Origin of the sequence: Spirillospora sp. NPDC048824 (assembly GCF_043198455.1) — a bacterium.
GTDB lineage: Bacteria > Actinomycetota > Actinomycetes > Streptosporangiales > Streptosporangiaceae > Spirillospora.
This window is the reverse complement of record NZ_JBICUS010000021.1, coordinates 1-53,710: the sequence shown is the minus strand read 5'-3', so window position 1 is coordinate 53,710 and position 53,710 is coordinate 1. Positions and strand designations below refer to the sequence as shown.

At 71.0% G+C, this 53,710-nt stretch carries 62 protein-coding genes and 2 pseudogenes (1 of these 64 cut by a window edge); 24 read left to right on the top strand and 40 right to left on the bottom strand.

The annotated features are described in order from the left end of the window. Window positions 1-132: the 3' end of an anti-sigma factor RsbA family regulatory protein gene (locus ACGFIS_RS31885; RefSeq protein WP_392908515.1), read on the top strand. Its footprint begins 783 nt before the window's first position; the window shows 132 of its 915 coding nt (coding positions 784-915); its start codon lies beyond the left edge, outside the window; the stop codon is at window positions 130-132. Window positions 133-140: 8 nt separating this feature from the next. Here ACGFIS_RS31885 and rdgB read toward each other — a convergent pair whose 3' ends face one another. Together rdgB and rph are read right to left on the bottom strand one after the other, a co-directional pair. Further along, the gene (gene rdgB / locus ACGFIS_RS31880) at window positions 141-752 is read right to left on the bottom strand and encodes an RdgB/HAM1 family non-canonical purine NTP pyrophosphatase (RefSeq protein ID WP_392908513.1); all 612 of its coding nucleotides are present in this window, start codon (window positions 750-752) and stop codon (window positions 141-143) included. Next, window positions 749-1,468, bottom strand: a complete 720-nt coding sequence (gene rph, locus ACGFIS_RS31875) for a ribonuclease PH (RefSeq protein WP_392908511.1) — start codon at window positions 1,466-1,468, stop codon at window positions 749-751. The genes rdgB and rph overlap by 4 nt, the downstream gene beginning before the upstream one ends. A 90-nt stretch (window positions 1,469-1,558) precedes the next feature. Here rph and ACGFIS_RS31870 point away from each other — a divergent pair, with 90 nt between their 5' ends. Together ACGFIS_RS31870 and ACGFIS_RS31865 are read left to right on the top strand one after the other, a co-directional pair. Then, window positions 1,559-2,074, top strand: coding sequence for a hypothetical protein (locus ACGFIS_RS31870; RefSeq protein ID WP_392908509.1), 516 nt, complete (start codon window positions 1,559-1,561; stop codon window positions 2,072-2,074). Between the two features lie 27 nt (window positions 2,075-2,101). Then, window positions 2,102-2,818 (top strand): hypothetical protein, encoded by a 717-nt coding sequence (locus ACGFIS_RS31865; protein ID WP_392908507.1) that lies wholly within the window; start codon window positions 2,102-2,104, stop codon window positions 2,816-2,818. On the opposite strand, the gene ACGFIS_RS31860 is transcribed toward ACGFIS_RS31865, so the two are convergent. The 14 genes from ACGFIS_RS31860 to clpS all read right to left on the bottom strand — a co-directional run bounded on the left by ACGFIS_RS31860 (window position 2,815) and on the right by clpS (window position 14,000). Beyond that, on the bottom strand, window positions 2,815-3,642 hold the full coding sequence (locus ACGFIS_RS31860; RefSeq protein ID WP_392973435.1) for an inositol monophosphatase family protein: 828 nt from the start codon (window positions 3,640-3,642) through the stop codon (window positions 2,815-2,817). The two genes, ACGFIS_RS31865 and ACGFIS_RS31860, sit on opposite strands and share 4 nt — an antisense overlap. A 5-nt stretch (window positions 3,643-3,647) precedes the next feature. Continuing rightward, on the bottom strand, window positions 3,648-5,423 hold the full coding sequence (locus ACGFIS_RS31855) for a prenyltransferase/squalene oxidase repeat-containing protein (protein WP_392908503.1): 1,776 nt from the start codon (window positions 5,421-5,423) through the stop codon (window positions 3,648-3,650). A gap of 133 nt (window positions 5,424-5,556) precedes the next feature. Beyond that, window positions 5,557-6,306: an MBL fold metallo-hydrolase gene (locus tag ACGFIS_RS31850; protein ID WP_392908501.1), complete on the bottom strand. Its 750-nt coding sequence runs from the start codon at window positions 6,304-6,306 to the stop codon at window positions 5,557-5,559. 30 nt (window positions 6,307-6,336) lie between these two features. Continuing rightward, window positions 6,337-7,176 carry a glutamate racemase gene (murI, locus tag ACGFIS_RS31845; protein ID WP_392908499.1) on the bottom strand — a complete coding sequence of 280 codons (840 nt, stop codon included), beginning with the start codon at window positions 7,174-7,176 and terminating at the stop codon, window positions 6,337-6,339. Window positions 7,177-7,329: 153 nt separating this feature from the next. Beyond that, entirely contained in the window at window positions 7,330-8,121 is a 792-nt protein-coding gene (locus ACGFIS_RS31840) for a thioesterase family protein (protein WP_392908497.1), read from the bottom strand. A 126-nt stretch (window positions 8,122-8,247) separates the two neighbouring features. Next, a complete protein-coding gene (locus ACGFIS_RS31835; protein ID WP_392908495.1) occupies window positions 8,248-9,195 on the bottom strand; it encodes a PLP-dependent cysteine synthase family protein in 948 nt (315 codons plus the stop codon). A 21-nt stretch (window positions 9,196-9,216) separates the two neighbouring features. Beyond that, entirely contained in the window at window positions 9,217-9,489 is a 273-nt protein-coding gene (locus tag ACGFIS_RS31830; protein WP_392908493.1) for a MoaD/ThiS family protein, read from the bottom strand. A gap of 93 nt (window positions 9,490-9,582) precedes the next feature. After that, window positions 9,583-9,717, bottom strand: coding sequence for a hypothetical protein (locus ACGFIS_RS31825; protein ID WP_392908491.1), 135 nt, complete (start codon window positions 9,715-9,717; stop codon window positions 9,583-9,585). Between the two features lie 65 nt (window positions 9,718-9,782). Beyond that, a complete protein-coding gene (locus ACGFIS_RS31820) occupies window positions 9,783-10,202 on the bottom strand; it encodes a Mov34/MPN/PAD-1 family protein (RefSeq protein ID WP_392908489.1) in 420 nt (139 codons plus the stop codon). Window positions 10,203-10,246: 44 nt separating this feature from the next. Continuing rightward, window positions 10,247-11,224, bottom strand: a complete 978-nt coding sequence (locus tag ACGFIS_RS31815; RefSeq protein ID WP_392973433.1) for an anti-sigma factor RsbA family regulatory protein — start codon at window positions 11,222-11,224, stop codon at window positions 10,247-10,249. Then, on the bottom strand, window positions 11,221-12,072 hold the full coding sequence (locus ACGFIS_RS31810; RefSeq protein WP_392973431.1) for an MEDS domain-containing protein: 852 nt from the start codon (window positions 12,070-12,072) through the stop codon (window positions 11,221-11,223). Before ACGFIS_RS31810 ends, ACGFIS_RS31815 begins: the two co-directional genes overlap by 4 nt. 27 nt (window positions 12,073-12,099) lie before the next feature. Then, complete coding sequence (locus tag ACGFIS_RS31805; RefSeq protein ID WP_392908483.1) at window positions 12,100-13,020, bottom strand: MEDS domain-containing protein; 921 nt, start codon at window positions 13,018-13,020, stop codon at window positions 12,100-12,102. 134 nt (window positions 13,021-13,154) lie between these two features. Next, window positions 13,155-13,682, bottom strand: a complete 528-nt coding sequence (locus ACGFIS_RS31800; protein WP_392908481.1) for a DUF2017 domain-containing protein — start codon at window positions 13,680-13,682, stop codon at window positions 13,155-13,157. Window positions 13,683-13,703: 21 nt separating this feature from the next. Continuing rightward, entirely contained in the window at window positions 13,704-14,000 is a 297-nt protein-coding gene (clpS, locus tag ACGFIS_RS31795) for an ATP-dependent Clp protease adapter ClpS (protein WP_131979896.1), read from the bottom strand. A gap of 134 nt (window positions 14,001-14,134) precedes the next feature. Here clpS and ACGFIS_RS31790 point away from each other — a divergent pair, with 134 nt between their 5' ends. The 3 genes from ACGFIS_RS31790 to ACGFIS_RS31780 all read left to right on the top strand — a co-directional run bounded on the left by ACGFIS_RS31790 (window position 14,135) and on the right by ACGFIS_RS31780 (window position 16,652). Next, window positions 14,135-15,454, top strand: coding sequence for a nicotinate phosphoribosyltransferase (locus tag ACGFIS_RS31790; protein ID WP_392908479.1), 1,320 nt, complete (start codon window positions 14,135-14,137; stop codon window positions 15,452-15,454). A 92-nt stretch (window positions 15,455-15,546) separates the two neighbouring features. After that, window positions 15,547-16,128: an isochorismatase family protein gene (locus ACGFIS_RS31785; RefSeq protein WP_392973429.1), complete on the top strand. Its 582-nt coding sequence runs from the start codon at window positions 15,547-15,549 to the stop codon at window positions 16,126-16,128. 2 nt (window positions 16,129-16,130) lie between these two features. Then, entirely contained in the window at window positions 16,131-16,652 is a 522-nt protein-coding gene (locus ACGFIS_RS31780) for a gluconokinase (RefSeq protein WP_392908474.1), read from the top strand. An 82-nt stretch (window positions 16,653-16,734) separates the two neighbouring features. Here ACGFIS_RS31780 and ACGFIS_RS31775 read toward each other — a convergent pair whose 3' ends face one another. The 4 genes from ACGFIS_RS31775 to ACGFIS_RS31760 form a co-directional block, all read right to left on the bottom strand. Continuing rightward, the gene (locus ACGFIS_RS31775; protein ID WP_392908835.1) at window positions 16,735-18,477 is read right to left on the bottom strand and encodes a DEAD/DEAH box helicase; all 1,743 of its coding nucleotides are present in this window, start codon (window positions 18,475-18,477) and stop codon (window positions 16,735-16,737) included. Window positions 18,478-18,513: 36 nt separating this feature from the next. After that, complete coding sequence (locus ACGFIS_RS31770) at window positions 18,514-19,338, bottom strand: zinc metalloprotease (RefSeq protein ID WP_392908471.1); 825 nt, start codon at window positions 19,336-19,338, stop codon at window positions 18,514-18,516. Window positions 19,339-19,687: 349 nt separating this feature from the next. Next, window positions 19,688-19,948 (bottom strand): DUF3039 domain-containing protein, encoded by a 261-nt coding sequence (locus ACGFIS_RS31765; protein ID WP_392908468.1) that lies wholly within the window; start codon window positions 19,946-19,948, stop codon window positions 19,688-19,690. Window positions 19,949-19,958: 10 nt separating this feature from the next. After that, window positions 19,959-20,534, bottom strand: coding sequence for a YqgE/AlgH family protein (locus ACGFIS_RS31760; protein WP_392973427.1), 576 nt, complete (start codon window positions 20,532-20,534; stop codon window positions 19,959-19,961). Window positions 20,535-20,703: 169 nt separating this feature from the next. Here ACGFIS_RS31760 and ACGFIS_RS31755 point away from each other — a divergent pair, with 169 nt between their 5' ends. After that, complete coding sequence (locus tag ACGFIS_RS31755; RefSeq protein ID WP_392973425.1) at window positions 20,704-21,345, top strand: hypothetical protein; 642 nt, start codon at window positions 20,704-20,706, stop codon at window positions 21,343-21,345. A gap of 69 nt (window positions 21,346-21,414) precedes the next feature. Here the strand turns inward: ACGFIS_RS31755 and ACGFIS_RS31750 are convergent, their stop codons facing one another. The 3 genes from ACGFIS_RS31750 to ACGFIS_RS31740 all read right to left on the bottom strand — a co-directional run bounded on the left by ACGFIS_RS31750 (window position 21,415) and on the right by ACGFIS_RS31740 (window position 24,151). Next, on the bottom strand, window positions 21,415-22,818 hold the full coding sequence (locus tag ACGFIS_RS31750; protein ID WP_392908460.1) for an NAD-dependent malic enzyme: 1,404 nt from the start codon (window positions 22,816-22,818) through the stop codon (window positions 21,415-21,417). A 112-nt stretch (window positions 22,819-22,930) separates the two neighbouring features. Then, window positions 22,931-23,119, bottom strand: coding sequence for a cytidylate kinase family protein (locus ACGFIS_RS31745; RefSeq protein ID WP_392908833.1), 189 nt, complete (start codon window positions 23,117-23,119; stop codon window positions 22,931-22,933). Window positions 23,120-23,215: 96 nt separating this feature from the next. Continuing rightward, complete coding sequence (locus ACGFIS_RS31740; protein WP_392973423.1) at window positions 23,216-24,151, bottom strand: tetratricopeptide repeat protein; 936 nt, start codon at window positions 24,149-24,151, stop codon at window positions 23,216-23,218. Between the two features lie 495 nt (window positions 24,152-24,646). Here ACGFIS_RS31740 and ACGFIS_RS31735 point away from each other — a divergent pair, with 495 nt between their 5' ends. Next, the gene (locus ACGFIS_RS31735) at window positions 24,647-25,492 is read left to right on the top strand and encodes an ATP-binding cassette domain-containing protein (RefSeq protein ID WP_392973421.1); all 846 of its coding nucleotides are present in this window, start codon (window positions 24,647-24,649) and stop codon (window positions 25,490-25,492) included. Beyond that, on the top strand, window positions 25,485-27,008 hold the full coding sequence (locus tag ACGFIS_RS31730) for a hypothetical protein (RefSeq protein ID WP_392908451.1): 1,524 nt from the start codon (window positions 25,485-25,487) through the stop codon (window positions 27,006-27,008). The genes ACGFIS_RS31735 and ACGFIS_RS31730 overlap by 8 nt, the downstream gene beginning before the upstream one ends. Here the strand turns inward: ACGFIS_RS31730 and ACGFIS_RS31725 are convergent. Further along, window positions 26,951-27,265 (bottom strand): DUF3817 domain-containing protein, encoded by a 315-nt coding sequence (locus tag ACGFIS_RS31725; RefSeq protein ID WP_392908449.1) that lies wholly within the window; start codon window positions 27,263-27,265, stop codon window positions 26,951-26,953. The two genes, ACGFIS_RS31730 and ACGFIS_RS31725, sit on opposite strands and share 58 nt — an antisense overlap. A 122-nt stretch (window positions 27,266-27,387) precedes the next feature. On the opposite strand from ACGFIS_RS31725, the gene ACGFIS_RS31720 reads away from it, so the two are divergent. Next, entirely contained in the window at window positions 27,388-28,092 is a 705-nt protein-coding gene (locus tag ACGFIS_RS31720; RefSeq protein WP_392973419.1) for a DUF4230 domain-containing protein, read from the top strand. 24 nt (window positions 28,093-28,116) lie between these two features. Here ACGFIS_RS31720 and ACGFIS_RS31715 read toward each other — a convergent pair whose 3' ends face one another. Continuing rightward, window positions 28,117-29,316, bottom strand: a complete 1,200-nt coding sequence (locus ACGFIS_RS31715) for an acetyl-CoA C-acetyltransferase (RefSeq protein ID WP_392908444.1) — start codon at window positions 29,314-29,316, stop codon at window positions 28,117-28,119. A gap of 107 nt (window positions 29,317-29,423) precedes the next feature. Between ACGFIS_RS31715 and mce the strand changes: the two genes are divergently transcribed. The 3 genes from mce to ACGFIS_RS31700 all read left to right on the top strand — a co-directional run bounded on the left by mce (window position 29,424) and on the right by ACGFIS_RS31700 (window position 33,122). Further along, window positions 29,424-29,846 (top strand): methylmalonyl-CoA epimerase, encoded by a 423-nt coding sequence (gene mce / locus ACGFIS_RS31710; RefSeq protein WP_392908441.1) that lies wholly within the window; start codon window positions 29,424-29,426, stop codon window positions 29,844-29,846. Between the two features lie 341 nt (window positions 29,847-30,187). After that, a complete protein-coding gene (locus ACGFIS_RS31705) occupies window positions 30,188-31,522 on the top strand; it encodes a DivIVA domain-containing protein (protein ID WP_392908438.1) in 1,335 nt (444 codons plus the stop codon). Between the two features lie 148 nt (window positions 31,523-31,670). Beyond that, window positions 31,671-33,122 (top strand): AI-2E family transporter, encoded by a 1,452-nt coding sequence (locus tag ACGFIS_RS31700; protein WP_392908435.1) that lies wholly within the window; start codon window positions 31,671-31,673, stop codon window positions 33,120-33,122. A 15-nt stretch (window positions 33,123-33,137) separates the two neighbouring features. On the opposite strand, the gene ACGFIS_RS31695 is transcribed toward ACGFIS_RS31700, so the two are convergent. The 4 genes from ACGFIS_RS31695 to ACGFIS_RS31680 all read right to left on the bottom strand — a co-directional run bounded on the left by ACGFIS_RS31695 (window position 33,138) and on the right by ACGFIS_RS31680 (window position 36,714). Then, on the bottom strand, window positions 33,138-33,929 hold the full coding sequence (locus tag ACGFIS_RS31695; RefSeq protein ID WP_392908433.1) for an alpha/beta fold hydrolase: 792 nt from the start codon (window positions 33,927-33,929) through the stop codon (window positions 33,138-33,140). Window positions 33,930-34,045: 116 nt separating this feature from the next. After that, on the bottom strand, window positions 34,046-34,768 hold the full coding sequence (locus ACGFIS_RS31690; RefSeq protein ID WP_392908430.1) for an alpha/beta hydrolase: 723 nt from the start codon (window positions 34,766-34,768) through the stop codon (window positions 34,046-34,048). Between the two features lie 42 nt (window positions 34,769-34,810). Next, window positions 34,811-35,125 (bottom strand): ATP/GTP-binding protein, encoded by a 315-nt coding sequence (locus ACGFIS_RS31685; protein ID WP_392908428.1) that lies wholly within the window; start codon window positions 35,123-35,125, stop codon window positions 34,811-34,813. A gap of 14 nt (window positions 35,126-35,139) precedes the next feature. Continuing rightward, window positions 35,140-36,714: a 3-hydroxyacyl-CoA dehydrogenase family protein gene (locus tag ACGFIS_RS31680; protein ID WP_392908426.1), complete on the bottom strand. Its 1,575-nt coding sequence runs from the start codon at window positions 36,712-36,714 to the stop codon at window positions 35,140-35,142. A gap of 54 nt (window positions 36,715-36,768) precedes the next feature. On the opposite strand from ACGFIS_RS31680, the gene ACGFIS_RS31675 reads away from it, so the two are divergent. Beyond that, window positions 36,769-37,779, top strand: a complete 1,011-nt coding sequence (locus ACGFIS_RS31675) for an LLM class flavin-dependent oxidoreductase (RefSeq protein WP_392908424.1) — start codon at window positions 36,769-36,771, stop codon at window positions 37,777-37,779. Window positions 37,780-37,843: 64 nt separating this feature from the next. Here the strand turns inward: ACGFIS_RS31675 and ACGFIS_RS31670 are convergent, their stop codons facing one another. Next, window positions 37,844-38,230 carry an SCO5389 family protein gene (locus ACGFIS_RS31670; protein ID WP_392908421.1) on the bottom strand — a complete coding sequence of 129 codons (387 nt, stop codon included), beginning with the start codon at window positions 38,228-38,230 and terminating at the stop codon, window positions 37,844-37,846. Window positions 38,231-38,366: 136 nt separating this feature from the next. Continuing rightward, entirely contained in the window at window positions 38,367-38,558 is a 192-nt protein-coding gene (locus ACGFIS_RS31665; protein ID WP_392908419.1) for a hypothetical protein, read from the bottom strand. Between the two features lie 197 nt (window positions 38,559-38,755). Between ACGFIS_RS31665 and nucS the strand changes: the two genes are divergently transcribed. The 6 genes from nucS (at window position 38,756) to ACGFIS_RS31635 (ending at window position 43,513) form a co-directional block, all read left to right on the top strand. Next, window positions 38,756-39,436 (top strand): endonuclease NucS, encoded by a 681-nt coding sequence (gene nucS / locus ACGFIS_RS31660; protein WP_358465711.1) that lies wholly within the window; start codon window positions 38,756-38,758, stop codon window positions 39,434-39,436. A gap of 43 nt (window positions 39,437-39,479) precedes the next feature. Continuing rightward, window positions 39,480-39,887 (top strand): DUF3224 domain-containing protein, encoded by a 408-nt coding sequence (locus ACGFIS_RS31655; RefSeq protein WP_392908415.1) that lies wholly within the window; start codon window positions 39,480-39,482, stop codon window positions 39,885-39,887. A 30-nt stretch (window positions 39,888-39,917) separates the two neighbouring features. Then, a complete protein-coding gene (locus tag ACGFIS_RS31650) occupies window positions 39,918-40,502 on the top strand; it encodes a TetR/AcrR family transcriptional regulator (protein ID WP_392908413.1) in 585 nt (194 codons plus the stop codon). A 73-nt stretch (window positions 40,503-40,575) separates the two neighbouring features. Beyond that, window positions 40,576-41,364, top strand: coding sequence for a site-2 protease family protein (locus ACGFIS_RS31645; RefSeq protein WP_392908410.1), 789 nt, complete (start codon window positions 40,576-40,578; stop codon window positions 41,362-41,364). A gap of 101 nt (window positions 41,365-41,465) precedes the next feature. After that, window positions 41,466-42,965 carry an aldehyde dehydrogenase family protein gene (locus ACGFIS_RS31640; RefSeq protein WP_392908408.1) on the top strand — a complete coding sequence of 500 codons (1,500 nt, stop codon included), beginning with the start codon at window positions 41,466-41,468 and terminating at the stop codon, window positions 42,963-42,965. A 53-nt stretch (window positions 42,966-43,018) separates the two neighbouring features. Continuing rightward, window positions 43,019-43,513 (top strand): GNAT family N-acetyltransferase, encoded by a 495-nt coding sequence (locus tag ACGFIS_RS31635; protein ID WP_392973417.1) that lies wholly within the window; start codon window positions 43,019-43,021, stop codon window positions 43,511-43,513. Here the strand turns inward: ACGFIS_RS31635 and ACGFIS_RS31630 are convergent. The 3 genes from ACGFIS_RS31630 to ACGFIS_RS31620 are packed head-to-tail and all read right to left on the bottom strand — an operon-like array spanning window position 43,510 to window position 46,571. Continuing rightward, entirely contained in the window at window positions 43,510-44,373 is an 864-nt protein-coding gene (locus ACGFIS_RS31630; RefSeq protein WP_392908402.1) for an NAD(P)-dependent oxidoreductase, read from the bottom strand. The two genes, ACGFIS_RS31635 and ACGFIS_RS31630, sit on opposite strands and share 4 nt — an antisense overlap. Window positions 44,374-44,422: 49 nt before the next feature. Beyond that, complete coding sequence (locus tag ACGFIS_RS31625; protein ID WP_392908400.1) at window positions 44,423-45,820, bottom strand: rhodanese-like domain-containing protein; 1,398 nt, start codon at window positions 45,818-45,820, stop codon at window positions 44,423-44,425. Window positions 45,821-45,836: 16 nt separating this feature from the next. Continuing rightward, complete coding sequence (locus tag ACGFIS_RS31620; RefSeq protein WP_392908398.1) at window positions 45,837-46,571, bottom strand: OBAP family protein; 735 nt, start codon at window positions 46,569-46,571, stop codon at window positions 45,837-45,839. A gap of 161 nt (window positions 46,572-46,732) precedes the next feature. Here ACGFIS_RS31620 and ACGFIS_RS31615 point away from each other — a divergent pair, with 161 nt between their 5' ends. Continuing rightward, on the top strand, window positions 46,733-47,821 hold the full coding sequence (locus ACGFIS_RS31615; protein WP_392973415.1) for a sulfite oxidase: 1,089 nt from the start codon (window positions 46,733-46,735) through the stop codon (window positions 47,819-47,821). Window positions 47,822-47,974: 153 nt separating this feature from the next. Continuing rightward, a complete protein-coding gene (locus tag ACGFIS_RS31610) occupies window positions 47,975-48,409 on the top strand; it encodes a ComEA family DNA-binding protein (RefSeq protein WP_392908393.1) in 435 nt (144 codons plus the stop codon). Between the two features lie 23 nt (window positions 48,410-48,432). On the opposite strand, the gene ACGFIS_RS31605 is transcribed toward ACGFIS_RS31610, so the two are convergent. Beyond that, complete coding sequence (locus tag ACGFIS_RS31605; RefSeq protein WP_392908391.1) at window positions 48,433-48,693, bottom strand: hypothetical protein; 261 nt, start codon at window positions 48,691-48,693, stop codon at window positions 48,433-48,435. Further along, entirely contained in the window at window positions 48,690-49,004 is a 315-nt protein-coding gene (locus ACGFIS_RS31600) for a hypothetical protein (protein ID WP_392908389.1), read from the bottom strand. Before ACGFIS_RS31600 ends, ACGFIS_RS31605 begins: the two co-directional genes overlap by 4 nt. 137 nt (window positions 49,005-49,141) lie before the next feature. On the opposite strand from ACGFIS_RS31600, the gene ACGFIS_RS31595 reads away from it, so the two are divergent. Together ACGFIS_RS31595 and ACGFIS_RS31590 are read left to right on the top strand one after the other, a co-directional pair. Next, entirely contained in the window at window positions 49,142-49,945 is an 804-nt protein-coding gene (locus ACGFIS_RS31595; protein ID WP_392908387.1) for a helix-turn-helix transcriptional regulator, read from the top strand. Beyond that, the gene (locus tag ACGFIS_RS31590) at window positions 49,942-50,148 is read left to right on the top strand and encodes a DUF397 domain-containing protein (RefSeq protein ID WP_392908385.1); all 207 of its coding nucleotides are present in this window, start codon (window positions 49,942-49,944) and stop codon (window positions 50,146-50,148) included. Before ACGFIS_RS31595 ends, ACGFIS_RS31590 begins: the two co-directional genes overlap by 4 nt. Window positions 50,149-50,232: 84 nt before the next feature. Here the strand turns inward: ACGFIS_RS31590 and ACGFIS_RS31585 are convergent, their stop codons facing one another. From ACGFIS_RS31585 to ACGFIS_RS31570, 4 genes and pseudogenes are all read right to left on the bottom strand, one after another. Further along, complete coding sequence (locus ACGFIS_RS31585) at window positions 50,233-51,750, bottom strand: DUF222 domain-containing protein (RefSeq protein ID WP_392973413.1); 1,518 nt, start codon at window positions 51,748-51,750, stop codon at window positions 50,233-50,235. 841 nt (window positions 51,751-52,591) lie between these two features. After that, window positions 52,592-53,035, bottom strand: a complete 444-nt coding sequence (locus tag ACGFIS_RS31580; RefSeq protein WP_392908381.1) for a hypothetical protein — start codon at window positions 53,033-53,035, stop codon at window positions 52,592-52,594. Between the two features lie 19 nt (window positions 53,036-53,054). Next, window positions 53,055-53,471: pseudogene (locus tag ACGFIS_RS31575) on the bottom strand (DUF6745 domain-containing protein); the annotation flags it as partial. A gap of 46 nt (window positions 53,472-53,517) precedes the next feature. Next, window positions 53,518-53,604 (bottom strand): annotated as a pseudogene (locus ACGFIS_RS31570) (DUF6745 domain-containing protein); the annotation flags it as partial. Between the last annotated feature and the right edge of the window lie 106 nt (window positions 53,605-53,710).

Sequence of the window (53,710 nt, the reverse complement as noted above, 5' to 3'; positions counted from 1 at the left end):
CTGACGGGATTCATCCCACCGGACACGGCACTCCAGCCCGGCTTCGGCCTGTGGACCGTCCGCCTCCTCGTCGACCTGATGGAACTCCGAACAGGCCGGGACGGCACCTTCATCCGACTGCGCGTTCGCTGACTCCGGGCTCAGCGCGCCACGATGTCGGCGAGGGCGCGGAAGGCCTTCCCGCGGTGGCTGATGGCGTCCTTCTCGCCGGAGGCCATTTCGGCGGTCGTGCGGGACTCGCCGTCCGGGACGAAGATCGGGTCGTAGCCGAAGCCACCGGTGCCGCGCGGTTCGCGGATCAGGGTGCCGCGCATCCGTCCCTCGACGCGGTGCTCGGCGCCGCCTGGGACGACCAGGACGGCCGCGCACACGAACGCAGCGCCGCGTTGCCCGTCGGCGACGTCCGCGACCTGGTCGAGGACGAGCTGGAGGTTGGCGGCGTCGCGGTCGCCGGTGGCGGCGCCGAACCGGCCCGACCAGCGGGCGGACAGGACGCCCGGCATGCCGTTCAGCGCGTCCACGCACAGGCCGGAGTCGTCGGCGACCGCGGGCAGGCCGGTGAACGCGGCGATCGCGCGGGCCTTCAGCAGCGCGTTGCCCTCGAACGTCAGCTCCGTCTCGGGCACGTCGGGGGCGCCGGGGAACGCATCGAGGCCGACCACGTCGAAACCGGCCGCGTCGAGGCCGCCGAGGATCCGGTGCAGCTCGGCGATCTTGCCCGCGTTGCGGGTCGCCAGGACGATCCGCGTCATCGGGCGAGGGCCTGCGCCTGAAGCCGGGTCAGCTCGGCGCAGCCGCCGGCCGCGAGGTCGAGCAGCGCGTCCAGTTCGGCGCGGTCGAACGGGGCGCCTTCGGCGGTGCCCTGCACCTCGACGAACCGGCCGTCGCCGGTGCAGACCACGTTCATGTCGGTGCCGGCCGCGGAGTCCTCCTCGTAGCACAGGTCGAGGCGGGCCTCGCCGTCCACGACGCCGACGCTGATCGCCGACACCGAGGTGATGAGCGGGTCGCCCTTGAGGAGCTTGCGTTCGCGCATCCAGCTCACCGCGTCGGCGAGCGCCACGTACGCGCCGGTGATCGCGGCGGTGCGGGTGCCGCCGTCGGCCTGCAGCACGTCGCAGTCGAGCTGGACGGTGTTCTCGCCGAGCGCCTTGAAGTCGAGGCACGCCCGGACGGAACGCCCGATCAGCCGGGAGATCTCGTGGGTGCGTCCGCCGATCCGCCCCTTGACGGACTCGCGGTCGTTGCGGGTGTTGGTGGCTCGGGGCAGCATCGCGTACTCGGCGGTGACCCAGCCGAGGCCGCTGTCGCGCCGCCACCGGGGCACCGACGACTGCACGGACGCGGCGCACAGCACCCGTGTCGCACCGAACTCGACCAGTACCGACCCTTCCGCGTGGTCGAGCCATCCGCGCTGGATGCGGACGGGGCGGAGCTGGTCGGACGCGCGATCATCGGGGCGAGACATGCGCTCCACCCTAGCGGCAGCGCGCCGTCAGGCCTGGCTTACCACCGGTTGACACCCGAGCCTCGATGGGATGCTCTGGCAGATGACCCATTGACGGCGAGTGAGCGGCTTCAAAGCATGCCTGTGGAAATCGAACGCAAGTTCTTGCTCGGTGCGGCCCCCGACTGGTCTCATCCGATTCTGCGCGATGCCGACCTCATCGAGTACGAGCAGATCTACCTGAAAGTCGAGGACGGCGACCAGTTGCGGATTCGCCGCGGCGTACGGTCCGGCCGTTCCGACTACCGTCTGGCGCGGCTGCACCGGCTGTCCGACGGCGTGCGGGAGGTCGAAGAACGGGAACTGGCCGCACAGGAGTACGAGGAACTTCGCCTGACCCGGGACATGCGCCGGGAGATCATCGCCAAGAGCCGGCGCTGTTTCCACTGGAATGGCCAGTTCTTCGAACTGGACGACATCCACCGGCCCGCCAGCCGCGCCTGCAATCTGCTCGAACTTCAGGTCGAGAGCCTGGAGCAGAGCTTCACCCTTCCCGACTTTCTCGTCATCGACCGCGAGGTCACCGCAGAGCCGGCGTTCTCCAACGCCGTGATCGCACTCGGCTGAAACGGCGGCCGTTCCGCTGGAGGCTTCATGACCCGCTACGAACTGGCGGCACGGCTCTCGGAGACCCTTGGGCCACCCGACGGGCAGGCCGGACCCCGGCTGCACGCCGCGCTGCTGCCGTTCGCCGACCCGGGCGCCACACGTGAACTGCTGTGCAGCGCACTGCGCGACGAGCAGTGGCTGGAGGCCGTGCGGGCCGGCTCGTACCGGCACCCCAACGGCTTCCACAAGATCGTTCTCCTCGCGGGCGACAGCTACCAGCTCCGCCTGCACGTGTGGAGCGAACTGACGCGGGAGAGCGGGGTCGAGAATATCCACAATCACCGCTGGGACTTCTCATCGGTGATCCTTCTCGGCGGCTACCGGTTCCAGGAGTTCACCCCGGACCCCGGTGGCCCCGCCTTCCACTCCTACGGCTACGCCTCCGACCGGGGCGCCACCGTCTACGCGCTGGAACCACTCGGGCACCGCGGCCTGTCCCGCACCTTCGACGCGCATCTCAGCGCGGGCTCGTCGTACACGCTCACGTCCGACGTCTTCCACCGGGTGTCGAACCCTCCCGGACGGCTCACCATGAGCCTCGTCCTGCAGGGACCGCACCGGCCCGACTCCACCGTCCTGGTCTTCGCGGAGGAATCACTGACCACGGGTGAGCCCCTCCCCCGCCCCGGGTTCTCGCAACCCGCGCTGCGGCTTCTGCTGGAGACGCTCGTCGACGAACTGGCCGCCGCCGTGTCCGCCTAGAGCGCGACCTGCGGGGACCTCGCGCACTCCAGCAACTCGCGGGCCAGCCTCTCGCTTCGGGCGGCGACGAACGACACGGGCCTGCCGTACATGGAGCCGTGCGCCGTGAGCGGGGCACCCGACAGGTCCAGGACATGCCCGCCCGAAGCGCTGACCAGCAGCATTCCGCCGCCGACGTCGAGCAGGCCGCCGTCATGGCAGATCATGCCGTCGAGATGCCCTGCCGAGATCAAGGCCAGATCCAGCGCCGGCGCCCACATCGACACGGTTCTCTTGCAGCGTCCCCCGAGCACCTCGCGTATGTGGTCGCCCCAGACACGTCCGGCCGCCGAGTAGTTGGTCACCAGCGAGACCGTGGACCGTCGCAACGGGACCGGCGGGCACGGTGGCACCGTCCCAGGCGGCGACACCTCCGTGGCGACGAACTCCCGCCGCAGCAGTGGGTCGACGACGACCGCGAGGACGGGCCGCTCCCATCGGAAGAGCGTGATGGCGACCGCGCAGTGCGCGATGCCGTACCCGAAGTTGTTGGTCCCGTCGAGCGGGTCGACCACCCAGACGTACTCGGTGTCAGGCCATTCTGCTGCGGCTCCCTCCTCCGCGAGGACGCCGTGCCCCGGGAACTCCTCGGCCAGGGTGGCGATGATGCGCCGCTGAGCCTCGACGTCCACGCGAAGCTGGACGTCGTGATCCCCCCGGTAGCGCTTCTCCGCGGGAAGTCCGAACCGCGCACGCAGGTAGGCACCGGCCGCCCGGGCGCAGCCGAGTGCGACCGTGCCCTCCCGCTTCCAGCCGCCGTCCGGGAACGGTTCAGACTCGGACACGACACTCAGCCTCCCGTGAGCCGCCTGGTGCGCCTGCTCCTCCACAGCCGATACTCCTCGCCCACGACGTTCGGCGCCACAGCTACGAGCAGTGTGACCGAGAGTGTCGCGAGCCATGCCCAGACCTTGTCGGTCTTCGAGGAGGTCAGCAGGTCGTCGAAGACGTTGAGCTGGTTCAGCGTCACGAGCGCCACGACGACCGTCAGGGCGGACAGCCACGCCGTGTGAAGCCATCGTCGCCGGTTCACCGCCGGCGCCTGGTCCTGCCCGGTCAGCAGTTCCTCCGCGCAACTCTCCAGGGCGGCACGCTCCCGGGAACGGTACGGCTCCATGGCGACCGGCTCCACATCACCGTGCATCGTGTCCATGACCGTGCGAAGCGCGTAGAGCGCGTCATGCGTGGCCCACATCACCCGCGAGCCGGGAGTCAGCGAACACCGCCACGCGCCATCCGGGTCCTGCAGCTTGAGCAGCCTGTCGGTGCCGGTGAGGATGACAGGGTCGCTGAGGTCGGCGCCCGCCATCGCCAGCGCGGCGAGCGCCCAAGGTGTGGCGAAGTGCCGGAAGTCCAGGCGGGCGGAGGTTCGCGGATCGATCAAGGAGGTGTGCGCGGTCCCCTCCCATGGCTCGTCCCTGCCGGGGTCGAAGCACGTGCGTAGATACGCGACGGCCCGTCGGACGGCCGGGTCGTTCGGCGCGACCCCCGCGGTGAGCAGCGCGACGACCGTGTACGCGGTATAGGCGGCGGACGAGCTCTGCGTCCGTCCGGCGACCGCGGGCAGGGCGCCCCAGCCACCGTCCTCGTGCTGCGCGGCCCGCAGCCATGCGACGCCCCTGGCGGCGTCGCTGCGGCCGTAGCGCGCCAGCACGCGCACGGCACACGTGGTCGGGAACACCTGGAGGTCCGGCGCGGCGCCGTCGACCGGCGCCGCGGACGGCCACCCGCCGTCCCGCTGCAGCGACTCGAGCCAGCCGAGGCCAGCGGCGACGACCGGGTCGGAGTCCGAGCGTCCCATGGCGTGCAGGGCCCACAGGACGGCGCAGGTGCTCTCGGTGAGGGACCGGTCGGAGTGTGCGCCGACGAGGGACTTGCGGACCTGCCACCCGCCGTCACGGTTCTGCATACCCTCCAGTGACCGCACCGGCTTGCTCAGTTGGTCGCCGGTGACGCCCGCGTGGACGTGCGCAAGAATTCCTTCGGCCGTGGAGAGCAGACCGAGGGACAGTCCGTCCATGTAGAGGTTCCAGCCCCATCGGCCGTCCTCTATCGAGCGGTGGTTCTCCAGATAGAGCAGCGACTTGTCGATCGCTTGCCGCATCCGGAGCGGCAGTCCACGCGCCACAACGGACGCGCGGTACCAGCTGAGCGCGGTCGCGAACAGCGAGGCACGGGCCACCTCCCCGCCGCGAGACTCCAGATCCGCCATCGACAGGATGCGGCCGCCGGTCCCCGTCCGTGAGAATTCCTGCGGCCCCCGCACGACCGCGCAGACGGTCAGCCGTGGTCGGCGCGCCCCGGGTTCGGCCGCCAGCAGCCCGAGGTAGTCGACCTCTAGGCCGAACCGGTCCTTGGCGGCCCGGGTGACCATGGCCCCGAGGCCGTCCCCGTCGTCCGGCCCGCGACGGCGTGTCCCCTCGACCGGAAGCCGCAGCGGGGCGATGTCCGCCCCGTCGGCCTGGACGACGAAGCCGTCTCTGCTTTCCGCGTAGAGGATCAGTTCCAGCCACGGGACCCGGTCCTCCGATGGCGCGTACTCCCCTTGGGCTGCCCCGTTGCTCACGACCACTCCCGCGCATCGGCCCCGGCGCTCGCGGGAGCGTGCGCCGCTTCAGATGTCCGCGGTCATGCTTTCATGTCGCCACATGGTGGACTGTGCGATTGCGCACAGTCCCGGCGGCGGACACGCGGGGGCGTTAGAGGTCGTAGACCGTTCCGACCTCGGCGAGCTCGATCGGGCCGCGGAAGCCGCTGGCCTTCGCCTCGGCGAGGGTCTGGGCCGGGTCGTTCCACGGCAGCAGATGCGTGAGGACGAGCCGGGCGGCACCCGCGCGGAGCGCGTGCTCCCCCGCCTCGCCACCGGTCAGGTGCATGTCGGGCGGGAGCCCGGGACGCTGCGCGAACGCGGCCTCGCAGACGAACAGGTCCGCGCCGTCCGCGAGCCGGACGAGGGAGTCGCTGTGACCGGTGTCGCCGGAGTAGGTGAGGACCTTGCCACCCTGCTCGACGCGCAGTCCGTACGCCTCGACCGGGTGGTTCATCAGCGCGGACGTCACGGTGAAGGGGCCGATGGTCATCGGATCGGGCTCGAAGATCCGGAAGTCGAAGGTCTCGGTCATCCCCGGGTTGGGGTCGAGCTCGTACGCCTTGATCATGTGTTCGGCCGTGCCATGGGGGCCGTACACCGGGATGCGGGGGGCGGGACCGTCCGGACAGTACGTCCGCGCGATCCAGTAGACGGTCAGGTCCAGACAGTGGTCGGGATGCAGGTGCGTGATGCAGATGGCGTCGATGTCCAGCACGCCGTGGTAGCGCTGAAGGGTGCCGATCGAACCGTTGCCGATGTCGAGGAGCATGGAGAAGCCGTCCGCCTCGATCAGGTAGCTGGACGCGGGGCTGTCCGGCCCAGGGAAACTGCCGGAGCAGCCGATCACAGTGACCCGCACGCTCAACTCCTCCTTCGTGTCCCCGAGGAATCAGGTCGTCAGCGCTTTGTTGGGAGCGGTCTCCACCGAATCGATCTCCGGCCCGAGGAACCGGCGGCCGAGTTCGGCGAAGACGGCGGGGTCCCCGGTGGCGCGGAACCGGTGCCGCGGCCGGGGCGTCGCCTCGGCACGGGAAAGCCCCCGATCGTGGAGCACGCGATACACGTCCTTGGCGGTCTCGTCGGCGCTTGACACCAGTGTGACCCCGTCTCCCACGACATACGAGATGACGCCGGTCAGCAGTGGGTAATGGGTGCAGCCCAGAATGAGGGTGTCGCATCCGGCGTCCACGATCGGGCGGAGGTAGCCGCGGGCCTCCTCCAGCAGTTCCCCGCCCATCGTCACGCCCGCCTCGACGAACTCGACGAAGCGGGGGCAGGCCGCACTGACCAGTTCGATGTGCGGGGCCGCGGCGAACGCGTCGTCGTAGGCGCGGCTGTTCACGGTGGCCTCGGTGGCGATCAGCCCGACCCGTCCGTTGGACGTGGCGCGGGCCGCGCGCCGGGTGGCGGGGTTGATGACCTCGACCACCGGGACGTCGTAGCGTTCCCGGGCGTCGCGCAGCATCGCGGCGCTGGCGCTGTTGCAGGCGATCACCAGCATCTTCACGCCCTCGTCGACGAGCCGGTCGAGCATCTCCAGGGCGTAGGCGCGGACCTCCGCGATGGGACGCGGCCCGTACGGCTGGCGGGCCGAGTCCCCCAGATAGACGATCGGCTCGTTCGGCAGCTGGTCGAGGATGGCGCGTGCCACGGTGAGCCCGCCGAAACCGCTGTCGAAGATCCCGATGGGGGCGTCTGGGAGGCCGTCCCCCCGGGATGCTGCTGACATGGTGCACAAGGCTAAGCGAGAAGGCCCCGCGCGGGTACGTCATGCGTTGGACATCACACCGTCACATGCCGGAAAACCGTCCAGTTCACGCCGTGTGCGCGTGATCCGGACGCGAAGCGGGCCGAAACGCCGGGAGGCGGGAAAAGGATCGCTTCACGAACGGGTGCGGGGGACCCTGGCGATCTGCCGGCTCTGGGCGACGAGCCTTCCGGTGGAGTCCCAGACCTCGACCTCCTCGTCGAACCAGCCGTCGGCGAGGAGCCGGCCGGTGCCGTGCACGGCCAGCCAGCCGGGCGCCGGTACGGCCCGCATGTGCCAGGTCAGTTCGACGGTCGGGGCCCAGCCCTGCGCACCGAGGTTCAGTGCGACGGGCGGCAGGGCGTCCACGGCGAGCGCGAGGGAGTAGGCGTCGATCGCGTAGTCGTCGCGATGCCGGAACCAGCCTCGCACCTCGGGGCGCCCGGTCGGCTGCCCGTCCAGCCAGCCCATCGTGGACCGGTCGAAACGCATGTCGACGCTGTCGGCGAAGCCGCCGCCCGCCGGTGGGCGGAAGTCGGTGCACTCCTCCAGCGGCGGCATCGCCGGGGGCGCCTCGCCCGCCCAGGCGGGCTCGGCCGCGGCGTCGAGGGTGCCGGTGGTGATCAGGGCGTCCACGACGGGGCGGCCGTCCTGGACGAGGGTGACCCGCGACGCGGCGGCCGTGCGGCCCGTCTTGCGGTGCTCCACGATCACCTCGGCGGGGCCCGGCCTGCTGACCCGGTGGAAGTTCGCCGCGGTCGAGACGGGGTGCTCGTGCGGGGAGGCGTCGACGGCGGCGCGGTCCAGGACGGCCATGACGTAGCCGCCGTTGAGCGCCTCGCCGATGGTGTAGCCGGCGTCCAGGACGGCCTCATACCGGCCCTCTCCGACCTGCTTGACCGCGGTCGTCTCACCGAATCCGCTCATCCGCACACTCCTGCGTCCTGCCGTGCGGCGGGGCGTACCACCCGCCCGGCACGATTCTAGAATCACGTTCGAAAACGCACTCTACCGTGCCGGGCAGAACCTCGCCGCGCCCAGGCCCCGGCCCGGTCAGGCCCAGAGCTGGCCTTCGAGGCGGGCCTCCGCCTCCTCCAGCGTCCCGCCGTACGCGCCGGTGGACAGGTACTTCCAACCGCCGTCGGCGATCACGAAGACGATGTCGGCGCGCTCACCGGCCTTGACCGCCTTCGCCGCCATCCCGGCCGCCGCGTGCAGCGCGCCGCCCGTCGAGATGCCCGCGAAGATGCCCTCCTGCTCCAGCAGCTCGCGGGTGCGGCGCAGCGCGTCCCCCGACGTGACCGAGTACCGGGTGGTCAGCACCGACTCGTCGTACAGCTCCGGGATGAAGCCCTCGTCGATGTTGCGCAGCCCGTACACCAGGTCCCCGTACCGGGGCTCCGCCGCGACGATCTTCACGTCCGGCACCCGCTCGCGCAGGAACCGGCCGACGCCCATCAGCGTGCCCGTGGTGCCGAGCCCGGCGACGAAATGCGTCACCGTCGGCAGGTCCTCCAGGATCTCCGGGCCGGTCGTCTCGTAGTGCGCGAGGGCGTTGGCCTCGTTGCCGTACTGGTAGAGCATCACCCAGTCGGGGTTCTCCTCCGCCAGCCCCTTCGCCACCCGGACGGCCTCGTTCGAGCCGCCCGCCGCCGGGGAGAAGATGATCCGCGCACCCCACATCTCCAGGAGCTGGCGGCGCTCGGCGGAGGTGTTCTCCGGCATCACGCACACCATCTCGTAGCCGCGCAGTTTCGCGACCATGGCCAGCGAGATGCCGGTGTTGCCGGACGTCGGCTCCAGGATCGTGCAGCCCGGCGTGAGCAGCCCCTCCTTCTCCGCCTTCTCGATCATGTAGAACGCGGGACGGTCCTTGACCGAGCCGGTGGGGTTGCGGTCCTCGAGCTTGGCCCAGAGCCGGACGTCGTCGCCCGGCGAAAGCCGCGGCAGGCCGACCAGCGGTGTGCGGCCGAGCGAGTCCAGCAGCGAGTCGAAACGCATGGTGCCGCTGCCCAGCCCGGCTCAGCCGCCGGCTACGGCGGGGAGGATGGTGACGCTGTCGCCGTCGGCGACCTGCGTCTCCAGGCCGCCGAGGAAGCGTACGTCCTCGTCGTTGAGGTAGACGTTGACGAACCTGCGCAGGCCCTTGTCGTCCACCAGCCGGCCGCGCAGGCCGGCGTGGCGCGTGTCCAGGTCGGTGAACAGCTCGTCCAGCGTGCCGCCCTTGCCCTCGACGGCCTTGGCGCCGTCGGTGAGGTTGCGCAGGATCGTCGGGATGCGGACCTCGATCGCCATCGCGGTGATCTCCTTCTAGTCGTACGGGGGCTCCCCGCCCTCAGCGGTCACAACCGGGCGGGGAGCGGGATGATTCCAGGCGGGATCAGCGCGTCAGCGACAGTCGTAGACGACCTCGGCGCGCGAATGCCCGAACAGAAAGCTCTGCACGGGGGGCACCGCGGCGGAACCGGCGCGGCGCCGAGCCGCCGGCGACTCGCCGCCCGTCCCGTGCCCGCTCGTCCACATGCCGCCCAGTTTACCGGCCGCGACACGGTCGTCCCCTGCCGACCCGTGCCGGCCCCGCACCGCCGCTACGCGTCGTAGGCGTCGACGACGGCGACCTCTTCCTCGGTGACCTCGCCGTCCACGATCCGGAACGACCGGAACTCGGTGTCGTCGACCTCGCGGGTGGAGATGAGCACGTAGTGGGCGTTCGGCTCCGAGGCGTAGGAGATGTCGGTGCGCGACGGGTACGCCTCGGTGGAGGTGTGCGAGTGGTAGATGACCACCGGCTCCTCGTCCCGGTCGTCCATCTCGCGCCACACCTTGAGCTGCTCGTGGGAGTCGAAGCGGTAGAACGTCGGAGACCGCTCGGCGTTGACCATCGCGACGTACCGGACGGGCCGGTCCGAGCCGATGGGGCCGGCGATGACACCGCAGGCCTCGTCGGGATGGTCGGCGCGCGCATGCGCGACGATCTTCTCGACCAGGGCACGCTCGATCGTCAGCATGATCCGAAGGCTACCGGGCGCCGCGGCCCGCGCGGGCCGCGGCCTCAGGCCAGCTTGACGTGGAGGCGGAGCCGGGTGCCGCGGGGACCCGAGCGGATCTCCACGATGTGGCACAGCCGCCGGACCGCCCACATCTGGGCGTCGTGCCCCGGGCCGCCCGGCGGCTCGTAGCCGGCGAAACGGCCGGTCAGGATGCGCGCCGGGTCGGTGATGTCGCAGACGAGCCCGCCGCCCTCCGCCCACACCCACAGCGAGCCTTGCCCGCCGCCGTCCCGGACGATGCCGGTGGCGACCTCGTTCGCCGCCAGCACGAACGGGAGCGTGCGCTCCTCGGCGAGCCCGAGCCGGCGCGCCTCGGCGGTCAGGAAGCTCCGCAGCGCCGGCAGCCCGCCCGTCGCGAACGACCTGCGGGCGGCCGTGGCCGGCGGCGAAGGCAGCGGGCCCGCGTCGCATTCGGCGCAGAACTCGGCGGGGCCGGTGAACCGCCCGGCGGGCGCCGTCCCGTCCGGGCCGGCCAGCTCCGGATGGGTGCGCGCCGCCGCGTCCAGCACGTGCCCGGGAAGCGCCGCCGTGTCGTACGCGCACATGATCAGGGTCGGCGTGCCGGCGAACACGACGTTGAGCAGCGCGTCGTGCCGCTTCCACTCACGCGTCTCCAGCGGTGTCAGGCCGTCCCAGACCGGCTCGGCCAGCAGCCGCAGCCGCCCGCGCGGCCACCAGTCGGCGCGGGCCCGGTCGTGGCAGGAGGCCAGCGCGTGCATCGGGCCGCGGAACCACTCCGCCGCGTCGATGAACTCGATCTTCGCGGCGGTCTCGGGCCCGAGCCGCCCGCGCAGGGCCGCCGCCACCGGCGGTGCGGCGGCGACGACGACGGCGTCGCCCGCGCGCCGCCCGGCGCGCAGGAACGGCACGGCGGTCAGCAGGAACTCGTGCCGCGACCCGTACAGCAGTGCCCGGTGGACGAGGACGTCCCCACCGGACTGCGTGAGAGCCCCGGGACGCAGGGCGCCGGGCTCGGTCATACGGCCGCCTCCGCGACGATTCCGGGTGCGGTGTGCCAGCCGGACACGCGCAGCATCAGCTCCACGCAGCCGGGCATCGACCGCAGGATCACCTGCCGGTCGAAAACGGTGCTCGTCTCGTTGGCGCGGATCAGGACGCGCAGGCCGGCCAGGTCGCAGAAGTCGAGCCCGGACAGGTCCAGGCACAGGTGCGCGGCGTCGTCGAAGTCGCGCAGCGCCTCGACCAGCGCGGGCAGTGTCGACTCGTCGATCGCGCCGGACAGCCGCAGGCCCGGCGGCGCGAACAGCGGGACGATCGTCAGCACGCCGTCGTCGAAGACGGCGTCGGCGCCGGCCCGCCCGCCGTGGTGGTCCCCCACCTCGCGCAGGTGGTCGCCGGCGAACCAGCGGCGGTCGTACTGGCACAGCGCCATCGCGGGACGGCCCGGCCGGGCGACGGCCCGGCGGACGGCGTCCTCGAACGCCGTGAACCGCTCCGTGCCGGGCCAGCCGCGCAGGGCGGGAGACGCCTCGGCCGTGACCCGCACCCCCGGGTGGCCGCGCGCGAGGGCCGACTCGATCACGCCGTCGAGGTCGGTCCCGGCGGTGGGCAGAACGACCAGGCGGCCGTCGCCGAGCGCGACCCCGAAGCCGTCGCGGAGCCGTGCCGCGGCGGCGCCGGCTGGCTCGCCGTCCACCAGGTAGACCAGGGCGTGCCCGGCGCGCAGGCCATCGTTGAGGAACGCCGTCAGGACGGTGTGCCGTTCCTCATGGTTGATGTAGGGAAGGCACAGATGATCGCCGGCCCGCATCTCACCGACCGGCGTGGCGGGTTCGCCGGACCGATGACGGGCCTGCGCCGGAGCCATGCGACCTCCTCGGGAGCGCCGGTGCCGTCAGTGTGAACGGGATTCGACGGAGATGCCCGGGGTGCTGACGAGGCCCTCGTCGCGGAGGCGGTCGTGGAGGGCGGGCGGCACGCTGCGCAGCAGCAGCCCGTGGCCCCGGCCGGGACGGTCCGCGCCGGTCAGCAGGCGCAGCCCGTCCGCGTCGCAGGCGGTGACGCCGCCGAGGTCGAGGCAGAGCAGGCCCGTCCGGGTCGTGATCGACGCCAGGACCTTCTCGGCGGCCGGACGGGTCGACCCGTCGATGATCCCGGCCAGTTCGGCGCCGGGCGGGCTGAAGATCGGCGTGATGCGCAGGGATCCGTCGTCGTGGTAGTCGTCGACGCGGACGCGTCCCATGTGCCGAGTCTCCACCTCCGCCAGCCGCGCGTCGTCGAACCAGCGCCGGTCGAACTGGCAGACCGCCATCGCCGTCACGTCGGAGGTCATGAAGGCGTCGTCGAGCATCTGCTCGAACTCGCCGAACTGCTCGGTGCCCGGCCAGCGGCGCAGCGAGAACCTCGCCTCGCCCGCGATCCGCACGCCCGCGTAGCCCTGGACGTACGCGAGGTCGACCTCCGTGGCGATCAGCTCGATGCTCTCCGCCGGATCGAAGCGGCCGCTCGCGAGGAACGTCTCCTCGGCGGTCCGCACGACGAGCTGCCCGGCCTCCATCGCGGCGGCGAGATCGGCGTGCCGGTCCCCCGGGTCGGGGCCGGCGACGTCCTCGCCGCCGGAGAGCAGCCAGCCGAGCACGTCCGGCGCGGACACGCCGTCGGAGATGTAGATGATCTTGTGGTCGGCACGGACCCCGTCGCGGGCGTAGGCGGCCATGATCGACCGCCGCTCCTCGTCGTTGTCGAACAGCAGGGCGAGATGGTCGCCCAGCCTCATCGTGCCGACCGGCTTCGCGCGGGTGCCCACTATGGACATGGCGGCCTCCGAACAGGTCTCCGGCCCGCCGGTACGGGCCCTGAACGCCCCGCGGACAACGCTAACAACCGTCCGCATCGGCGTCCCGACAATCGGTGATGTCCGCTATGACCGAGTGTGGACGTCCCGGACGGTCACCAGAGAACGTGGACGAGGCCGTCCTGCAGCATCGTCAACCAGTCGTAGGCCGCGAACATGGGCGTGCGGGGGTCGTCCGGATCCATGGCCTCCGCCTCCTCGTACCACTCCTCGGTGATGTCCAGCCGTGTGCCCAGCGCCAGCCGGACGTCGTTCAGCGCCCGCAGCCACGCCTGCGCCTGCTTCTCGTCCAGGACGACGACGGGCCCCGCACCCCCCAGCGAAGCCAGCACGGTCTCGGCGGCCTCCCGCTTGCCGTCGCGCAACCCCATCTCGGTGTAGCGGCGGAACTCGCCCGCGGCCTCACCGTCGTCGCGGTAGGCGTCCGGGAACAGCCGCGCGAGGACCGGGTCCTCCGGCTTGGCGGCGTTCTCGGTGATGCCCATCGAGGCCAGCTCGTCGTCCCCGCCGGGCGCGTCGCCCAGCAACGCGAGCAGCTGCTCCATCAGGGCGCGCATGAGCGCGATCTCCTCGGCCTCCAGCCGCACCCTGATGCCTTCGCGGGTCTTCTCCACATGACTCATCGGATCGCTCCGCCCACGGGCTCAGTCGTCCCGTTTCACGGTGGCCCACAGGCCGTAGGAATGCAGGATCTCCACATCCCGCTCCATCTCCTCGCGGGTGCCGTTGGCCACGACGGCACGCCCCTTGTGGTGCACGTCGAGCATCAGCTTCTCGGCCTTGGTCTTGGGGTAGCCGAACACGGCCTGGAACACGTACGTGACGTACGACATCAGGTTGATCGGGTCGTTCCAGACGATGGCCAGCCAGGGCCGGTCGGCGCTCACGTCCTCCTCGACGTCCGGCCGCTCCAGTTCGACGGGTGCGGGCGCCGTGCTCATGGCGCTCATTCCGCGTCTCCCCCTCTCCACGTGAAGTCGGTCCGCCCACCGCACCCGATGCTATGCGCCACGTCCCCGTCCGGGTGCGACGGCTCACACGACCATGGTGCCCACAGTGGGCTTAGGGTTCCAATGTGGACCTTGGTGACGGTACTGCGCTGCTGACCGACCGGTACGAGCTGACGATGCTCCAGGCGGCGCTGCGCAGCGGGACGGCCGGCCGGCGTTCGGTGTTCGAGGTGTTCGCACGGAGCCTGCCCGCCGGCCGCCGGTACGGCGTCGTCGCCGGTACGGGACGGCTCCTGGACGCGATCGAGGCGTTCCGGTTCGAGCCCGCGCAGCTGGAGTTCCTGGCGGCGAACGGCATCGTGGACGAGCCCACGCTGCAATGGCTGGAGAAGTATCGCTTCACCGGGAACGTCTGGGGTTATGCCGAGGGCGACTGCTACTTCCCGGAATCGCCGATCCTGGTCGTCGAGGGGACGTTCGGGGAGGCCGTCCTGCTGGAGACCCTCGCCCTGTCGATCCTCAACCACGACTGCGCGATCGCGTCCGCGGCGTCCCGGATGGTGCAGGCGGCCCAGGACCGCCCCATCATCGAGATGGGGTCGCGGCGCGCCCACGAGCGCGCCGCCGTGGCCTCCGCGCGCGCCGCCTACCTCGCGGGATTCGCGACCACCTCGAACCTGGAGGCGGGCCGCCTGTACGGCGTGCCGACCGCCGGGACGAGCGCGCACTCGTTCACCCTCCTGCACGACAGCGAACGGCACGCGTTCGAAGCCCAGCTCGCCTCCCTCGGCGAGGGCACCACGCTCCTGGTCGACACCTATGACGTCGAACGGGCCGTCCGCACCGGCGTGGACCTCGCGGGGCCGGGCCTCGGCGCCGTCCGGCTCGACAGCGGCGACCTGGGAGTGCTGGCGCGCCGCGTCCGCGATCAGCTCGACGCGCTGGGCGCGCACGGCACGCGCATCGTGGTGACGGGCGATCTGGACGAGTTCGGCATCGCGGCCCTCGCCGCGGCGCCGGTGAACGGCTACGGCGTCGGGACGTCCCTCGTGACCGGTTCGGGCGCCCCCACGGCGTCGCTCGTCTACAAACTCGTCGCCCGGTCGGACGGGCCCGACGACGACGCCCCCATGCGCCCGGTGGCGAAACGCTCCACCGGCAAGCCGAGCCGCGGCGGCCGCAAGACGGCCGTCCGCCGCGTCGACGGACACGGCGTCGCCTACGCCGAGAGCGTGTCCACCGGGGAACCGGCCCACGGCCCACGCGACCGCGTCCTGCAGGTGCCGCTGGTGCGCGACGGCGAGGTCGTCGGACGCGAACCGCTCACCGAGACCAGGGCACGCCACGCGCGCGCGGTCGCGGAACTGCCGCCGACGGCGGTTCAACTCTCCAAGGGCGAGCCCGCCGTCCCCACCGAGTTCGTCAACGGCGGCCCGCGCAGTTGAACCCGAACCGCCGGGACGGGGTAGCGTCCCAGTTGTCTGGGCAAAAAGCCGTCTGGGCGATTCCGGAACGGAAACCGGTACAGGGAGCGGTCATGGGCAAGAAGGCTCTGATCATCGTGGACGTGCAGAACGATTTCTGCGAGGGCGGCTCACTCGCCGTCGCCGGCGGGGCGGACGTGGCCACGGCCATCTCCGGGCACATGACCGGACACCGGGACCAATACCAGCACATCGTGGCGACCCGGGACTTCCACCTCGACCCCGGCGACCACTTCTCCGGCGAACCCGACTTCGTCGACACCTGGCCGCCGCACTGCGTCATCGGCACACCGGGCGCGGACTTCCACCCCAACCTGGCCCTGGCGCCCATCGAGGCCGTGTTCAGCAAGGGCCGCGAGACCGCCGCCTACAGCGGCTTCGAAGGCTTCTCCGACGACGAGATCCCCCTCGCGGACTGGCTCGCCGCCCGCGGCGTCGACACCGTGGACATCGTCGGCATCGCCACCGACCACTGCGTCCGCGCCACCGCCGTGGACGCCGCCCGCGCGGGGCTGCGCACCACCGTCCTGCTCGACCTCACCGCCGGGGTCGGCAAACCCACCGTCGACCGGGCCCTGGACGAACTGGCACTGGAGGGCGTCGTCCTGTCGGGCGCCCCGGTGGTGACCGCCTGACCATGACGCAACCCCAGGTCATCCTCATCGCCGGCGTCTCCGGCAGCGGCAAGACCACCATCGGGACGATGCTCGCCGAACGCCTCGGCTGGGAGTACGCGGAGGCCGACGCGTTCCACTCGCAGGCCAACATCGACAAGATGAGCTCGGGACACGCGCTCACCGACGCCGACCGCCTCCCCTGGCTGCGCTCCATCGCCGCCTGGATCGACGACCGTCTCCGCACCGGCCGCCCCGGCATCGTCACCTGTTCCGCACTCAAGCGCAGATACCGCGACATGCTGGCGGGCGGCCGCCCCGAGGTCGCGATGGTCCTGCTGGACGGCGACCGCGACATGATCGCCGCCCGCATGAGGGCCCGCAAAGGCCACTACTTCAGCGCCGACCTCCTGGACACCCAGTTCGCCGACCTGGAACTCCCCGCCCCGGACGAGGACGTCCTCTCCGCCCCCATCGACGGCACCCCGGACGAGACGGTGACCCACATCGTGAAGGCCCTGAACCTCGCCTCCGGCCCCCGCTGACCGCACGGACAGGGGTCGCTGCCGCCGGGCTTCTCGGCCAACTCGGTGTCGACGCCGGCCGTGCGCTCGCCCCCCGAGGACGTCAGTGGCGGCGTTTGGCGGCCCATTCGCGGATCTTGGCGATGCGCTTGTGGATATCGTCGGCGCTGGCCTGGGCGATGGCGGGGCCGCCGCACGCGGCGCGCAGCTCGGTGTGGATGACGCCGTGCGGCTTGCCGGTGCGGTGGTTCCACGCGCCGACGAGCCCGTTGAGCTCGCGGCGGAGGGCGGCGATGTCCTCGGCGGCGGTGCGGTCCTCGCGGGGGTCGCCGGTCTTGCGCCTGCGCTCCCCGGCGATCTGCTCCGCCTGCCGCTTGCGCAGCAGCGCCGACACCTGCTCGGGTTCCAGCAGGCCGGGAATGCCGAGGTACTCCTCCTCCTCGGCCGAGCCCGGCTGGGCGTGCATGCCGAACTCGCCGCCGTCGTACAGGACGCGGTCGAACGTGGCGGACGCCTCGACCGTCTCGAACGGAAGCTCCTCGCCGACGTCGGGCGTGTCGTTCTCGCGGTTGGCCTCGGCGAGCAGCTCGTCGTCCAGGCCGTCCTCGCGGACCGGGCGGTCGAGGACGTGGTCGCGCTCGGTCTCCATCTCGGCGGCGTGGCCCATCAGCGTCGGCACCGACGGCAGGAAGACCGAGGCCGTCTCGCCGCGTCGGCGGGCGCGGACGAAACGGCCGATCGCCTGCGCGAAGAACAGCGGCGTGCTGGTGGAGGTGGCGTAGACGCCGACGGCGAGGCGCGGGATGTCGACGCCCTCGGACACCATCCGCACCGCGACCATCCAGCGGTCGTCGGTCTCGCCGAACTGCTTGATCTTCTTGGACGCGCCGGGGTCGTCCGACAGCACGACCGTGGCGCCCTGGCCGGTGACGGCGCGCAGCATCTTGGCGTAGGCGCGGGCCGTCTCGTGGTCGGTGGCGATGACCAGGCCGCCCGCGTCGGGGATGACGCGGCGCAGCTCGGAGAGGCGGCGGTCGGCGGCGGCGATGACCTGCTTGATCCAGTCGCCCTTGGGGTCGAGTGCGGCGCGCCACGCCTGGGCGGTCTGGTCCTGGGTGAGCGGCTCGCCGAGCGTCGCCGTGATCTCGTCGCCCGCCCGGGTGCGCCAGCGCATCTCCCCCGCGTACGCCAGGAAGATCACCGGGCGGACGACGCCGTCGGCGAGGGCCGGGCCGTACCCGTAGGTGTAGTCGGCGCGGCTTCGCCTGATGCCGTCGGGCCCCTCGTCGTACTGGACGAACGGGATCGGGTTGATGTCGGTCCGGAACGGCGTGCCGGACAGCGCGAGACGCCGCGCCGCCGGGTCGAACGCCTCCCGGACGGCGTCGCCCCACGACAGGCCGTCGCCCGCGTGGTGCACCTCGTCGAAGATGATCAGCGACTTGCGGGACTCGGTGCGGTTGCGGTGCAGCGCGGGACGCGCCGCGACGGTCGCGTAGGTGATGGCGACGCCGTGGAAGTCCTTGCCGACGGGCCCCTGCCCGTTCTGGTACTCCGGGTCGATCCTGATGCCGACGCGGGACGCCGACTCCGCCCACTGCCGCTTGAGATGTTCCGTGGGGCACACGACCGTGATCGCGGAGATGACGCGGCGCTCCATCAGCTCGCGGGCGAGGCGGAGCGCGAACGTCGTCTTACCGGCACCGGGCGTCGCGACGGTGAGGAAGTCGCGGGGGCCCGGCTGCCGGCCGTCCACTCCGAAGTACGCCTCCAGCGCCTGCTGCTGCCAGGCGCGCAGGGACGACGCCGTCCCCCAGGCGGCCCGCTCGGGGAAGGCGGGAGGCATGCTCGATGCGGCGAAGGTGCTCACGGTCATCGAAGGCTACCGAGCCCCACCGACAGTTCGTGCCCCGGTGGCCCCCGCTGTGCCCGGTTCCACAGTCCGGCGGTCGCTCCTGCGTGACCGGTAGGCGGCCCAGGCCGCCCGGATACGACGGCCCTGACCTGCGGTGAACTCCCGCATGCAGGTGTCGTGGGCGTAGTCCATGAAGTTGTGCACGGGATCACGCCCCCGCTGCGGGCATGTGTCCCGGGAGTGAGGACATCCTTCCGCCGGCCGCGCCTCGTAGGGGGTGTCGGCCACCCCGTCCCCCGGCGAGAAGCAGCCGCCCTCGAACGTGTGGAACAAGCCGAGCCAGTGCCCGATCTCGTGGACGGCCGTGTAACCGTGGTCGAACGGACCGAACGACCCGCCCGGCAGGCTCCGGTAGTCGACGACGACGCCGTCCATGCGCGGGTTCTCGCGGTACCCCTGGGGGAACGTGGAGAAGCCCAGCACGTCCGTGCCCACGGCGGCGGTGTAGATGTTGAGCGTGCGACGCCCTCCCCTGCGCAGACGGCGCTTCATCGGGCTCTCGTACCTCTGCGGGTTGTGGAACCAGGCCGGTTCGTCGGTGCGGTCGTAGCCGGCCAGGCGGAACCTGACGCGGGTGTCCGCGCCGCCCTTCTTGCCTCCGTACGCGGCATTCAGCGTGGAGATCTGGCGGCGGATGTCGTTCTTGGACAGCTTGCCTTTGCGTCCGCTGTGGACGACGTGGAACCGCACCGGGACGACGACGCGCCGCGCTCTGCGCAGCGTCGAGTCGAGGTTCCGTTCGTCGGAGGTGCCGAAGCGGTCGAGGAGCGTCCGCCGGAGATCGGCGAGCATGGAGACGACCTGGTCATGGCCGAGATCGGCGCGGTCGCGCGGCCGGGCTCCGGGATGGGCCCTTCGCGCGACGGGATCCGGGACGCATCCGTCCGCCCGTCCCGGCGCCGGAGCGGCCCGCACCGGCACCCGGTCACTCGTCGAACCTGGAACAGCACACACCGTAACCAACAGTGCGCACACCGAAACCCCGGCCAACCGCCGCATTCATCCCCCGTATGTATGGAACACCGAAGTCCCGCAGTCAGCGTCTCCTAGGGGGACACCCCAGAGGTGGAACGCGACCGCGGGACCGCACGCGCGCACGCCGGAACGGGCGGCGCGCCGTCAGCCGCCTCTCAGCGGCCGTTCACTCGTCGCCCTTGCCGCCCGGCTTCATGGTCTCGTAGATCTCCTTGCACTCCGGGCAGACGGGATACTTCTTCGGATCCCGGTTCGGCACCCAGACCTTGCCGCACAGCGCGATCACCGGCGTGCCGGTCACCGCACTCTCGGTGATCTTCTGCTTCTTCACATAGTGGGCGAACCGCTCATGGTCGCCGTCACCGTGCGAGAGGTCGGGCCTGACATCAGTCTGGGTGTCGCCGTCGGGAAGGATCTTCGTACTCACGTCGTCCACCTTAGTTCAGCGTCGGGTCCTCGGGAAAAGTGGAGACGAACGCCAGGTCGCCGCCCTGCCTGCGCAGAACCTCCTGCCACAGCCGGTCCGGGTCGGCCGCGAAGACGTCCCCGGCCTCGGCCGACACCAGATACCAGGAGCCGTCCTCGATCTCCGCGTGCAGCTGCCCGGCCGACCATCCGGCGTAGCCCGCGAACACCCGCAGCTGCAGCAGCTCGGCCGCCAGCAGACCGGGAGGGGCCTCCAGGTCGACGAGACCCACACGGGAGACCTCGGCGCCGCCGTCCAGGGCGCGCCATCCGAGCGGCTCGTCCTCCCCGGGGAGGCGGGCCAGGGCCAACGCGTTCTCCAGCCCGACCGGACCACCCTGGAACACCACCGCCGGCCCGGTGACGAGCTCGGCCCACGGCGGCAGCACACGGTCGACGGGAATTTCCGTCGGCCGGTTGAGGACAACGCCCAGCGTGCCGCCGTCACCGTCGTGCTCGACAAGCAGGACGACGCTGCGCCGAAAGTTGGGATCCTCCAGTTGAGGGGTCGCCACCAGCAGAAGCCCCACCCTGATGCCGTCTTCCATGGGTTCCATCATGCGTTGCGCGGACCTCCGGCGGCACGTCCCCCTTCTCGTTAGCCTGTTACGCATTCCTATCGATGGGGATATCGGCATCACAAGGACCTAGGTTAAGAATGATCTAGCATCATCGGCCACCCGCTTGGTGTGCGCCCGGCGGGCCGGGGAGGACAGCGTGCAGTTGCCCAGGGTCGTCATCGCCGCCGTGTTCTTCGTCATCGGGGCGCTCCTCCTGATCCCGATGCTGTTCGACTGGGGGTCACCGGAGTCACGTGCCTCCACCTCCGCCACCACGTCCGGGAGCCCGAGCCCGTCCGGTACGGCGACCTCGCCGTCGCCCGGCCCGTCCAAGACGTCGCCGTCGCCCAAGCCTCCGGCGCGGCCGGTGACGGCCTCGATCGGGTCGGTGTCCTGCCCGGCCGGCACGGTGAAGGTCACGATCCGCAACTCCGGGAAGCAGAACGAGGACTTCAGCGTCGAGAAGAACGACGGCACCGCCGCGATCCCCGGCGAGATCCGCGCTAACTCGACCCGGTCGGTGGCCGTCGAGTTCCGCGAGGACCGCCGCACCCGCATCACCGTCACCTGGGCCAACAAGCGGATCGAGAGCAAGACGGTGAAGGCGAACTGCGAGAAGGCGGGCGCGGCACCGACCAAGACCCCGCCGGAGGAACTGCCCCACACCGGGCCCGACGCCGTCCTGTGGGCGCGCGGCGCGACCGGCGTCGCCATCATCGTCACCGGCGCGATCATCTTCTGGTACGGCGGAATCTGGCCCCGCCGCCGCGACCAGATCTTCTCGAACAAGTCTCAGTAGCCCAGGGGGCCGACCCGCTGGAACCCCCGTCACGAGCCGTGCTCTGGTGGCCGGGGGTCGTTGCGTCGATCAGGCTTCGGTGCGGGGGCGGCCGCCGGCGGCTTCGCGGACGGCGCCGGCGACGAAGTTGCTCACGTCCGGGTGGAAGACGCTGGGGACGATGTAGTTGGGGCCCAGCTCGTCCGGCGTGACGACCTCGGCGAGGGCCTTGGCGGCGGCGGCGAGCATGTCCAGGGTGACGATGTCGGCCTGGGCGTCCAGCAGGCCGCGGAAGACGCCGGGGAACGCCAGCACGTTGTTGATCTGGTTGGGGTAGTCGCTGCGGCCGGTGGCGACGACGGCGGCGTGCTCGCGCGCCTCGTCCGGTGACACCTCGGGCTCGGGGTTGGCCAAGGCGAACACGATCGCGTCGTCGTTCATCGTGGCGATGTCGCCGCCGTTCAGGATGGCGGGGGCCGACACGCCGATGAACACGTCGGCGTCCTTGACGGCGCCGCGCAGGTCGCCGGAGTAGCCGTCGGCGTTGGTGTGGTCGGCGATCCAGCAGAGCGAGTCGTCCATGTCGCCGCGGCCCTTGTGGACGGCGCCGAGCGCGTCGCAGACGACGAGGTTGCGGGCGCCCGCGTACATCAGCAGCTTCAGGATGGCGCTGCCGGCGGCGCCCGCGCCCGCCATCGTGATGCGGACGGAGCCGATGTCCTTGCCGACGACGCGCAGCGCGTTGGTCAGCGCGGCGAGCACGCAGATCGCGGTGCCGTGCTGGTCGTCGTGGAAGACGGGGATGTCCAGCAGCTCGCGCAGCCGGGCCTCGACCTCGAAGCAGCGCGGCGCGGAGATGTCCTCCAGGTTGATGCCGCCGAACGCGGGGGCGAGGATCTGCACGGTCCGGACGATCTCGTCGGTGTCCTGCGTGTCGAGGCAGATCGGCCACGCGTCGATCCCGGCGAACCGTTTGAACAGCGCAGCCTTGCCCTCCATGACGGGCAGCGCGGCCTCCGGGCCGATGTTGCCGAGGCCGAGGACGGCCGAGCCGTCGGTGACGACCGCGACGCTGTTGCGCTTTATCGTCAGCCGGCGGACGTCCTCGGGGTTGCGGGCGATGGCGAGGGAGACGCGGGCGACGCCGGGCGTGTAGGCCATCGACAGCTCGTCGCGGTTGCGCAGCGGCACCTTGGACTGCATCTCGATCTTGCCGCCGAGGTGCATCAGGAACGTCCGGTCGCTGACCTTGTGGATCTTGACGGACTCGATCTTCTCCAGCGCGCCGGAGATCGCCTCGGCGTGCTGGGTGTCGCGGGTCGCGATCGTGACGTCGATGCGCAGCGTCTCGTGGCCGGCGGTGTTGACGTCGAGGGCCGTGACGATGCCGCCGGCGTTCTCCACGACGTGGGTGATCTGGCTGACGGCCCTGCCGCCCGCCGGGACCTCCAGCCGGACGGTGATCGAGTACGACACGCTTGGCACGCTCGCCACGGCAACTGCTCCCTCTGCTACGGGTCGTCGATGTCCCGTGCGCGCCGCTCCGGCCGGGACGATGCGTCCGGGACGGTGCGTCACGGGGCCGCGGCCCGGACCGTCCCGCGGCTCACAGCGCCAGCGCCGCGACGACGATCAGCTCGACGGTCGCGGGCACGGGCAGCCCCGTGGAGTCGATCACGAGGTGGTAGAGCCGCGGATCGGCGGGGTCGGCCCCGTAGAAGTGCTTCACGTAGGCCGTCCGGGCGCGGTCGTTGTCATCGAGCATACGCTCAACATCACGGTCGGGTGTCCCGATCCGCGCGGCTCGTCCCGGCCCGCGCTCACATCCGGATCATGCCCGTCTCGACCTCGGTCAGAACGGATCAGAACCGGCAGACCGGCACGTAACCGGTCAGAACAGAGCCGACTGGAGGGAGCGGCGGGCCTTGGCGACGCGCGGGTCGTCCGGCGGGAGAAGCTCGAACAGCGACAGCAGGTGCTTGCGCGCGGCGTCGCGGTCGTCGCCCGCGCTGCCGCGCACCGCGGTCAGCAGCCGGTCGAACGCCTGCTCCATCTGGCCGGACACCATCTCCACGTCGGCCGCGCTGATCTGCGCCTGGACGTCGCCGGGCTTCGCGCCGGCGTCCCGGATGGCGCCCTCGGCGTCCAGCGACCGAACCCGCAGGCTCAGCTCCACCAGCGCGAGCCCCTGCTTGGCCTGGGCGTCGCGCGGGTCGGCGGCGAGGATGTCCTCGAAGGCCGTCTTGGCGCCGTCCAGGTCGCCGCGCTGCAGCGCGTCCTCGGCCCGCTGGTACACCGGGTCGGGAGCGAGCGCCCCCGCCTCGTCCGCGACCGGCTGCTCGCCTTCGGGGGCGTCCGGCAGGATGCCCTCCTTGCGCAGCGCCTCGAAGAGCTGGTCGATGGCCTGGCGCACCTGCGGCTCGGGCGCCGCGCCGTTCAGGAACGGCAGCAGCTGCCCGGCGACGACGGCCGCCACGAACGGGATGCCGCGCACCCCCATCTGCTGCATGTACGCGCCGAGCTGCGGGTTGGCGTCGATGTCGACCTTGGCCAGCACCCACTTGCCGGCCGCCTCGGTGGCGAGCTTCTCCAGGATCGGCCCGAGCTGCTTGCACGGACCGCACCACTCGGCCCAGAAGTCCACCAGGACGGGAACGGACTGCGACCGCTCCACGACCTCGGTGTTGAACGTCTCGTCCGTGACGTCCACGACGTACTGGCCGGCGGGGGCGCCCGCACCGGCGGACGCGCCGCCGCCCTGGGCCCGGCGTTCCTGCTGCTTCCTGGCGGCCGACTGGCGCGCCCCCAGATCGATGGCCCCGTGCAACGAAAAGTCCCGAGAAGGCATGGGACCATCCTGCCTCATGAGCGCGTGCGACCGCGCGTCCGTACGCTCCCAGCGGAGCGCGGCGTCCGCACTGGACGCCCGGCACGTCCCGATTCTGCGCCCAGTTCGGCAATTGCCCGCCTTTTCGAATTCTCGCCTAGGGTGCGGCGGGCAAAGAATCCAGGCGTCCTGCCGTAAAGGCAAAAAGATTGCTGGCAGCCATCACCAAGCCCGGTTATAGTCACGATGTCGATGCATCGCGGCACGGCAAAAGCGACCGGCGCGCCGGAACCGCCGTACGGCGGCCCGGCCCGGCGGGCACCGCGTGGCAGGGTTGGGGGACCGAGGCCACCGGCGCACCCGGTCACCGGGCTCGCAGCCCGCCGCCGCGAACGCATGACGAGCAATGGGGGGAAACTTGTGATCGCGGATCATTCCGTGATCGTGGCCCGAGGAATGGGTGTCCGCCGCGGGGGGCGGTGGCTCCTGCGCCCGGTGACCTTCGGCGTACCCGAAGGCGTGGTCGGCCTGGCCGGTCCACCTGGCGCCGGTAAATCCACTCTGCTGGCCACGTTCGCGACCTTGCGCAGGCCGAATGCCGGCGTGCTGCACATTCTCGGGCACGACGTCGCGCACACCACCGGCGTGCGGGCAGCACGCGCCCGGATCGGATACCTGCCGGCGCGGTTCACCCGGGCGGAGCACATGACGGCCGGGGAGTTCGTCGAGTACGCGGCCTACTACAAGCGGACGAGCGCGTCCGCCGCGCGCTCCATGGTGCGGCGGCTCGATCTCGCCGAGGCCGCCGGCACCGAACTGGCGCTGCTGCCGCCCGACGTCCGGCTGCGGGCCGGGCTCGCCGCCGCGTGCGTCCACGAGCCCGACGCGGTGTTCCTGGACGACCCGTTCGGCGAACTGTGCGCCGCCGCCGAACCGTGGCCCACCGGCGCCGGCGGCCCCGGGCACCACATGCTCACCTCCGCCATGGCGGAACTGATCCCGGTGCTGCGCACTCTCGCCCCGACGGTGATGGTCACGGCCGACGCCGGCGGGACGCTCACCGGATGGTGCGACCGCCTCCTCACGCTCGCACGCGGCCGGCTGACCGAACAGCCCACCCGGTCCGCCACGGCGCGCCGCGGCCGCACCGCCGCCGACCGCCGCGGCGCCGACCCGGCGGATCCGGTGGCACCCGCGGAACCGGTGCCCTCGCTCGTGCCCCCGGAGCACCGGCCCGCGCGGCCGGCGCTGCCGCAGATGACGCTGCCCAGCGTGCCGCTGCCGCAGCTGACGGGGCTGCGGGCGAGGCGGCCGCCCGCCGGGAGCGCCACCGGTGTCTGACCTGGGGCGGGTGCTCCGGCTGGACGCCCGTCGCACGGCACTGCTGGTCGCGGTGCCGGTCCTCACCTCGGTCGGGACGGCGGCGGCCGTGCTGTCGCTGTGCCCGTCGGTCGCGTACTGGGACAACACCGTCGTCGCACTGGTCAACTCGGTCCGCTTCCTCGGCCCCGTCGCCGCGGGACTGGCCGCCTGGACCGCGGTACGGGAACGTCCCCTCGACTATCTGCGCGACCTCACCGCGCGCTCCCCCGCCACCGGTGTGCTGTTCGACCTGCTGCTGCTGTCCGCCGCCGCGCTGGTCTCCTACATCGCGGTCACGATCGTGGTCGTCGCCGTCACCTTGCTCCAAGGCCAGTCGGGGCATCCCCACCCGATGGGCATCGTCGCCGGTGCGGGCTCACTCGTCCTGCACGTCGTCGTGGGTTACCTGGCCGGACGCGTCGTCCCCCACCGCGCCACAGCCGCCCTGATCCTCGCCGTGACATCGCTGTGGGCCGCGCTGCGCGTCCCGGGCGTGTCGTGGTGGAGCCTGCTTCCCCCGGCGGCGTTCGACCACATCGCCCTGTTCACCACCCTGCGCCCGCAGGTGCTCGTCGACCAGGTCACCTGGACGGTCGGCCTGACCACCGCGCTGATCCTCGGCTATGTGATGTGGGCGACGCGGCGATTCCTGCTCGTTCTCCCGCTTGTGGTTGCACTGGCCGCGACGGTCACCGCCACGCACGGCCTGTACGGCTCCGGCGGGACGGTCGCGCCCGTGGCGGCGGCGCCGGTCTGCAGGGAATGGCCGCTGACCGTGTGCGTCCACCCCGCCCTGCGGGACGCGCTGCCCCGGCTGATGGCGGCGGCCACTCCCCTCGCCGCGCGCCTGAACGACACCCCCGGCGCGTTCACGAAGGTGGAGCAGCGTCCCGCGGGGACCCCCGTCTCCGTGGAGGACGGCGTCGCCACCGTCCATCTCGATGAGGAACTCGCGCCCGGGTACGCGGCGCGGGCCGTCCGGCAGATCAGCCGAAGCCTCAGAGACGCCCGGGCCTGCGCGGCCTCGCCGAACGGCTACCGCGCGCTGGTCGACGCGTGGCTTCTCGGCGACGTCCCTCCCGTCATCGCCGACACCCGCGCGGCACGCCGGTTCGCGTCCTGGAGCGAATCCCGGCGCCGCGCCTGGCTGCGGCTCAACTTCGCCGACTACCGGGCCTGCTCGCTCGGCCCCGCCGACTTCCGGACCGGCAAGACCCGCCGCCCGGCAGAGCAGTCTAAGCACTCCGGACGCGCGGCGAAGGACGCGAGGTCACCGCGAGCCGAAAGCCCCGCGGCCGGCCCGGCCGAGCCCGGTCATCCTCTGCGCGGCCGCAGCGGACACCCAAGCCCCGCGGCCGGGCCGGCCGAGCCCGGTCATCCTCTGCGCGGCCGCGGCGGACCCCCAGCCGGCCGCGACCACGCAGAAGTTCATCACCGTCAGCGCGCGGCAGGCGCGGCGCCCGCTGCGGTCGAGTTCGCGGGCCTGGTCCAGTAGCGCTCCACGAGGAACGGGGCGACCGGCAGCACGGCGGCGCCCAGTGCCAGCACCGTGCGCTTGAAGTCCCAGCGGAGCGCCTCACGGACGAGGAAGACCATCCCGACGTAGGCCATGAACAGGACTCCGTGGATCGGCCCCATCAGCTGCACGCCCACTTCCGCGTCCGCACCGTACTTCAGCGGCATCGCGACCAGGAGCAGCAGGAGGAAGGAGGCCGCCTCGGCGATGGAGACGAGGCGGAAAACACGAATCATGTCCACACCCGTCCCAACGCAACTGCCCCCGCCAGGGGTTTCGCCCCACGGTATGGCTTCGCTCACATCGACCTAACCGGCACGCCAGGTACGAGACGTTCCTGCCGGGAATGCCCCCGTACATGGCTCGCCCGGAACAGAAGAACGACGCACCCCGCAAGGCGTCCACCGTCCGGTCCCGCGCTTCGCGGCGCGGGCTGATCACCCCGGTCCTGCTCATCGTCGCGACCATCGCGGTCGTGCTCGTGGCCCAGCAGGCACTGCGCGGTCTCCCCGGATGGCTGAACCCGTTCGGCGTGGAGACCAAGGACCGCAGCGGGCCCGTCCTGCTGAAGTCCATCCGCGACCTGCACCGCTACGAGGCTGCCAGCGGCAACTTCCAGGTCATCGTAGACCTGGAGAAGGACGCCAAGTTCCTGCCGGGGTCGCTGCGCGGCGAGCGCACCCTGTTCGTCGGGAACGGCTCCGTCGACGCCTACGTGGACTTCTCGAAGCTCGGTTCGGGCGCCGTCAAGGTGAACGCGGACCGGACGTCCGCGACCATCACGCTGCCGCCCGCCCAGCTGGAGAAGACCAACCTCGACCCGAAGCACAGCTACGTCCACGCCACCGAACGCGGCCTGCTCGACCGCTTCGGCGACTTCTTCAGCGGCAACCCCGCCGACCAGCAGCAGCTCTACGTCCTGGCGGCCCAGAAGATCCAGACGGCGGCCGCCCAGAGCGGCCTGAAGGAACGCGCCGACGCCAACACCAAGGCGATGCTGGAGAACATGCTCAAGGCCCTGGGCTTCACAACGGTCACCGTCCACCAGCCCAAGCCGCAGTAAGACGCACCGATCGGTCGTGAGCCGCTAGGCGAGCGGCCGGGTCGGGACACGAATAAGCAACGCGTCGCCCTGGCCGCCGCCGCCGCAGAGGCCGGCGGCGCCGACGCCGCCGCCGCGGCGCTTCAGCTCGTGGGCCAGGTGCAGGGCGATGCGGGCGCCCGACATGCCGACCGGGTGGCCGAGCGCGATGGCGCCGCCGTTGACGTTGACCTTGTCGGGTCCGATGCCGAGGTCGCGCATCGACTGGATGCCGACGGAGGCGAACGCCTCGTTGATCTCGACGAGGTCCAGGTCGTCCACGCTCAGGCCCTCCTTGCCGAGGGCGTGCTTGATCGCGTTGGACGGCTGGGACTGCAGCGAGTTGTCCGGGCCGGCGACGTTGCCGTGCGCGCCGATCTCGGCTAGCCACGTCAGCCCGAGTTCCTCGGCCTTGGCCTTGGACATCACCACGACCGCCGCGGCCCCGTCGGAGATCTGCGAGGACGAGCCGGCGGTGATCGTGCCCTCCTTGCTGAACGCGGGACGCAGCTTGGCCAGCGACTCGGCGGTGGTGTCGCCGCGCACGCCCTCGTCGGCGGAGAACACGATCGGCTCACCACGCCGCTGCGGGATCTCCACTGGGGCGATCTCGTCGTCGAACACGCCGTTCTTGGTGGCCTCGGCGGCGCGCTGGTGGGAGCGGGCGGAGAACTCGTCCTGCTCCTCGCGCGAGATGTTCAGCTTCGCGTTGTGCATCTCGGTCGACTCGCCCATGGCGATGCCGTCGAACGCGTCCGTCAGCGCGTCGTGGGCCATGTGGTCGAGGACTTCGACGGTGCCGTACTTGTAGCCGCCGCGCGACTTGGGCAGCAGGTGCGGGGCCTGGGTCATCGACTCCATCCCGCCCGCCACGACGATGTCGAACTCGCCGGCCCTGATCAGCTGGTCGGCGAGCGCGATCGCGTCCAGGCCGGACAGGCACACCTTGTTGATCGTGATCGACGGGACGCTCATCGGGATGCCCGCCTTGACGGCCGCCTGCCGGGACGGGATCTGGCCCGCGCCCGCCTGCAGGACCTGGCCGAGGATCACGTACTGCACCTGGTCGCCGGACACCCCGGCGCGCTCCAGCGCCGCCTTGACCGCGTGCGCTCCGAGGTCGGCCGCGGAGAAGTCCTTCAGCGAGCCCATCAGGCGCCCGATGGGGGTGCGCGCTCCGGCGACGATCACGGACGTGGCGGTCATGAGGGGGCCTCCAGGGTGGTGCTGCGGCGACGTTTGCCACCATACCCAGGAGAACCGTGTTCGGTTCCGTTCGCCCCCGCCTGGCCGTCCGAGTAGGGAGAAAGCCCATGCTGACCCGTATCGACCACATCGGCATCGCGTGTCATGACCTGGAGGCCACCGTCGAGTTCTACAAGGCGACCTACGGCTTCACCGACGCGCACTTCGAGGTGAACGAGGAGCAGGGCGTCCGGGAGTGCATGCTCAAGATCAACGAGACGGGGGACGGGGCGGCGAGCTATCTGCAGCTGATCGAGCCGATCCGGGACGACTCGGCGGTCGCCAAGTGGCTGGCGAAGAACGGCGAGGGCGTGCACCACATCGCGTTCGGGACGGACGGGACCGTCGCGGAGGAGGCGGCCGGCATCGCGGGCAAGGGCGTCCGGGTCCTGTACGACGCGCCGCGCAACGGGTCCATGGGATCCTTGATCAACTTTTTGCACCCCAAGGACTGCCACGGCGTCCTGACCGAGCTCGTCCAGAAGCGCTGACGGACGCGCGTGATCTTCGAGCGGCGGCGCCGCAGGGGCGCGATCGGATCGTGACGTGTTCGATATCACTGTCGCCGACGACGGGGTACTGACCGCCGCTGTGTGACCGTTGCGCCACATCTGGTGCATTTGTGGTGCCCGCACCTGGGCGGCGACCCACGCGGAGGTCAGGTACACAAAAGGGACAAAATACGCAGCGCGTCAAGATGAGCCCCCAACACGGCAGCGTCCGGAGTACGCTTCAGTCGCCGGAAGAGGTCTGGGGCACTGCGCCCGTCATGTCAGGCGATCAACCGGTCCCCGGAACTACCCGTAGCCCCGTCACATCAGGATTGAGCCACATGCAGTCCGACATCGACGCCCAGCTCAGCAACTTCTTTGAAGACACGCCCCCGCGCGAATTCGACGTGGTGCTCCGCGGCTACGACCGGCACCAGGTCGACGAGCACATCAAGACGCTCGACAACGAGGTCCGGCAGACCCGCGAGCAGACACAGGCCATGCAGCGAGAGCTGTCGGACGCCCATCGTCAGCTGCAGGAGCAGGAACGTCCCACCTACTCCGGTCTCGGCGCGCGCATCGAGCAGCTGCTCAGGCTCGCCGAGGAGCAGGCCACCGAGCTCGTGCAGGCCGCACGCTCCGAGGCGAACGAGATCAAGGCCGCGGCCAAGGTCGATGCCGCCGAGCAGCGCGCCACCGCCGAGAACGACGCCGCCGAACTGCGCGCGAACGCCCAGCGCGAGGGCGACGACATGCGCGGCGCGGCGGAGCGCGAGGCCGAGGAGGTGCGAACCTCCGCCCGCCGCGAGGCGGACGAGCTGACCTCCACGACCGAGCGCGAGGTCGCCAAGCTGCGCGCCACCGCCGACCACGAGGTCGCCGAGAAGCGCGCCGGCGCCGAGCGCGAGATCGCCAAGCTGCGGACCACGACCGAGCGCGAGGTCGCGCAGCTGCGCGCGTCCACCAAGCGCGAGCGGGACGAGATCCTCACGACGGCCAAGCGGCAGGCCGACGAGATGCGGGCCCAGGCCCAGCGCATTCTGGAGGAGAGCGAGGCCCAGCGCGCCCAGGCCGAGGCCGAGTTCGAGATCCAGCTGGCCGCCCGGCGCGAGGAGGCCGACCGGCAGGACGCCGAGCGGCACTCCAATGCCCAGGCCGCCACGCAGAAGCTCGTCGCCGAGGCCGAGCAGCGCGCCGCGTCCGCCGAGCAGCGGGCCGCCAAGGCCACCCAGCAGGCCGAGCAGACACGGCGTGAGGCCGACTCGCACGCCAAGCAGCTCATGGCCAACGCGCGCAAGAACTCCGACAATGTGATCGCCGAGGCCAAGGCGCAGGCCGAGCAGCTGCTCGCCGAGACCAAGGCCGAGTCCGACCGCGTCCGGACGGCGGCGCAGCGGCAGGTCGACGAGCTCACCCGCCAGCGCGACAGCATCACCAGCCACCTCAACCAGCTGCGTCAGCTGATCGGCGGTGTCGCGCCGAACCTGGGCGGCGACGCCGAGCTGGCCGCGCCCCCGGAGAAGGCCGCGATCCCCGCGGCCGAGCCCAAGCCGGCCCCGGCGCAGCAGGCCGAGCAGCCCAGACAGCAGCAGCCCGCGGGCAAGGCCGCGCCCGCCAAGCAGGCCGCCCCCGCCGCCAAGTCCGAGGAGGACGACGAGGACTGGTGGCAGGAGTGACCGTCATCTGACAATGGCCCGAACGTGACGGAAAGCCTAGAGGCAGCGGAAACGCCTCTAGGCTTTCCGTCGTCTCACCCTGTAGCGCGGCCCAGGCCCGCGACGCGGCGTGCGGCATGACCACGGCAGGATGGAAGAGGAGAGCGGCGTGTCCAACGAGACCCCCCACGAGGACGGGCCGGAGGCGATACCCGGCGAGGGCGGTCCCGCGACCGGCCGCAAGGTCCCCGCTCCCACCCCGCCCGCCGACGACGACACGACGACGGACGACACCGCCGCGGACGACGACACCGCGGACGACGACACGACGGCCGGCGGGCCGGGGGAACCAGAAGAACCGGGCAAGGACGCCGTCGCGCCCAGCGGTGCGCTGAAGCCCGAGAAGATCGACGAGCCGTCCGGGGAGCGGGACCCGGCCACCGGCACGCCCGTCAACCTCCCGGCTCCGGTACCGGCGCCGGGAAAGGCGCCACCGGCCTCGGACGCGCCCGACCCGGCGCACGACGTGGAGCAGCGCAGGCGCGAGGCCGGCGTCGACCACCTGTTCCCGTTCGGGCGGCCCGGCCAGCCGCTCGGCCGGGCCCACCCGTTCGTGTTCGGGTTCACCGCCGCGCTCGGCGTCATCACCGCGTGGCTGCTGGTGCGGGCCGCGACGAACGCCAAGTCCGTGATCGTGATGATCGTGGTGGCGATGTTCCTCGCGGTCGGCCTGAACCCGGCGGTCGACCGGCTCCGCAAGTTCGGGTTCCCGCGCGGCGCGGCGGTCGCGACGGTGTTCCTCGTCGTGATCCTCTTCTTCGCGGGCTTCGTCGCCTCACTCGTCCAGCCGGTCACCGAGCAGGTCACCGAGCTGCGCAAGAGCATCCCCGAGTACGTCGAGCAGCTGCAGAACAACAAGACGCTGGCCGAGTGGGACAAGCGCTACGGGCTCCTGGACCGCGCCGAGAAGGCCGTCAACAGCCCGGACTTCCAGAACAGCCTCACCGACACCGCCACCGGCATCGGCAAGGTCGCGGTCAGCGGCGTCTTCCAGACGATCACGATCCTGATCCTGACGCTGTACTTCCTCAGCTCGCTGCCGCAGATCAAGACGTTCTTCTACCAGCTCGCCCCGCGCTCCCGAAGAGCGCGCGTCGCGCTGCTGGGCGACGAGATACTCGACCGGATCGGCGGGTACGTCGCCGGGCAGTTCACGATCGCGTTCATCGCGGGCGTCACGTCGTACATCTTCCTGTCGGTCCTCGGGGTGAAGTACGCCCTGGCGCTGGCGCTGATCGTCGCGGTGACCGACCTGATCCCGCTGGTCGGCGCGACGATCGGCGCGGTGGTGGTGTCCCTGGTGACGTTCCTGACCGGCGACACCACGGACCTCATCGCCTGCGTGATCTTCTATGTGCTCTACCAGCAGGTGGAGAACTACGTGGTGTATCCGCGCGTCATGAAACGGACGGTGGACGTGCAGCCGGCGGTGACGATCGTGGCGGCGCTGGTCGGCGCGGCGCTGCTCGGCGTCGTCGGGGCGCTGCTGGCGATCCCGACGGCGGCGGCGATCTCACTGCTGATCCGCGAGGTCGTCATGCCCCGGCAAGAGGTGATCTAGCCACCCGCCGAACGCTCAGCGGCTGGTGCGGGCCAGGGCGGCGGCGAACTCCGCCACGGCCTGGTTGAACAGGTCCGGCTGCTCCACCGCGCACAGGTGCCCGGCGCGCGGCATGACCAGCAGTTCCGCGTTGGGCAGCGCGTCGGACATGGCGCGGGCCTCGTCCTCGGTGGCCAGCGCGTCCTCGTCTCCGATCATGACGAGGGCGGGCACCCGCATGCCGCGGAGTGTGCCGAACGCCTCCGGGCGTCCGGCCATGGCGCGCTGCGCCCACGCGGCGGCGTGCGGCGGGGTGGCCTGGACGAGTCCGCGCACGCGCCCGTAGATGAGCGCGCGCTGGCGCAGCGTGGTGGGTCCGACGAGGCCGGGCAGGACCTCGTCCACCAGGATCTGCGTGGTGCCGTCGTGTTCGAGCCGGCCCGCCTGCCGCAGCCGGGCCTCCCGGACGGCGTCGGCGTCGGCGGCGGCGCGGGTGGCGGCCAGCACCAGGCCGAGGACGAGGTCGGGGTGCCGCCGGCACAGCGCCATCGCCACGTAGCCGCCCATCGACAGCCCGCAGACGACGGCCCGGCCGACGCCGAGGCGCCGGAACATACCGGCGACGTCGTCGGCCATCGCGTCGATCGACGGCTCGTCGTCGCCGAGCACGGAACCGCCGAAGCCGCGCAGGTCGGGGGTGATGACGCGGAACCGGTTCGCGAGGCCCTCCCGCTGGCCGAGCCACATCGCCGAGGAGAGCGGGAAGGCGTGCAGCAGGACGAGTGGCGTGCCGGTTCCGACATCCCTGGCGTACAGCTGCACGGTCATGGGCGGTCCCTCCTCACGGCGTCCCGGTCGGGCCGCCGTGAACGCGATCACTAAGCCCATCGTTACCCGCTATCGGGTCATGCGTTACGAGAGTGGCCGCGATCGGCCGCATGAGGTTATTCGCCCGGTTCGTCCCATTCAGTGGGGAGCGGGGCCGCCGTCGGAGCGACCCGCTTGACGATCTCGTTCAGGACGATCCGGACGTACGGCTCGCCCACCCAGAGGTGCTTGGCGTTCTCCACCGCGACCACCTCGGCCTGCGGGACGCGCTTGAACCGCTCCCGCGCCTCCGCCGGACGCAGAAAGTCGTCGAACTCCGGGACCAGCGCCACGACGGGCCGTCCGTCGGCGCCCCAGGCGTCCAGGTCCGCGTCACCCGCCCGTCTCAGCGGCGGGGACAGCAGGATCGCGCCCTCGACCAGCGGGTCACGCCCCCACTTCAAAGCCAGTTCGGTGCCGAACGACCAGCCGAGCAGCCACGGGTGCGGCAGATCGTGGTACTCGGCGTACTCCAGCGCCGCCGCCACGTCGAACCGTTCGGTCTCCCCCTCGCCGAACTCGCCCTGGCTCGTGCCGCGCGCCGACGTCGTCCCGCGTGTGTTGAACCGCAGCACGGCGACACCGGCGAGCGCGGGCAGCCGGTAGGACGCCTTGCGCAGGACGTGGCTGTCCATCATGCCCTGAGCAGTGGGCAGCGGATGCAGGCACACCAGCGTCGCCACCGGCGGCCGGTCCAGGGGAAGCGCCATCTCACCGACCAGCTTCAGCCCGTCGGAGGTGTGCAGCGTGATCTCCTCGCGCCGCGCCGGCAGCACCGTCGCCGCCCTGATCTCCGCCATGGCTCTCCTCTGTTCATTTCGGGGACGAACCCCGGTCAAGGGCTAAAAGCGCGGCGCGTCACGCGAACGCATGATGCGGGGCGAACGCCGGCCGCGGGCCTGCCAGCAGGGGCGATGCCAGTGCCGGCGGTCCTCGCCGCCCCGGTCGTCCGCCGGCCACGCGACGACGTGCGCGACGCCCGGCGGGATCTCCTGGTCGCACCCCGGGCACCGGTACGCCTTCGTCGCGGCGGCCCCGGAGATCGCCCGGACGATCCATGCGCCGTCCGGGCCCTCCTCGGTCTCCTGCGCCCACACTCCCCCGCCGCCCCGCGAGGGACGTCCGGACAGCGCACGACGATTCTTCCGGGGGCTCATGCCTTCGAGGATATTCAGTACAGCGGGCTTCCGGCGGTCACGTGTTCCGTGAGGAGCGGGGTGGGGGCCAGGGCCGGGTCCCGGGTCTCGGCGTGCAGGGCGCGCAGGACGGTGACCGCGCGGTCCAGGCCGAGCCGGTCGAGGTCGGCGATCGGGCCCGTCGGGTAGCCGCAGCCGAGCGTCATCGCGGCATCGATCGAGTCGGCGTCGGCGTATCCGGCGCCGAGCATCGCCGCGGCGTCGTTCAGGTACGGGAAGCGCAGGGCGTCCACGATGAAGCCGGCGCGGTCGCGGCAGCGCACGACGGTGAGGCCGAGGCGTCCGGCGAGGTCCGCGGCCCGGTCGGCGATCCGCGGGTCGGTCGCGACCGTGGCGGCGACCTCGGCGAGCGTGCCCGCCGGGTCGGGCAGGTGCAGGCCGACGACGTCGGCGGGACGGCCGGTCGCCATCGCCTGCTCGATCACCGGGCCGGACACCGACGTCACGGCCAGCACGGCACCGGGCTTGGCGGCCTGGGCGGCGGCGGACAGCAGCGCACGCCCCGCCTCGGCGTCCTCCGCGGCCTCGACGATCAGGTCGCAGTCGGCGAACCGGGCGGCGGAGTCGCGGACCTCGGCGCCCGCCCGGTCGCACAGCGCGGCGATCGCGTCCGCGAGGGGGCCGACGCCGACGATGCCCACGACCGGCTTCGGGCCGCCGGCCGCCTCCGCCGCGGGTTCGGCGGCGGACGTGTCGTAGGTGTAGAAGCCGCGGCCCGTCTTGCGGCCGAGGAGCCCGGCGGTGACGAGTTCGCGCAGCAGCGGGGATGCGGCGTGGCGCCGGTCGCGCGACTCGGCGTAGATCGCTTCGAGCACCTCCAGGCAGGTGTCGAGGCCGATCAGGTCCATGAGGGTGAACGGGCCCATCGGCAGGCCCGCGCCCACCTTCATCGCGGTGTCGATGTCGTCGCGGGTCGCGTGCCCCGACTCCAGCATGGACGCGGCCTGGTTCAGGTATCCGAACAGCAGCCGGTTCGCGACGAAGCCGGCGCGGTCCCCGATCGTCACCGGGGTCTTGCCGAGGCCCGCCACGAGGCCGGCGACGCGGGTCACGGCGTCCGGCTCGGTCAGGACGGTCGCGATGACCTCGACGAGCTTCATCACGGGCGCCGGGTTGAAGAAGTGCACCCCGACGATCTTGGTGGGACGTCCGGTGGTGACCGCGATGTCGGTGACCGACAGCGACGAGGTGTTGGTGGCGAGGACGGCGTCGTCCCGGCACACCCGGTCCAGTTCGGCGAAGACCTTGCGCTTCAGGTCGAGCCGCTCCGGGACGGCCTCGATGACGAGGTCGCAGTCGCCGAGGTCGGCGAAGTCGGTCGACAGCGCGACCCGGCCGAGGATCTCGCGCTGCGCGTCCTCGGTGAGCCTGCCGCGCTTGACGGCCCGTCCGGTCGAGCTTTCCAGGTGCCCGCGCCCGCGTTCCAGCGCGTCCTGGTTCACCTCGATGCCGACGACCGCGAGGCCGCCGCGCGCCAGCACCTCGGCGATGCCCGCGCCCATCGTGCCCAGTCCGACGACTCCGACTCTGCTGAACGAACCACCAGTCATGACGGCAGTCTCCCAAAACGCTCGCGCGCCCACGAGGGCGGGTACGACGGGGACGTGCGCCTCGGAATCTTCCTCCTCGCCACCCGCCACCCGCCCAACGAAACTTCCCGCTCGGGTCCCCAGCGGGACGCCGCCGCCCTGGCCCGGACCGTCGAAGCCGCCGCCGCCGCCGAACGGGCCGGGTTCGACGACGTCTGGCTGGCCGAACACCACTTCATGTCCTACGGGGTCGTCCCGTCGGCGACCGTCCTCGCCGGGCACATCCTGGCGCTCACCGGCCGCGTCCATGTCGGGACGGCGGTCAGCGTGCTGTCCACCCGGCACCCGGTGGCACTGGCCGAGGAGGCGGCGATGCTGTCGCTGCTGTCCGGCGGCCGTTTCCGCCTGGGCGTCGGACGCGGCGGGCCGTGGCGGGACCTGGAGGTGTTCGGCACCGGTCTCCCCCGTTATGAGGAGGGCTTCGCCGAGTCCCTCGACCTTCTTCTGTCCTGGCTGCGCTCGGACCGGGTCGCATGGTCCGGCGAGCACTTTCGCTTCCGCGAGGTTCCGGTCGTCCCGCGCGCGCTTGCCCCGCCCCCGGTGGCGGTCGCGTGCACATCCCCCGCCACCGAGGCGCTCGCCGCAGAACGCGGCCTGCCGATGCTGCTGGGAATGCATGTCGGACCCGACGAGAAGGCCGCCGCCGTCGCCCGCCACGGCCGCCCGGAGGCTCCGCACATCTCCACCCATGTCGCCCAGGTCGCCGACACACGCGAAGAAGCCGTGAAGACCCTCATGGACGAGATGCCGCGCTGGCTGGGCCCAGGGCTGGAGGGATACGTTCCCATCGACGACCGTCCACGGCCGTCCCGTGACCCCGTCGCCTACACGCGCCTCATGTGCGATCTGCATCCCGTCGGCTCACCGGACGACTGCGTGGAATCGCTCGTGACCACCGTCGAACGCACCGGAATCCGGCACCTGATCCTGCTGGTCGAAGCCGCCGGCTCCCGCGCCGCCACCCTGGACAACATCGCCCGCCTGGGCGCCGACGTCCTCCCCAAGGTCCGCGCCGCCACACGCTGACCTGCGGCGTGTCGCCCTGATGAGGCCGTTCTCAAGGGCGGCACGCCGCAGGTCGGCGAAGCGGTCAGCAGTCGCGGAGTTCGGGGGACTGGTTGAGGATCTGTTCGCGGGCCGTCACGAACGTCCGGTGGGCGTCCGACTCGCCGGCCGGGAAGACCGCCACGCGGTGGCAGTTCTGGAAGGCGAGCCTGACGCCGAAGTAGCGTTCCAGGGTGCCGCGCATGGCGTCGCTCGCGAGGACGCGGAGCAGCTGACCGCGGGCCTGCTCGTCCGGCGGCGGCGTCAGGTTGTCGGCGAAGTCTCCGCCGTCCACCTGCAGCCGCGCCACCAGCCCGCTGATCATGTCCCACGCGTACGGGAGGGACGTTCTGATGCATTCGACGAACGCCGCGTCGCCGACCTCGCCCTTCTGCGCCGTCTCCAGGAGTTCCGGGGTCACGTCAAGAGACATGCGGGGGTCCTTTCGCCAGACGGAGGATGACTCCCACACGCGACGCTAATCACGACGCCCGGAGAATTCCAGGCTTGACAAAGATTTTCATTTCGCTACGCGCCGCCCCCGGCCGGACACTCCGGCCGGGGGCGGGTCACCGTGCGGGCGCCGCACCGTGCTCGGACGGCCGCCGCCGGGCCGGGCGGGCCGCGCCGCGCTCGGCCTGGTCGGCCCAGAACTCGCGGGCCAGGCGCGCCAGCCGGCCGGCCCTTGCGGCCCGCGCCTCCGCCCGCATCTCACGGGCCCGCTCCCGCATGATCGACTGCATGATGTCGTGGTGGTACACGGCCCCTCCTCTTTGGATTCCGGGCCCACGGACGGGCCCGACATCCAAGAGGTTCGTCCTAAGGCGTCCGCCCCCACATCGGCACGACGCCTTAGATCCGCGGCCGTCCCGCCTTAGCGACCCGCCACCGTCGCCGCCCTCGCCGTCCGCGGCCGATCCGGCCCGCGCGCCCGGCCGCGCCGCTAAAGTTGGGCGGCGTGCGTCTCGTTATCGCCCGGTGCAGCGTCGACTACGCCGGCAAGCTCACCGCCCACCTGCCGATGGCCCCCCGCCTGATCCTGATCAAGTCGGACGGGAGCGTCAGCGTCCACGCCGACGACCGCGCCTACAAGCCCCTCAACTGGATGAACCCGCCCTGCTCGCTGCGCGAGGAGAGCTACGAGGACAACGGCGCCATCGCCCGCTGGACGGTCACGCACGGCAAGTCCGGTGAGCGGCTCATCCTCACCATCGAGGAGATCCTGCACGACACCAGCCACGAACTCGGCGTGGACCCGGGCCTGCAGAAGGACGGCGTGGAGGCGCACCTGCAGGAGCTGCTCGCCGAGCACATCACCACGCTCGGGGACGGATGGTCGCTGATCCGCCGGGAGTTCCCCACCGCGATCGGCCCCGTCGACATCCTCTGCCGGGACGAGGGCAGCGCCACGGTCGCCATCGAGATCAAGCGGCGCGGCGAGATCGACGGCGTCGAGCAGCTCACCCGCTACCTGGAGCTGCTCAACCGCGACCCGCACCTCGCGCCCGTCCGCGGCGTGTTCGCGGCGCAGGAGATCAGGCCGCAGGCCCGCGTCCTCGCCACCGACCGCGGCATCGACTGCGTCACCCTCGACTACGACGCGCTGCGCGGCATCGAACACGAGGGCACCCTGTTCTGATCGGACCTCCCGCGGCGCCGGTGCGGACGGCATCATTGCGGGCATGACTTTCCAAGCCGGCGGCAGCTTCGACATCGACGCCTGGGACGCCGACAAGCCCTATGACGAGCGCGGCGGGACCAAACTGACCCGGGTCACCGTCCGCAAGACGTTCCACGGCGATCTCGTCGGGACGAGCACGACCGAACTGATCACCGTGGAGTCCGCGGCCGGGCCCGTCGCCTACGTGGGGGTCGAGCACGTCCAGGGCATCCTGCACGGCCGCGAGGGCGCGTTCGTCCTGCAGCACAGCGCGGGCAGCGAGGACGGGACGCCCGGTACGCAGTGGCTGCGGTGGCTGATCGTCCCCACGTCCGGCACCGGCGAGCTCGCGGGCATCCGCGGCACCGGCCAGATCACCGTCACCGAGGACGGCGCCCACACCTGGACCCTGGAATACTCCCTGGACTGAGGGTCGGCGCGCGGCCGGTAATCTGCAGGCATGCCCCCGGTCAGCACCGACGCCACGCGCGAGCGGATCATCGAGGCCGCGCAGGAGTGCTTCGGCCGCTTCGGCGTGGCCAAGACCACGGTCGAGGACATCGCGGCCGCGGCGAAGCTGTCCCGGGCGACGGTGTACCGCAGTGTCACCGGCGGGCGGGACGAGCTGATCCTGGCCGTGCTGGTCCGCGACCTGCACCGGTTCCTGGACCGGCTCGCCGAGCGGCTGCGCCGGGAGCGGTCGGTGCCGGAGGCGATCGTCGAGGGCACGATGGACGCGGTCGAGTACGTCCGCGGCGAACCGACCGTCGCGCACTTCCTCGTGCCGGAGGCGGCGGGCCACATGCAGGCGGCGGTGGCGGGCGCGGCCGAGCACATCCTGGCGCTGTGCTGCGACTATGTGCGCCCCTACTTCGAGCAGGCACAGCGGCAGCGGACGCTGCGGGCCGACATCGACGTGGAGGGGACGGTGGAGTTCCTCTTCCGGATCATCACCTCGCTGATCGTCATGGACCGCGACCGGGACGCCGACGGGCTGCGCCGCTTCCTGCGCACCTATGTCGTTCCGGTGATCGCGGCACCGTGACTCCGGCGAGAAGGTAGCTTCGAAGACCGGTCGGGGCACCGGCGGAACGGCGTGGGCGAGAGGGGCCAGGGCGATGGAGGGGACTGCGCACGGGACGCGGGGGGGTGCGGCCGTCCGGCCGAGCCCGGTGTTCCTCGCGATCGTGGGGGCGACGGTCCTGTGCGGCCTGATCGCCTGGCGGTACGGGGAGGATCCGGCCAAGCCCGCGCGGCTGGCGCTGTTCGGGTTCGTCCTGTCGGCCTGGATGCTGTCGCTGTGCGTGCACGAGTTCGGGCACGCCTACATGGCCTACCGGTCGGGCGACCGCAGTGTCGTCTCCAAGGGCTACCTGACGCTGAACCCGCTGAAGTACTCCGACATCACGCTCAGCTTCCTGATCCCGGTGGTGTTCATCGTGCTCGGCGGGATCGGCCTGCCGGGCGGCGCCGTCTGGATCGAGCGGCACCGGATCCCGGGCAGGCTGCGGCACAGCCTGATCTCGGCGGCCGGCCCGCTGTCCAACGCGCTGTTCGCGATCATGCTGGCGGTGCTGTACAAGAACTTCGCCCACCAGGATCACGGCGTGTTCTGGCTGGGCGTGGCGTTCCTGGCGTTCTTGCAGGTCACGGCCGCGGTTCTGAACCTGCTGCCGGTCCCCGGGCTGGACGGCTTCGGGATCATCGAACCGTATCTGCCGCGCCGGTGGGTGGACAAGGTCGCCCCGTACGGCGGCTACGCCTTCCTCATCCTGATCGCCCTGCTGTGGCTGGGGCCGGTCAACGGGGCCTTCTTCAACGTGATCTTCAACCTCACCGGCGCGCTGGGGCTGGACGAGTTCCCGATCCAGTTCGGCCACTCGCTCTTCCAGTGGTGGCAGAACTGACGACGTGAGGCCGGGGGTGCCCACCCGGGACATAGGGTGATTTACTAGCGAGCACATCTCTGCAAGCAACCACTTACCAGGCTCCTCCCGGGAGGTTCCCCATGTCCGTGGCCACGGAGAGCGCCGAAACCTTCGCGTCCCTGAACCCGGCCACCGGCGAGGTCGTCGCCGAGCATCCCGTCCAGGACGCCGCCGCCGTGGCCGCGGCGGTCGAGCGCGCCCGGGAGGCGGCCGGGTGGTGGCGCGCCCTCGGCTGGAAGGAGCGCCGGCTGCGGCTGCTGAACGTCAAGGGGTCGCTCGCCCGCAACCTCAACCGCATGGCCGAGCTCATCCACCAGGAGACCGGCAAGCCGCTGCAGGACGCCCAGCTGGAGACGATCATGGCGATCTCCCACCTGGACTGGGCCGCCCGCAACGCCCGGAAGACCCTCGGCCCGCGCACCGTCTACCCCGGCATGATGGCGATCAACCAGAAGTGCGTGCTGGAGTACCAGCCGCTCGGCGTCGTCGGCGTGATCGGCCCGTGGAACTACCCGATCTTCACCCCGATTGGCTCGATCGCCTACGCGCTCGCCGCCGGCAACGCCGTCGTGTTCAAGCCGTCGGAGTTCACCCCCGGCGTCGGCGTGTTCCTTGAGGAACTGGTCGCCGCCGTCGTCCCCGAGCACCCCGTCCTGCAGACGGTCACCGGGCTGGGCGAGACCGGCGCGGCGCTGTCCTCGTCCCCCGACATCGACAAGATCGCCTTCACCGGCTCGGCCCGCACCGCCAAGCGCGTCATGGCCGCCTGCGCGGAGAACCTCACCCCGATCGTCGCCGAGTGCGGCGGCAAGGACGCCTGCATCGTCGACTCCGACGCCGACCTCGACGCCGCCGCCGACGCCGCCCTGTGGGGCGCCATGTCGAACGCCGGCCAGACCTGCATCGGCGTCGAGCGCATCTACGTCGTCGACGACGCCTACGACAAGTTCCTCGGCAAGCTCACCGACAAGGCCCGCGACCTGCGTCCCGGCTTCGACCGCGAGGCCGCCTACGGCCCGATCACGATGCCGTCGCAGCTCGACATCATCGAACGCCACATCAAGGACGCCCTCGACAAGGGCGGCACGGCCGTCGTGGGCGGCGCCGAGTCCGTCCGCAAGCCGTACGTGGAGCCGGTCGTGCTGACCGGCGTGCCGGACGACTCGTCCGCGGTCTGCGAGGAGACGTTCGGCCCGACCATCACCGTCCACCGCGTCAAGGACCTCGACGAGGCCGTCGAGAAGGCCAACCGGACCAGCTACGGCCTCGCCGGGACGATCTTCTCCGGCGACAGGTCCCGCGCGATGGACGTCGCCCGCCGGATGCGCTCCGGCATGACGTCCATCAACGCATTCGCCGCGTTCGCCCAGGTCGCCGCCCTGCCGTTCGGCGGCGTCGGCGAGTCGGGCTTCGGGCGCATCCACGGCGCGGACGGCCTGCGCGAGTTCACCCGCCCGAAGGCCATCACCCGGCAGCGGTTCGCGACGATGAACCTGACGTCCTTCGAGCGGACCGAGAAGGAGATGGCCCGCGTCCTCGGCCTGATCAACATGATCCACGGCCGCCGCTACAAGCGCTGACGCCCGCGCGCCCCCGCCGGGACCCGGCGGGGGCGCGGCCTAGACTCGAAACCATGTCATCAGGGACGTTCGGCGCACCGGTACGCAGCCGCCTCCAGGCGTCCCTGCGCGCGGCGCCCCCGCCCGCACGCGGTTTCCGCCTGTTCGCCGACGACGACGTCCCCGCGCTCGCCGCCCTCATGTGGGACGCCTACCGGGGGACACCCGACGAGGCCGACGTGGGCGACCCCGAAGGCGCGGAACGCGAAATCCAGCTCACCCTGGACGGCGAATACGGCACCTTCCTGCGCGAAGCGTCGTTCGTCGCCGATCACGAGGGGCGTCCCGTCGCCGGGGCCCTCGTCACCCTCTACAAGGACCTTCCGCTCCTGGCGTTCCTGTTCGTCAGCCCGTCCCATGCGGGACGGGGCATCGGACGCGGCCTGATCGAAGCCGTCATGCACACCCTCGCCGAGCAGGGCCACGACACCCTGTCCCTCGCCGTGACCCGCCGCAACCGCCGCGCCCGGCTCCTGTACGACCGCCTGGGCTTCGTGGAGGTCGCCTAGCCGCGCAGCTGAGCGAACAGGCTGGAGAAACCCTCGTGGCCGTGGCCGGCGGCGATCCGCTCGTCCATGAGCGTCTTGACCTCGCGCATCCGCGTCACGTCGACGCCGAGGGACCGCCGGTGGTCGATCAGATCGTCCATCAGCGCGGCCTGCACCGACAGGGGGCCCAGGTCCGGCGGGAACTCGCCGTCGCGGACCGCCTTCCCGATCGCGGTGATCAGCGGCGGATAGCCGGCGGCCATCGACTCCGCGACACGCTCGGCGAACTCCGCCGGATCCACCCCTTCCGCCTGCACGAGCCGGAGGGTGTGCAGGAAGCCGATGAGCAACTCGTATCCGGTCGCGACCTGCGCCATGAACTCCACGGACGCCGATCCTGCGTCGGTGCCGTAGAACGTGCCGTTGCCCAGTTCCCGCAGCGTCGGCTCATGGGCATCGAACGCTTCGCGGGAACCGCTGTAGGAGATGAACGCGTTGGACGTTCCCAGATCCGGCGGGTCGGCCATGATCCCGCCGTCGATGTACTGGGCGCCGTGCTCGGCCGCCCACCGTCCGGTCGCCCGTGCCCGCCCGGGAGAGCCGCTGGTGAGGTTCACCAGCGCCTTGCCGGCGACCGCGCCGCCGACCCCGGCGAGAACCTCGTCGACGGCGTCGTAGTCGAGGACGCAGACCACCACGAGCGGGCTCGCGCGCACCGCCTCGGCCGCGTTCGCGGACACCGACACACCGGCCAGGGACGCGCCCTTGCCGGCGGTGCGGTTCCAAACCGTTGTCGGATGGCCGCGCTTGACGAAGGTCTCGGCGATGGCCGATCCCATCTGGCCGAGCCCCAGTACCGTGACGGGAACGGTCGTGGTCATGGAGATCCCCTTCGGACGATGTCTGACCTCGCCGCCCGAACGTACGACCTCAAGTGCGGTCGAGGTCAAAACCGGCGGCCGTCCACGCCGTCATCCCGCCGAGCACGTTGAGGACCGGCACGTCCCGGTGCCCGGCCAGCAGGCTCGCGGCGACCGAGGAGCGGTACCCGGAACCGCACGTCACGGCCAGAGGTTTGCCGCCGGGCACCTCGCCGAGTCGTTCGGGCAGGTCCGCGCCGGTGATGAAGGCGGCGCCGGGGGCATGTCCGGCGGACCATTCTGCGGGCTGGCGGACGTCCAGCAGGTTCACCTCGCCGGCCCGCAGGCGGTCGCGGAGTTCGTGGACGGTGATCTGCGGGACGCGCCCCAGTGGTTCGGCGGCGGTGCGCCACGCGGCCATGCCGCCGGACAGCCAGCCGATGGGCGGTTCGTAGCCGACGCGCAGCAGGTCCCAGATCACCGTCCACAGATCCTCGGGCCGGTCCAAGACGAGGAGCACGCGGGCGTCCTCCGGCAGCACGGTCCCCGCCCAGGTCGCGAAGGACGAGCCGAGGCCGACGTTGAGCGCGCCGGGCACATGGCCCCCGCCGAACGCCTCCGGGGCGCGCACGTCCAGCACCACGGCGCCGTCGTCGCGGGCCTGCTTGACCTGTTCCACCGGCAGAGCGGCCGGCTCCTCGATCAGGGTGATGGGCTCGACTCCCGCCAGGTTCCTCGCGCGCATCCTGCGCCAGTACGGCGGGACGGCGGGCAGGTCCTCCAGGGACAGGCAGTTTTCGACGAACCGGGCCGTGTCGCCCGCATCGGCGAGCCGGGCGTTGGTGCGCCGCTCGTAGCCGACCGTGGTGGACAGCCGGCTTCCGATGCTTCCGCCGCACAGCGACCCGGCCACGTGCGTCGGGAAGACCTCCACATGGTCGGGAAGAGAAAGGATCTTGTGCTGCACGGTGGCGCAGAGGGCGCGGGCGGCCTCCTCGGCTTCCGCACGCCCGCCGAGCAGGTCGGGCCGCGCCAGATCACCGACCAGCAGGGCACCGCCGGACAGCAGCAGCGCCGGTTCGTCCGAGCCGGCGTCCCGGTCGTGGACGAGCAGGCTGATGTGCTCGGGGGTGTGCCCGGGGGTGTGCAGCACCTCGATGCCGATCTCGCCGATCTCGAACTGCTCCCCGTCGCGCAGCGGCCGGTGCCGATAGCCGAGGTCCGCGGTGGCCGCGCCGAACACCTCCGCGCCGGTGCGGACCGCGAGCTGCGTCACCCCGGAGAGGTAGTCGTTGTGGCCGTGGGAGTCCAGCGCGTACCGGATGCGCAGCCCTTGGCGGCGCGCCTGCGCCAGGTAGTCCTCGACGTCCCGCCGGGGATCGAACACCAGCGCCTCTCCGGTCTGCTCCGACCCCAGCAGGTACGAAGCATGCCCCAGACCTTCGAGGTAGAACTGCTGGAAGAACATCGGGCCGCCCTCCAGGTCAGGACTTGGTGCCGGGTTCGCCTGCGTCACGAACGTCGGTGACGCCTGGAATGGGGGCGGTGTGGGGAAAGTCGTCCTTCATCTCGTCGACGCCCCACTGGGGCCTTGCGATGCCAAGGAAGGACTGGCGGTCGGCACGTTTGGCGGCGGTGTCCACACTCATGGCCTCGTTGCGGTCGCGGCGCAGTTCCTCGTCGCACTCACCGTCACGGTTGAACGACCACATGAGCTTCGGATCGCCATAGGGCAGATCCGTGCCCGTCCGCCCGCCGGTGTGCCAGGTGTGCCATGTCTTGCCGTAGGAGTTCATCAGCTGCTTCATGAGCGCCTTCTCGGCGGCGTCGGGCAGGCCGGGCGCGACGAGCTGCCCGGACAGCACCTCGAAGTTGTGCGGGTGCCAGTAGGGCCTCTCCCCGGCGGGCATCGTCTCGAACAGGCGGCCGGAGACGATGTACTCGATGCCGACGAGGTTGGCGTCCTTGGTGTTGCCGTCGAAAACGACGCATTGGAGCAGGTCGTCGTTGACCACGCGGCAGTAGTGGTGGGCTTCCATCTGCATGTCGGGTTCTCCCTTCGCGCAGTGGAAGCCGACGACATAGACGTCGAAGCCCTTGAGCGGGGTCGCCTCCTGCAGCAGGTTCGCGCCCTGCTCCAGGGTCGCCAGCCGGCCTCCCTTGCCCCGTCCGGCCGGGGCGGGGCTTTCACGATCCTTGATCATCAAATTGACGGCCATGGCCACCCTTCGCCTCTCGGTCCGGCCCCGCCCCAACGAACGGCCGGGCAGACGTCGCTTCGGACACTGGGGCCTGCCGTACCCGTAAAGACGCGTTTCGCACCCCCGGGTCGACCTGCGCACGGACCGCTTCAACCGCACGGAACGGGTACCCCGACAGCATGAGTCCATGGGGGAAGCGGGACGACATGCTGGTACACCAGCGGGAGCCCTTCAACGCCGAGCCGCCCCGCACGGCGCTGGCCGGGTACCGCACGACGCCACCGGACGCGTTCTACGTCCGCAACCACGGCCCCATTCCCGGCGCCGACCCGGCCACCTGGCGGCTGACCGTGGACGGCCTGGTGCGGCACAGGCTGGAACTGTCCCTGGAAGACCTGCGCGAGCGGTTCGACGAGGTCGAGGTGACGGCGACGCTGCAGTGCGCCGGCAACCGCCGCGCCGGCCTGATCGACGTCCGCGACATTCCCGGTGAGGCCCCGTGGGGTCCGGGCGCCACCGCCACCGCCCACTGGAGCGGGGTGCGCCTGGCCGACGTCCTGACACACGCCGGCCTGCGCCCCGACGCCGCGCACATCGCCTTCGCCGCCCCGGACGTCTCCCCGCTCGCCGACCCGCCCCAGCCGTACGGCGGCTCCATCCCCACCGGCAAGGCCCTGAGCCCGGAGGTGCTGCTGGCCTGGGCCATGGACGGCCGTCCGCTCCCCCGGATCCACGGCGCCCCCCTGCGAGTGATCGTCCCCGGATGGATCGGGGCCCGGAGCGTCAAATGGCTCACCCGCGTCACCGCACGGGCCGAACCGTCCGGCAACTACTTCCAGGCAACCGCCTACCGCGTGCTTCCCGCCGACGCCGACCCCGGCCGCGCCGGGCCGGGCGACGGCATCTCCCTCGGCCCCATCGCCCTGAACTGCGACATCCTCAGCCCCGACGACGGCGCGCGTCTGCCGCCCGGCCCCACCCGTCTCACCGGCTACGCCCTGGCCGGCGACGACCGCACCGTCGCCCGGGTCGACGTCTCCCTGGACGGCGGCCGCTCCTGGGCACAAGCGGACCTGGACGCGGGGGACGAACCGTGGATGTGGCAGCACTGGCACACCACCGTGAACCTCCCCGAGGGCGAAGTCGAGGTCACCGCAAGGGCCTGGGACTCCACAGGCGCGGTCCAACCCGAATCCCCCGCCCACCTGTGGAACCCCAAGGGCTACGTGAACAACTCCTGGGCCCGAATCCACCTGAACACCAGCTGACCCCCACCTGAAAGCCTCGGTCAACCGGAGCGTGTCGCTGCACGTCGAATCAGTAGCGGCCGAGGAGCGCCGCCATGACGGGGACCGGACCAGGACACAGAGTCGCGACTGGTCGCGACGTCCGAGAGCGCGGCGGGCACCACCGCCGACACGGTGTTCGTCCTTGCGAATCTCTCGTCGATTCTGATCGGCACGACCCACGCCCTGGTCATCAGGCGCCGCATCTTCCCCGCGTCCGCCCGGCCCGATCCCCTCGAACAGGCCGAGCGTGAGGCACGTCACCGCCGCGACCTGCGTGCCCGCGCGGCCGACATCGCCCGGAATTCGCCCCAAACGGCGTGGGAGATGCGCATCGGCCGTCCCGACCTGCCGAGGAACGTCGACGACGGCGGCCTCGTCGACATCAACCACGCCCCCGCGTCCGCGCGCATGACCATCCCCCACATGACACCGGACCTGGCCGAACGCATCGTACGGCTGCGGGACGACGTGGGCGGCTTCGGCTCGGCCGAGGAGGTCGCGGCCCTCGCCCAACTCCCCCCGACACTCACACCGCACCTCCCCGAACACGCGGTCTTCCTCCGCTGACCCGGGAGCCAAGGCGGTCCCGGTCAAGGCACACGACGCAAGGCCGTCTTCACCTGGACCAGAGCGTCGGTCAGATGATCTCCCTCGCACATCCAGATGCCACCACCCCAGCTGAACCACCAGCGATCCGCGTCGTCGGCACGGGGCAGGCACTCGATCTCCACACCACGCGAATCCGGCCCGTCGGTGACCCGGAGCCGACGTTCACGGGTCCTCTTCACCGTGTACCCGTGGCCCTGCAGGAGCTGCGCAAGCGCGGCCACGAACACGTGCCCGTCCGTCATGGCGCCGCCCGTTCCACGTCCGCCCGGATCTGGTGCGCGGCCGCGCCCAATTCGTTCACCGGCCGGATCTGCTCGCCGGTGCGTGCGTAACAGAACCACCACTGTCCCTCGCGGTATCCACACCCGACCGTTGCCGCGCGGCCGGGGATCTCCAACGGCATCACGTTGAGGACGGGGTAGCCGTCGACCGCGGTGAACGCCGTGAACAGCCCGGTGACCGGGACGAACAACGTGGCCAGCCGGGCCAGGAAGAGGACCCGCTCACGCTGGGGGATCAGATTGCCGCCGGTGAAGCATTTAACAAAATCCATGATCGACCTCTTTGCCGTTCGGGAATTTCCTTTTCGGCCTCCAATCCTCAGCCATCCCGGTTACTCTCGGCCATAAGTCCGTCTCCACAAGCGATACAGGGGCCACACAAAGCCCTGTGCGGATAGAAAGGGTTCTCATGCCGACGCCGCCCCCGTCTGAATCGGCCCGAGCATTCTTCGCCTTTCACCTCAAGCGGCACCGAGAGGAAAAAGGCTGGTCACAACCCACACTTGGGACAAAAATCCACATCTCGGGCAGCCTGGTCAGCGGAATCGAACTCTGCACCCGCCGCCCGACCTTCAAGGTCTGCCAGAAGCTGGACGAGGTCTTCGGCCTGGACCAGTTCTTCGAGGCCCTCTATCCCCGCGTCATCGAGGAGACCGGCCTCCCGGCGGGCTTCCCCGAGTTCATCGACGCCGAGGCCGACTGCGACCTGATCAAACTGTACGAAAACTTCGTGATCACCGGCCTCTTCCAGACCGAGGACTACGCGCGTGCCGTCCTTCGCGCGGGCCAGCACCCCGAGAAGCTGGAGAACCTCGTCACCGAGCGAATGGGACGACAGGAGGTCCTCAAGCGAGAAAACCCGCTCGTGATCACTGCGCTCCTCGACGCCTCTGTACTCCGTCGATCCTTCGGCGGTCCCGAAGTCATGCGGGCTCAACTCGATCACCTGCTGACGCTCTCAGAGCTGCCCCACGTCCACATCCACGTCGTACCGGAGGACGCCGAACTCTGCCCGGAGGGCGCATTCATGATCTTGTCCTCCGCGGGCGAGCCGGACACGGCCTACGCCGAATCTGCGGGTGGACGCGGGCGCCTGATCGACGATGACGGATATGTCGCCGAACTTGGCATACTGTTTGAGTTGATCAGGTCTAAGGCGCTGAACGCCGAGGACTCGCAGGCCGCAATCCGCAAGGCGTTGGAGGAACTGTGAAGACGACCGACTTCTCATCCGCCCACTGGCGCAAAAGCAGCCACAGCGGCGGCGCGAGTGGCCAGTGCGTGGAAGTCGCGCGGGGGTCCGCCCTCATCGGCATCCGTGACAGCAAGGATCCCCAGGCAGGCCACCTCACTATCGACCGCACCGCCTTCGCCGGGCTACTGGCCCAGGCCAAGGCGGGAACTCTCGATCTCTGATCCGGCACTGTCGGCCCCGGCGGATGTCCTGCCGGGGCCGGTGTGGTTCTCCCCGTTCTGTTCTGCCGTGTGGGGGTGCCGGAATCACTGCCGGTCGGGGTGGACGATGTACCAGGCGCCTGACGGGGTGACCCAGATCAGCAGTCCGGCCCAGATTTGAAAGAGTCTCCAGTCCGTGCGCTGTTTCAGCCTGTGATGGCGTCTGCAAAGAGGTGCGAGATTGCAGCGGCACGTGATTCCGGGCCGCCAGGGCACCGTATGGTCCAGGTCGCAGCGGTGTGAGGGCTGGTTGCAGGTGGGGAACACGCACGTCTGGTGGCGGGCTTCGACCTCTCGCCGCATCGCCGCGGAGGGCCGGTAGCCGGGTCTGCCGTGGACCTCGTCGCCACCCCGACAGGCCGCGTCGCGAGCGTCTGAGAACTGGCCGTGGATGCGCTGCACCGCCTGCCGGATGGCATGAGGCAGTTCACAGGGTTGGACGCGTGCGTGCACGTGTCTCAAGCGTCGATCCACCTCGTCCGTCAGCGCTGCGATGCCGAGATCGTCGGACGTGCCGCCCGATTCGGTTCGCGTGCCCGGAAAGGGTGGTCCGGCGTCCGTCCCACTGCCCGGTTGGGGGGAGCAAGCCGGCGAAGGGTCACCGTTCCGGTAGGTCACGGCCTCGCCGTCGAGTCCTCGGACGTTACCCGAGCGCTGACCGGGGACGGCGACCGCGGACGATGGCACAGAGCCGCCGCCCGGCACGGCTTCGGTGTGGCCATGCAGCACCGGCAGACTGGGTGATGCACAGTCACGACCGATGGCGGGGCTTTCGTCCTCCTCGGGAGGCGCAGGGTCGGTGTCGTCGCGCGTCTGTGTGAGGACGGTCCGGATGGCGTCGGGAAGTTCAACGCCGTGCAGAAGTTGTGCGGCGAGGTCGGCGCGGATGGCGTTCAGGGGACGGGTGTCGCCGTCGGTCTTGATGCCGTGCGCGGCGGCGGTGATCTTGTTGTAGATGGCGTGGGCGTCCTCGGTGGCCAGGTCGCACAGGGCCAGGTCGGTGGTACCGGACGAGGTGTCCCACACCTCCAGCCGCCGCAGCCTGGTCGCCTCCCGCTTGCGTTCCTCGATCGCTTCGGGTGCGAGGCGCTGCGCGATCCTCCTGATGCGGCGACGCAGTTGCCCCGTGGTCTGCCCGGACGCCTTCTCCAGGGCGGCGCGCTGCACCCGACCGGCCGCCTCTTCGGGAAGGCGGTCGGTGACATCGCAGATGACGCGGGCCTTGGCCATGTCGAGTTGCCCTGCGCCCAGCGCGTCGCCCGTCTCGGCCAGCGGGCCGGTCAACTGTTCGGCGAGGTGGACCAGGGTTGCGGCGGTGTTGCTGGTGACGGTCAGTGCGGCGGCGACCTCTTCGGTGACCGACTCCCGGGCGGACAGGATCCGGTAGTCGGGGTCACCGGCGTCCTCATCGGCGGTGTGGCGACGGGTGAGTTCGGCGATCGCGGCCAGTTCCCGCGCCTGCGCCCATGAGGTCTGCCGCCGGGCCGCCGCCGCGACCTGGAGCAGTTCATCGTCGGTCAGATCGTCCAGGCGGTTCTTCCCGCCGGACAGGCAGATCGCCAATTGCGGTCCGGGCGGGAACCACTCCCGGTCTTCCCATTCACGCCGCCCACCCGCAATTGCGGTGACCGATGCCGACATTGACACCACCGTTCACCTCCAACCCGAACTCCCATCCCCCATCATAGGCGACTCCCCCGCCAATACCGGCAGACAATCCGGACACGCCACATTACTGTCACCACCTTTTCCAGCCTGCGCCACGAAATGGCCAGCCCGCGCATGCGTCACGCATCAAGCACACGCTCCAGGCTTGCCATCACCAGCACCCCAAGGCAACCACCCGTCCTCGCAGACCGCTTTTCCGCGCGCAGCGCGGCACCGACAGCACCCCGCACCGAACCGGCAGATGAACACCCCACCCGAACCATAACCGCAACCAACGTGACAGCAACCGGCGACACAGCGAAACGAGCGCTCCCACCTTCGGAAGGCCACCTCAGCCACCCACCCACAGCGACCAGACTAAACCGATAAAAAAAGACCTCAGCCACGCGCTCAACACTAAGGAACCCCACCGTGAGCAACCGGCAGCAGGCGACCAACCGCAAGAAACGCCACAGAGAAGACCGCAAAAGAAAAGACGCGCCAAGGCCAGGCCCGAAAGGCCCTCATTCATCTCACTCACCTGAGTCAGATGCTGAGCGCATTCTCAGATCTTGCCGCAGGGCCGAGGACCATCAGAAGTTGACGGTGGTGGCCACGCGCAACGTCCAGGCGGGCAAAGGCCGACGCCAGCGCCAACGCCCCCGCCCGGAAAGGACGAGGGCGACGGCGTTCCTCATTTCGCACATGAGCCCGGCCCGACAGTCTGGAACCCGTCGGTGAATGCCGCGCCGATGGTTCAGTCGGCGACGAGGCGGGAGCCCCATCCGCCGGCCGTGTATTCGCGCTGGCGGCGGATGGCGTAGCGGCCCGGTGTGCAGCCGGAGGCGCCGTGCTCGGGATGAAGCAGGTAGACGGGGGCCGACGCCTCGAAGACGCCGAGGGTGAGGCCGCCCCCGTCCGACACGCTCTTCGTCCAGCGGCAGGTGTGGGGCTCGGCGACGAGGGTGTGGGGGTTGCCACCGGCCTCGCCCCGGAGCAACTCGACGCCCTCGGGCGGCACGTCCGTCCAGGTGACGTTCGGCAAGAACGACAAAGACGCCGAGATTTCGGACAAGGGGATGACGATCAGGTCGCCCTGGGCTTGGAGCCCGTCGATGACGGGGATGCTCACCGACTGTTCAAGATGGTCGAGCACGGCGAGCCCGGTCTGCTGGGAAAGGGACGCGAGAGTCACGGTCATGGGAATCACCTCAATCACCTCAGGTTCGTCGGACGAGTCGTGAGTACTGGTCGGCGGACAGCCCATAGGTCCATCCGGCGGCGGCGATCGGGTCCTCGATGCCGCCCGGCACGGTCAGCCCGTACCGGCGGCGATGTCCATCGCGTTCGACGGAGCCGTTGACGGCCAGAAGCACCCTGGTCTGCTCGCGCAGGTCGTAGAGCCGCAACTCCGAGCCGGGGTTGCCGGGATCGGGCGCGGCGGCGACGAGCCGCAGCCCGGCCCGGTCGATGTAGTCGCCCCAGCCGATCTTCTCGATCGCACACCGCCGGACCTCGACGTTGGTCTCCCGCGTGATCCGTTCCACGTCCGGGTCGTCGATCACCCAGGACGGCACTTTCGTGCCGTGCCAGGCGTGCACGGTCCAGCCGTCGGCGAAGCGCAACGCGGGACCGTCCGGGCGATGAAAGCCGCACCTGCCCTTCGTCGCCCCAGACCTCGGTGTGGATCTCGACGGGCCGCTCGGAGACGACGCAGACGTCCTCGCGCGGCCACCACCAGCCGCAGGACCTGGCCAACGTCGCCCACAGGTCGAGCAGACTGAGGGGCCCCGCGCTTTCCGGACAGCTGACTGATGGTGATCTGCGGGCAGATCTACGCTGCTTGCTCCCGGTCCAGGTACTCGGTGTGGACCTC

Excerpts from the sequence above, each read along its gene's own strand:
- ACGFIS_RS31800 (WP_392908481.1), bottom strand. The coding sequence starts at position 13,682 with ATGAGTCATGTGGAGAAGACCCGCGAAGGCATCAGGGTGCGGCTGGAG.
- ACGFIS_RS31630 (WP_392908402.1), bottom strand. The coding sequence starts at position 44,373 with ATGACCACGACCGTTCCCGTCACGGTACTGGGGCTCGGCCAGATGGGA.
- ACGFIS_RS31760 (WP_392973427.1), bottom strand. The coding sequence starts at position 20,534 with ATGGAAGACGGCATCAGGGTGGGGCTTCTGCTGGTGGCGACCCCTCAA.
- ACGFIS_RS31645 (WP_392908410.1), top strand. The coding sequence starts at position 40,576 with ATGGAGGGGACTGCGCACGGGACGCGGGGGGGTGCGGCCGTCCGGCCG.
- ACGFIS_RS31635 (WP_392973417.1), top strand. The coding sequence starts at position 43,019 with ATGTCATCAGGGACGTTCGGCGCACCGGTACGCAGCCGCCTCCAGGCG.
- ACGFIS_RS31810 (WP_392973431.1), bottom strand. The coding sequence starts at position 12,072 with ATGGCTCCGGCGCAGGCCCGTCATCGGTCCGGCGAACCCGCCACGCCG.
- ACGFIS_RS31815 (WP_392973433.1), bottom strand. The coding sequence starts at position 11,224 with ATGACCGAGCCCGGCGCCCTGCGTCCCGGGGCTCTCACGCAGTCCGGT.
- rph (WP_392908511.1), bottom strand. The coding sequence starts at position 1,468 with ATGTCTCGCCCCGATGATCGCGCGTCCGACCAGCTCCGCCCCGTCCGC.
- ACGFIS_RS31595 (WP_392908387.1), top strand. The coding sequence starts at position 49,142 with ATGCCGACGCCGCCCCCGTCTGAATCGGCCCGAGCATTCTTCGCCTTT.
- rdgB (WP_392908513.1), bottom strand. The coding sequence starts at position 752 with ATGACGCGGATCGTCCTGGCGACCCGCAACGCGGGCAAGATCGCCGAG.
- ACGFIS_RS31780 (WP_392908474.1), top strand. The coding sequence starts at position 16,131 with ATGACGCAACCCCAGGTCATCCTCATCGCCGGCGTCTCCGGCAGCGGC.
- ACGFIS_RS31835 (WP_392908495.1), bottom strand. The coding sequence starts at position 9,195 with ATGCGTTTCGACTCGCTGCTGGACTCGCTCGGCCGCACACCGCTGGTC.
- ACGFIS_RS31685 (WP_392908428.1), bottom strand. The coding sequence starts at position 35,125 with ATGAGCCCCCGGAAGAATCGTCGTGCGCTGTCCGGACGTCCCTCGCGG.
- ACGFIS_RS31865 (WP_392908507.1), top strand. The coding sequence starts at position 2,102 with ATGACCCGCTACGAACTGGCGGCACGGCTCTCGGAGACCCTTGGGCCA.
- ACGFIS_RS31695 (WP_392908433.1), bottom strand. The coding sequence starts at position 33,929 with ATGACCGTGCAGCTGTACGCCAGGGATGTCGGAACCGGCACGCCACTC.
- ACGFIS_RS31770 (WP_392908471.1), bottom strand. The coding sequence starts at position 19,338 with ATGCTCGCCGATCTCCGGCGGACGCTCCTCGACCGCTTCGGCACCTCC.
- ACGFIS_RS31840 (WP_392908497.1), bottom strand. The coding sequence starts at position 8,121 with ATGAGCGGATTCGGTGAGACGACCGCGGTCAAGCAGGTCGGAGAGGGC.
- ACGFIS_RS31670 (WP_392908421.1), bottom strand. The coding sequence starts at position 38,230 with ATGTCTCTTGACGTGACCCCGGAACTCCTGGAGACGGCGCAGAAGGGC.
- ACGFIS_RS31655 (WP_392908415.1), top strand. The coding sequence starts at position 39,480 with ATGACTTTCCAAGCCGGCGGCAGCTTCGACATCGACGCCTGGGACGCC.
- ACGFIS_RS31690 (WP_392908430.1), bottom strand. The coding sequence starts at position 34,768 with ATGGCGGAGATCAGGGCGGCGACGGTGCTGCCGGCGCGGCGCGAGGAG.
- ACGFIS_RS31580 (WP_392908381.1), bottom strand. The coding sequence starts at position 53,035 with ATGACCGTGACTCTCGCGTCCCTTTCCCAGCAGACCGGGCTCGCCGTG.
- ACGFIS_RS31615 (WP_392973415.1), top strand. The coding sequence starts at position 46,733 with ATGAGTCCATGGGGGAAGCGGGACGACATGCTGGTACACCAGCGGGAG.
- mce (WP_392908441.1), top strand. The coding sequence starts at position 29,424 with ATGCTGACCCGTATCGACCACATCGGCATCGCGTGTCATGACCTGGAG.
- ACGFIS_RS31620 (WP_392908398.1), bottom strand. The coding sequence starts at position 46,571 with ATGGCCGTCAATTTGATGATCAAGGATCGTGAAAGCCCCGCCCCGGCC.
- ACGFIS_RS31785 (WP_392973429.1), top strand. The coding sequence starts at position 15,547 with ATGGGCAAGAAGGCTCTGATCATCGTGGACGTGCAGAACGATTTCTGC.
- ACGFIS_RS31705 (WP_392908438.1), top strand. The coding sequence starts at position 30,188 with ATGCAGTCCGACATCGACGCCCAGCTCAGCAACTTCTTTGAAGACACG.
- clpS (WP_131979896.1), bottom strand. The coding sequence starts at position 14,000 with ATGAGCACGGCGCCCGCACCCGTCGAACTGGAGCGGCCGGACGTCGAG.
- ACGFIS_RS31715 (WP_392908444.1), bottom strand. The coding sequence starts at position 29,316 with ATGACCGCCACGTCCGTGATCGTCGCCGGAGCGCGCACCCCCATCGGG.
- ACGFIS_RS31775 (WP_392908835.1), bottom strand. The coding sequence starts at position 18,477 with ATGCCTCCCGCCTTCCCCGAGCGGGCCGCCTGGGGGACGGCGTCGTCC.
- ACGFIS_RS31725 (WP_392908449.1), bottom strand. The coding sequence starts at position 27,265 with ATGATTCGTGTTTTCCGCCTCGTCTCCATCGCCGAGGCGGCCTCCTTC.
- ACGFIS_RS31640 (WP_392908408.1), top strand. The coding sequence starts at position 41,466 with ATGTCCGTGGCCACGGAGAGCGCCGAAACCTTCGCGTCCCTGAACCCG.
- ACGFIS_RS31820 (WP_392908489.1), bottom strand. The coding sequence starts at position 10,202 with ATGCTGACGATCGAGCGTGCCCTGGTCGAGAAGATCGTCGCGCATGCG.
- ACGFIS_RS31720 (WP_392973419.1), top strand. The coding sequence starts at position 27,388 with ATGGCTCGCCCGGAACAGAAGAACGACGCACCCCGCAAGGCGTCCACC.
- ACGFIS_RS31825 (WP_392908491.1), bottom strand. The coding sequence starts at position 9,717 with ATGTGGACGAGCGGGCACGGGACGGGCGGCGAGTCGCCGGCGGCTCGG.
- ACGFIS_RS31830 (WP_392908493.1), bottom strand. The coding sequence starts at position 9,489 with ATGGCGATCGAGGTCCGCATCCCGACGATCCTGCGCAACCTCACCGAC.
- ACGFIS_RS31605 (WP_392908391.1), bottom strand. The coding sequence starts at position 48,693 with ATGACGGACGGGCACGTGTTCGTGGCCGCGCTTGCGCAGCTCCTGCAG.
- ACGFIS_RS31625 (WP_392908400.1), bottom strand. The coding sequence starts at position 45,820 with ATGTTCTTCCAGCAGTTCTACCTCGAAGGTCTGGGGCATGCTTCGTAC.
- ACGFIS_RS31805 (WP_392908483.1), bottom strand. The coding sequence starts at position 13,020 with ATGTCCATAGTGGGCACCCGCGCGAAGCCGGTCGGCACGATGAGGCTG.
- ACGFIS_RS31600 (WP_392908389.1), bottom strand. The coding sequence starts at position 49,004 with ATGGATTTTGTTAAATGCTTCACCGGCGGCAATCTGATCCCCCAGCGT.
- ACGFIS_RS31650 (WP_392908413.1), top strand. The coding sequence starts at position 39,918 with ATGCCCCCGGTCAGCACCGACGCCACGCGCGAGCGGATCATCGAGGCC.
- murI (WP_392908499.1), bottom strand. The coding sequence starts at position 7,176 with ATGTCAGCAGCATCCCGGGGGGACGGCCTCCCAGACGCCCCCATCGGG.
- ACGFIS_RS31680 (WP_392908426.1), bottom strand. The coding sequence starts at position 36,714 with ATGACTGGTGGTTCGTTCAGCAGAGTCGGAGTCGTCGGACTGGGCACG.